This is a genomic window from Kordiimonas gwangyangensis DSM 19435 = JCM 12864, assembly GCF_000375545.1.
GTDB lineage: Bacteria > Pseudomonadota > Alphaproteobacteria > Sphingomonadales > Kordiimonadaceae > Kordiimonas > Kordiimonas gwangyangensis.
On sequence record NZ_AQXF01000006.1, the window covers coordinates 57,158 to 113,910 of the forward strand.

Sequence of the window (56,753 nt, forward strand, 5' to 3'; positions counted from 1 at the left end):
AGCGCGTCCAACGAAGCGGCGGAGAAGGTCATCGAAGCCGCTGAACGTTTCCGCGACCATAGCCGCGAGCTTCAAAACACCGCCTCTCTGGCCCAAGAGGACCTGACAGGCAAGTCCGGCGAGCTTGTGAGCATCATGGAAAACATGCGCTCAAGTGGCCAGAGCGCAGCCGCCGAGCTGAGCGGTGCCGCCGATGCCCTTGGCGAGCGCACCAAATCCATGCGCGATGAGCTGCGGGAATCGCGGGAGGCACTGGGCAGTGCAGCCGACGCCTTCGCCGGTGAACGTGAACGCATCAGCACCGAGACTGAGGGCATCATCAAGAAACTCAATTCCGCGTCTGACTCCATGAGCAAAGAGGTGGAGAACTTCGCGCTCGGGTCCATGGAAGCGGCCACACGCCTTGATGCCGCGAGCCAAAGCCTCATGGACCAGACCGAGCGCGTACAGGGCGACATGAAGCGCGCGGTTGAGGGTACCCGTGAGGAACTTGCAGCCAGCATGGAGGAAATCTCGAGCCGGGCCGAGGAACGCATCACTTTCCTGCGCGAGGAGATGCAAGCCACGCTCGCCCGCGTGCTGACGGAATATCAGGAGACCGCCGACCAGGCCGAGAAAGAGAGTGCCCTCCTCGCCATGCGTATCGGCACCGAGGCCGAGAAGATCGCCCAGCGTGCTTCCCAGTTTATCGACAAGACGGCCGAGATTGAAAAACGTATTGCGTCGGCCACCAAGAATGACTTTGCGCGCACCAGTGCTCTTCTGATGGAAAGCCTGCAATCGACATCGATCGATATCCATAAAGCGCTGACGCAGGACCTGCCGGATGATGTGTGGGAAGCGTATCTCTCGGGCGACCGCTCGGTCTTCATGCGCAGGACCGTGAAGATCGCCGACCGTAAGACACGCAAGACAATTGCCGACAAGTTCCAGACAGACGGAGAGTTCCGCGAGGCCGTTACACGCTATTGCCGTGACTTTGAGGGCATGATGGAACGCGCGATGATGGGCGACCGTGGCAGTGCGCTGTCCGTCACACTCGTATCATCTGACATGGGCAAACTTTATATCCTGCTTGGGCAGGCGCTGAAGAAATTCGGCTAATACATCATGGTCCATGAACTTCAGGGAAGGGTTCATGGATTTCAAAACGGACCAAAGGGGGAAGGTATGCGGCATGTATTCGTCGCCGCCATGGCTGGTGCCATGTGCTTGTCAGGGTGTGCTCAGGAAAAGTCGGAAAGTGGGCAGTCTGCCCCCACTGACCCTGCGGCAAAGGTTGAATGGCGGCTCACGAGCACCTATCCGTCCACCCTCATCCAGATCGGCACCATGGGTAAACGGCTGGAGAGTGAGATCAGCAGCATCTCAGGCGGTTCGGTCAACCTCACCTTCTATGAACCCGGCGTGCTGGCCCCACCCTTTGAGACTTTTGACGCTGTCAGCTACGGCGCTGTGGAGGCGGGCTGGTCGACCTCGGGTTACTGGGCAGGCAAGGACCCCGCACTTCAGCTTTTCTCCAGCGTGCCCTTCGGGCCGTCCGCACCAGAATATCTGGCATGGTATGATTATGGTGGCGGCAAGGAACTGTTTGAGCAGGTTTATCACAAGCACAATATTCACGGCATCATCTGCGGCATGAGCCCCCCAGAGGCGTCCGGCTGGTTCAAAAAGGAAATCAAGTCCGTCGATGACCTCAAGGGCCTCAAAATCCGTTTCTTCGGCCTTGGCGGCAAAGTACTTGAGAAACTTGGTGCAGCGCCGCAGCTTATCGCTGGCGGTGAGATTTATCAGGCGCTTGAACTAGGCACCATTGACGCGACCGAATATGCCATGCCCGCAGTTGACTACCGCATGGGCTTTTATGAGGTGGCCAAACACTATTATTTCCCAGGCTGGCACCAGCAATCCACTTTCTATGAACTGATGATCAACCTCGATGCCTGGAACAGCCTGAACGAAACCCAGAAGGTTCAGATTGAGGCCGCCTGCTCCGCCAACGTGCGGTACGGCATTTCCGAAGGCGAAGCGCTACAAGCCGACGCGATGATCGCGCTGGAGGAAAAAGGCGTGCAAATCCATACATGGCCGCCCGAAATGCTCGCGGCATACAAAGGCGCGTGGGAAGAAGTAGCTGCGGAACTGACGGAGAAGGACCCCGAGTTTGCCCGCGTATGGAATTCCCTGCAAGCGTTCAGGGCGAAATATCGTGGCTGGGCGGACCGCGGCTACCTGAAGGATTAGACCATGCGTGCCCTGCTCTCATTCGCGCGGCAGCTTGAGCGGCTGTCCACCCTCATGGGCCGTATCGGCGCCTGGGCCATTGTGCTCCTGATGCTGGTGATCATCACTGATGTCACCTTGCGGCGCTGGTTTGTTATCGGCTCCACCAAGCTGCAGGAACTTGAATGGCACCTGCACGGCGCACTGTTCCTGCTGTGCCTGGGCTGGGCCTACAGCCGCAATGCCCATGTGCGGATTGAACTGGTGAGTGAGCGGCTGAGCGCGCGCACACGCGCCTGGATCGAGCTTCTGGGCTGCACGGTATTCTTGCTGCCCTATGTCGCAGCCATCCTGATATTTGGCGCGGACTATGTGTCCTACAGCCTCACCTATAACGAGGCATCAGCCTCGCCGACCGGCCTGCCAGACCGATGGATCATCAAGGCGTTTATCCCGCTTGGGTTCGCACTTCTGGGCATCACTGCCATCTCTCGGCTCCTGAACGCCATCGTGTTCCTCTTTGGTACTGATGCCGAGGCACAGGAAACCAGTTTCAGCCGGTCACACGCGGCGACGGGAGAGAGCTGATGGAATTGATCATCGACCTTCTGCCGTTCCTGATGTTCCTTGTGCTCACCCCACTGTTGTTCACGGGCTACCCAGTTGCCTTTGTACTGGGGGGCGTCGGCCTGTTGTTCTGGCTTTTGGCTGTCGGGCTAGGCATCGAAAATCCGAACAGCTTTTTCCTTGTCGTCAGCCGCATTTTCGGCGGCGTGGTGGAAAAACTGGTACTGGTCGCCATCCCCATGTTCATCTTCATGGGCACGATGCTGGAGCGCAGCGGCGTTGCAAAGGACCTCCTCAACACCCTACAGCTCATGACCCGGCGCATACCCGGTGGCCTCGCCCTTTCCGTGACTGTTCTGGGGGTTATCCTTGCGGCGACGACAGGTATCATTGGCGCGAGTGTGGTAATGATGACCCTACTGGCCCTGCCCGTCATGCTGGAGCGCGGCTACGATAAAAGCCTTGCCACCGGCACAATCGCCGCGTCCGGCACACTGGGTATCCTCCTACCCCCATCTATCATGCTTGTGGTCATGGCGGACCTTTTGTCAACTTCAGCGGGCGGCCTGTTTTTGGCCGCTATCGGGCCGAGCCTTCTGCTGGCGCTTCTCTACATGGGTTATATTTTCACCCGCACGGTGATGAACCCGAAGCTCGCGCCACCCCTTGGTGAAGTGCAGGTGGGCGAGACACTCACCTTCATGCGCGTGGTCAAAAGCTTCTTCCCACCGGTGCTGCTCATTGTCGCCGTCCTAGGCTCTATTTTTGGGGGCATCGCCACCCCCACGGAGGCCAGCGGCGTTGGCGCGTTTGGGGCCCTCTTGCTCGCGGCCTTTAATGGCAAACTGAGTTTCGCCACGCTCCGGGACGTTGTTGAACGCTCTGCGCTCACAACCACCATGCTGTTCGGGCTTTTTATCGGTGCGACTGCCTTTTCATACGTTTTTGCCCTTCTTGGCGGCCATCATCTGATCCTTGAGGTGATGAACACAACCGGCGTATCGGCCTGGACCGTGCTTGCCATCCTGATGCTTGCCGTATTTCTGCTGGGTTTCTTCTTCGACTGGATCGAGATCACACTCATTATCCTGCCGGTGTTCGCACCCATCATCGCCAAGCTCGACTTCGGCACTCATCTGGCGGACCCAGCCATGGTCACCACATGGTTTGCCATCCTGATGGCGGTCAATTTGCAAACGAGCTTTTTGACACCTCCGTTCGGTTTCGCGCTTTTCTATATGAAAGGGGCGGCCCCAGAGGGAGTGCGATTACAGGACATCTATAAAGGCATCGTGCCCTTTGTGCTGTTGCAGCTTCTCGGCTTGCTCGCGCTGCTCTTTTGGCCAGACCTTGCCCTATGGCTACCACGAACGAGCATGGGATAAAAAAAGGGGCGCTGCCAGCGCCCCTTATTCTTTCTGCGACGGCCTAGTAGCTATCACGCAGCGTCCGAATCCTTACCTTCAACCTTCTGAAGTTTGCCGATGAGGTAATCGAGGTTTTCGGTGTCCACGTCGTTTTCAACAGCGGTCAAAACACGTTCGATCATCAATTGACGGATCAGTTCACGGTCATCACCGCCGGTTTCCAGCATCTCATCCGCCACTTCAAGGGCCGCACGGGCCATCGGCAGGAACTGGAACGGCATTTCCGCAGCTTCAAACAGGCGCTTGAGACCAAGGTCGCCCTTGTCATGCACAAGCTTGTATGCGTTTACGACCGGAATACCCACACGCTTCGCGAGCGCCACTTCGAAGAAAGTGGTGTCGCCCATGCAGAGCGCACGCAGCATCAAGGTTGGTGTCAGACGTTTGTTGGTATAAAGCTGGTCGACAAGTTCCTGTACAGTCGCTGACTTCTGGCCACTGCCGAGAAGCGAAACCGTTGCCTTCTCACGGCTTTCCAGCAGAAGGTCAGCTGCCATGGTGGGCGAAATTTCGTGGTGCGTCATGATATGGTCGCGCAACTGCTCGGAAACCAAAGTCACAAGGCGTTCCGCCACACTGATCGGCAGTTCACCACGGTGCGCCATCGGTGCTTTCACAAGCTCACTGTCCGCAAATTTATCAAGCACTTTGCCGAAAGTGGTTTCCTTGATGCTAGCGCCATCATTGCCCACAAGGGTTGCAACCACTTCCTCGTTGCCAGTGTCGGCAAGGGCATCGGCCAGATCTTCCGACACGGTGCTGCGGCCTGCAACTGCCTTTTGCACATCGCTGCCACGGGTGCGCACGATGTCAATCAGGTCCTTGTCGGTCAGAACGCTCGAGAACTCGATCACCGGCATCGCAACCTCGTCCACGTCCTGGGCAAGGCTTGCGGCCACATCGTGCGGCACGTCCGGGTTATCCTTCAGGCTTTCGGAAAGCGCATGACGCACCCTCACCGCTGCATCGCGCAGCATGACGCGGAAAATGTCTTCCGCAATCTTCTTTTCCCCCTCCGTCAGTTCACTCATGCCAAACGTGGCAGCGACTTTGGAGGCTGCTTCGGCCCGGTTTTCAACGTTCGGGTCTTGAAGCAGTTTGGCGACATCAGCGCTCGAAAGCTTGTTAGCGTCAGACAAGTCGATCTTCCCTTAAAATCAGAGCTCCTTCGCGCACGCTAGGCCAAACAGGTTAATCGCCCGTTAAAGGCGTGCCCAAAAGCACCTAAATGCCCGGAAAGTCGCACAATCCCTAAATCGTGAGCATCTTTCCGTTGAGCAAGACACCGTTACCGGCTAGCATGCAGCGCGATTTTAACCGGACGAACGCTTCGTCCCAAGAACAAACTGATGAAATGGCAGGATTTTTTTCCTGCATGGGCAGAGTTCAAAGAGTGTTGGGGAGCAACAATGAAACGCCTTTTGGCTTCACTATTTCTTATATTTGCGGGGGCTAGCGCCGCTGTAGCACAAAGCACAGAGAAAACTTTTGCTGAATCCGTCAACGAAGTGATGGCACCGATCAGCGACGCGATTTCCAGCGTTATTTTCTTTACGCTTCAAGACATCATCCCGGTTCTGCCTCCGATCCCGTTCATCGTGATCTGGCTTGTGGGCGGAGCCATTTTCTTCACATTTTATATGGGTTTCCCGAACCTTCGCGGCTTCAAACAGTCGATCAAGATCGTCAAGGGCACCTACGACAACCCAAGCGATCCGGGCGAAGTAACGCACTTTCAGGCCCTGACGGCCGCAGTTTCCGGCACCGTTGGCCTCGGTAACATCGCCGGTGTGGCAATCGCCGTATCCATCGGCGGCCCGGGCGCCACCTTCTGGATGATCCTCGCCGGTTTCTTCGGCATGACCAGCAAGTTCGTCGAATGTACACTCGGTGTGAAATACCGCGAGATTGACCAGGACGGTGTCGTCACCGGCGGTCCTATGCTCTATCTCTCGAAAGGCCTTGCGAACCATGGCCTGCCGAACCTTGGTAAAATCCTCGCAATTGCGGCTGCCGTCATCTGTATCGGCGGCGCATATGGCGCAGGTGCCATGTTCCAGGTCAACCAGTCCTCGACACAGTTCACGAACGAGCTTGTTGCGCTGACCGGTGGTGCGGAGAGCTTCTTCTTCGGTCGTCCTTGGCTCTTTGGTATGCTGTTCGCGTTCTTCGTGGGCCTAGTGATCATCGGCGGTATCCGTCAGATCACCCACGTAACCGAATTCCTTGTGCCGATCATGGCAACCATCTACATCTCGGCTTCGCTTGTGGTTATCTTCAGCCACTTCAGCGATATTCCGGCGGCTTTCGGCCAGATTTTCGCAGGTGCCTTCACCGGTGAAGGTATCCAGGGCGGCATCATTGGCGTGTTGATCCAGGGCTTGCCCCGCGCGAGCTTCTCGAACGAAGCGGGTCTCGGCTCCGCTGCCATCGCACACTCTGCCGCGAAGACAAAAGAGCCCGTAGCAGAGGGCCTCGTTGCCCTTCTCGAGCCGTTCATCGATACGGTTGTGATCTGCACGATCACCGCGCTTGTGGTTATCCTTACCGGCTCCTTCGACCCGAATGCTTCGGGCACGTCGGCCGGTATCGCACTGACCTCCAAAGCATTTGCGTCCGTAATTGACTGGTTCCCGTACATCCTGACGGTCGCCGTTGTGCTGTTCGCCTTCTCCACGTCCATCACGTGGTTCTACTATGGCCAGCGTTCGTTCCTCTATCTCTTCGGGAACAACAAGGCGGCGGACTTTGCGTTCAAGCTTTCTTACCTCTGCATCCTCATTGTCGGTTCGGCGATGTCGCTCGCACCGGTGATGGATATGGCGGATGCGCTTCTTCTTGCCATGGGCTTCCCGAACATCGTGGGTCTCTTCATTATGCGCAAGGAAGTGAAAGAAATGCTCCAAAACTACATGGAGCGGGTTAAATCCGGCGCGATCAAACCCTATATTCACAACGAATAATACAGGGCGGCAATCTGCCACAGCCGTCTTGACCAGTGTTCATGCGGCATTCAGTATGAAAATGCATGATGTGGCGGGGGTGAACCCCGCCACAATTTTGTCAGGAGCAGTAGTTATGAAAGCAACTTTAGCAATCGTGGCCGTAGCAGCCTTCTTTGGCAGCGCATACGCCCCCGTCGTGGCAGACGACGACCCAAGCTCGACCGCACTTTCCTCTGGCGGGGATGCGGAGAAAGGCAAACGTATTTTTAACCGCTGCAAAGCGTGCCATAACTTGACCGCAGCGGAACGTTCCCGCATGGGCCCTAACCTCGACCATCTGTTCGGGCGCAAGGCCGGGAGCAAAGACGACTATAAATATTCAAAAGCCCTCGCCGAGGCTGATTTTGTCTGGACTGAGGAAAAACTGGACGCGTGGCTCAGCTCGCCCAAGACTTTCCTTCCCGGCAACAAGATGGCCTTCGCTGGCCTGCGCAAGGAAGATGACCGTAAAGACCTTATGGCATACCTGCGTACAGCAACGGTTTCGGGCGAATAATTCAGGCTAGTTAGCCAGCAAGGATTTGACGATGAAACGCCTTATTGCCCTCTTTTCCCTCATAACTTTCTTCATGCAGCCAGCAATGGCTCAGGACGGAGGCGACCGCGCCGTGGACGATGTGCGCGGCTCCATTGAGTTCATCCAGACAGTAAGCAATGAAACCATTGCAGTCTGGAGCGATAGCAAACTCTCTGAAGAAGAACGTTATAAGGCGTTTCGCGCCATCTTTGAGGAGGCCACCGATATCGAACTGCTTGCACAAGGTATGCTGGGTGTGCACTACCGCACAATCAGCCCTGAGCAGCGCGAAATCTACATGACCGCAATGCGCGACTATATCATTTCCGAGTTTGACAAGCGTATGGCGCAAATCGGCTTCAAGGCGCTTGAAGTAACCGGTACCAAGCCGGCGTCCGGCAAGCAGGGCCACCTGTTCGTCAAAACGGAAGTGAAACGCGAAGAAGGCGAACCGATCCTCGCCGACTGGCGTGTACGCAAGAAAGACGGCACTTTCCAGATTGTGAACCTTGAGTTTGAAGGCATCAACCTTCTGATCACCAACCGTGACCTATTCTCAAGCAAGATCAAGAAAGAAGGCTTCGACGGCCTTATCGCCTGGCTCAAGAGCCAGAACGACGGTCCTGGCTCAGCCTCCTAAGGTTCCTTAATCTTCGTCTGCGGCGTCCTGGTTTACCACTTCGACGCCGCAGTTCAGCCTCAGGCTACCCGCCGTGTTATAAAGCGCGGCCTCAAGCGCGGTGAAGCGCCCTTCCCCCACATTGATGGCAAAACGTGTACGGTAGTCGAAGCCGCCGTCCGTCGGCACGCGTTTGCTGCTCATGCGCACGATGTTGGCGTCATAGTCCATCAACACTTCGCTGATACGTGCCACAAGGCCTGGACGGTCACCACCAGAGATATCAACCACATGGGTGATCACGGCCGTCTCGCCACGCGCCAGCCCAAAGGGGAAGCTCGTGACAGTGATTCTGGCGCCATCCAGCAGTTCAAGCGCTTCAAGGCCGGACGACACCTCGTCCGCATCGGCGCCAGCAGTGAACTCCGCGACACAGGAAAATTCGAAACCCTCGCCAAGAACAGCAAAAGCGCTATCCGCGAGGTTGGCCCCGATTTCAAAGAGATACCCTGTGACTGCCGAGACCACACCGCGTTGGTCGCGGCCGATAATGGAAATCAGATATTTGTCGGTCGAATGTGTCGTCACGGGCTTACTCCAAGAAAATGGTGGTGTTTTGCCGCGAGTTTGCTAAATAATCGCCACCGAAGCAATCAGATGTTACGGTTTTGACCAAATCGATAGGGACATAATTCATGGCTGACAAACAGCTCCTTCATCTTGTCTTTGGTGGTCAAGTTAAAGACCCGCAGTCGCTCGAATTTGCCGATCTAAGCAAAGTTGATATCGTTGGGATTTTCCCAACCTATGCGGAAGCAGAACAGGCTTGGCGCAGTGTAAGCCAGGCGAACGTGGACGATGCAATGACCAAATATGTAGTCGTGCACCTTCACAAACTGCTTCAACCCGAAGAATAGACGAAATCCAAAACAAAAGCCCCGGAGACCGGCGCGAAATCTGGAGACTTGCTCCATATTTCGTCAACCACTTCGGGGCTTTCCTTTTGGGATAGCTTGAAAGCTTTAGTGCGCGTTTGCCCGTTCGGCAAAATACGCGTCGATGCCGGCTGCAATCGCCATGCCGTCAGTATCATAAGCTCCCATGCGGCCAGTCATGGCGCGATGGGCCTCTTCACGCGTACGCGGATGAAGGCGGTTGAGCTCAAGGCTGACAAGGCGGCGAAGGCCGGAGCTGTCAATTGGTTGGTACATATTATTCTTCCATTTTCTTTACTGGTACCATCTACGAATATCACCCATTTGAGACAGTTTTTTGTCCTGCAGGTGACACAAATAAAACAAGCGCCGGCGGCGTGTCTGCCACCAGCGCCTGCTGTTTTAACAATATGGGTATCTAGGACGCTTTTTTCAAGTCCGCGACCCAGGCATTCACATTCTCCTCGAGAATGGACAGCGGTACCGCACCGTTCTGGAGCACCACACGGTGGAACGCCTTCCAGTCAAACTTGTCACCCAGTTCCGCACGCGCCATCTCACGCAGTTCCTTGATCTTGAGTTTGCCAACCATATAGGCAGTCGCCTGCCCCGGCATGACAACATACCGCTCGATCGCGGCAACAATGTCGCCCTCAGGGTTCGGCGTGTTATCCTTCAGGTACTGGATCGCCTCCTCGCGGGTCCATTTCTTGGCGTGCAGGCCTGTGTCAACCACAAGGCGGCACGCACGCCAAAGCTCCATGGCCAGACGGCCGAAGTCGGAATATGGATCCTGGTAGAAGCCCATGTCCTTACCAAGTTCTTCCGTATAAAGGCCCCAGCCTTCAGAAAAGGCCGTGAAGCGTGCGGTGCGCTGGAACAGCGGCACACCTTCCAGTTCCTGCGTCAGCGCGATCTGGAAGTGGTGGCCTGGAATACCCTCGTGATAGACAAGCGCTTCAAGCTGGTACGTCGGCATGAAACGGGTATCGCGAAGGTTCGCGTAAAAGATGCCCGGGCGTGAACCATCTAGCGCCGGGCGCTGATAGAAAGCCTTACCGGCAGACTCCTCGCGGAACTTTTCTACAGCGCGCACTTCCATCGGTGCCTTTGGCAGAAGGTCGAAGAATTCCGGCACCTTCGCGTTCATGGCGTCCAGATATTCGTTGGCGAGTTTGATATATTCCGCCTTGCCCTCTTCCGTGTTCGGCAGGAAGAAACGGTCATCGGTACGAGTGAACTCAAAGAAGTCCTGCAGCGTGCCTTCAAAACCAACTTGCTCCATGATGGCTTTCATCTCTTCATGGATACGCGCGACGTTATCGAGGCCCACCTGGTGGATTTCCTCGGCCGTCATGTCGGTCGTGGTGTTGTTCTTCAGGGACTGTGCGTAAAACTCGTCACCTTTCGGGAACTTCCATGCACCGTCATCGGTCGTAGCTGTTTCCTGAAGCTCGCCAAGTTTAGCGATCAACGCCTCATAACCGGGTTTGGTGCCGGTGGTGAGCGCCTCTTTCGCGCGCTCGGTCAATGCAGCCTTTTCCTCGTCAGTGATCTCAAGTTTGCCAACCTTCTTCTTGAAGTCGGCAAACAGCACGTTGTCTTCACCACTTTCGTCAAACGGAACACCGCTGATGATGTTGCGCGACGAATCGATCACATACGGATAAACGAATTTTGGTGCCTGAATGCCGGCGTCGGCGCGTTCCTGCAACTCGGCCGCCAGTTCTTTCATCATACCGTCCATTTTTTGGAGGCGCGTGATATAGGCCTCAGCATCCTTGACCGTGTCGATGCGGTGTACGTTCATCAGGTGCGTTGCGGCACCGGCGTGCCAGCCAAACATCTGGTTCACCGGATAGCCATAATCGCGCCATTTGTCGTTATCGATGTAACGCTGTGCCGTCAGTTCAAAAATGCGGTAGCTCAACTGATCCTTCGGGCTCAAGGTATCGAAATCGAACGTCTTGAGTGTCGCCAGTTGGTCTTTATAAAGCTGAAGTTCCTTGTCTTCGGCCTCATCGCTCATGTCCGGCCACTCGTCGTTGCGGCTACGGTCACCAAGGCGTTCAGCTTGCAGCGGGTTCAGCGCAAGACGCTCGTTCATCGCAGTTTCAAAGAATGCTGCCAGCTTTTCCGACTGCTGTTCAGCGGTTACCTGTTCTTCCTGTGCGGCTGATTTCTGCTCATTTTCCTTCGCTGTGTTCGAAGGTTCACAAGCGGCTAGCGCAAGCAGAAGGGCAATGGCTGAGGTTGTTTGTTTTAACATGGTTGCTCCCTGTATTTTTCCCTTGGCCCAAACAAATGATAAAAGATCGAAATCTTTTTCGGATGGTAATGTTTTGCCAACCAATCTGCGTTAGGATGGACCCTCCTTGAGACGAATTGCAAGGCCTGTTGACATGAGCGTACAAGACGCCTATCTGACCCCAGAGTTATGGAGTGCAAGTCAAAGAATGCAGCGCGATACCAAAATCGTAAAAACACCGCTGTTCACGATCGGGCAGGTCGTCCGTCATAAATTTTTCCCGTTCCGCGGGGTGATTTTTGACGTAGACGCAGAGTTTGCCAATTCGGAAGAATGGTGGGAGTCTATCCCGGCGGAAATTCGCCCCGCCAAGGAACAACCCTTCTATCATCTGTTCGCTGAAAATGAGGACACGAGCTACGAAGCCTATGTGTCGCAGCAGAACCTGATCGCGGACGATTCCGATGAGCCGGTCAACCATCCGGACGTGACCGAACTGTTTGGTGATCTGAGTGAAGGCCAGTATCAGTTGAAGGCAATCCCGCGCCACTAATTGCAGCAAGAGCACAACAAAAAACGGCACCGAAACGGTGCCGTTTTTGATTCCAACAGGAAACTTTGACTAGGCGACAAAAGCGCCGAGGAAAGCAACCACAAGGATGATAGCGACGGTTGCGCGCGTACCATGCTTGAGGAAACCGTTGTAGGTGCTCTCTTGTTCTTGAATATCCATCATCTTGGCTCCACTCTGTGCCCCCCTGGGCAATGAAACTATTTCCCGGTCTATAGCGCATCATGGGCGCGGGGCCAAGCCCCTAAACGCCCGCACATAACGCGCACACTTCTCGCTCACCTATTGCGCATTACCCACACAGGATGCCAGCATTTCCGGCTCAATATTACCACCCGAGAGCACGATCACAGTGACCTTACCCTCGACTTCAACCTTGCCAGCAAGAAGTGCTGCCAGCGCTGCAGCGCCGCCTGGCTCGGTGACAAGTTTCAGGCTGATAGCCGCAAAACGAACTGCGGCCATGGCTTCCTCGTCACTGACAGTAACACCTTGGATGCCAATGTCTTTCAGGATCGGGAACGTAAGATCGCCTGCACTTGGAGTGAGCAGCGCGTCACATACCGACCGAGCACCGAAGTCCACCTTCTCTATCACACCGCTCTTCAGCGACCGGGTCACATCGTCGAACTCTTCCGGCTCCACCGCATACCCAGTCATAGTCGGGAAAGCATCATGAAGGGCGAGGAAAGTGCCGGAGGCAAGACCACCACCGCCACAGTTCACGAGCGTTTGGTCCGGTGTTAGGCCAAGATTTTTCAGATCCTCCGCGATCTCAAGGCCCACAGTCCCCTGCCCCGCCATGATATAGGGGTCGTTATAAGGCGGCACCACGGTCGCGCCGCTATCGCCGACAACACGTTTCGCGACCTCTTCGCGGTCTTCGTTGTAGCGGTCATAAAGCACCACCTCAGCGCCGTAGCTGCGTGTGTTGGCAAGCTTCAGTTTGGGCGCGTCCTCAGGCATGACGATTGTTGCCTTGATCCCCAGCATCTCAGCGGCTTTGGCGACCCCCTGTGCGTGGTTACCGCTTGAGAAGGCAACCACACCGCGGGCTTTCTCCGCATCCGTCAAACGGGACAGCCGGTTATAGGCGCCGCGGAATTTGAAGGCACCAATCCGCTGCAGGTTCTCTGGTTTGATGAAAACACGGCCGCCAACGGCATCATTGAGTGCCGGATGCTCCAGCAGCGGCGTGCGTACGGCTGCGCCTTTGATTTGCGCGGCTGCGCTGCGGATATCATCCATGGAAATGGCATAGCTCATGTTCTGTCCTCCTCGCGTTTTTTCTGTCTCGCGGCTTTGCGGCTTTGCCACCAGCGGCCAAGTTTCACTTCCCAATTGCGACGGAAGCGGCGCACGCTTGGGAAATCATGCGAGAGGATCAGGAGCCCGAGCGGTATCATCCAGAAGCCGAGCACGGGCAAGAAACCCAGAATGCCACCGATAATAAAAATGATGCCCACCATGGTCCGACCAATGCGGCTGGCAGGCATCACTTTCCTGACTGTTTTTTTGACCATAAGACCCTTGGTGAAGTCGTGCGGGTTTAACCAATCTCGCTGATGGTTTTCCGCATGATTTCACCGATCTTGTCAATATCTGATTTCTGGGTCACGAGCGGCGGTGCAATCGCAATATGGTCACCGCTCATACGCACCTTGAGGCCGCTCTCGAACGCGCGCTGGAAGATTTTCCCGGAGCGAGACCCAACAGCACCGTCGATTTGAGCGAATGTCAGCGCGCTCATGAAACCAAGATTGCGCACATCCGTAACTGTTTCGGCATCGCCAAGGCTATGGACCATGTCTTCGAAATAGCTCTCGGTATCGCGGACGTGCTCATACACACCCTCTTCGGCATACGCCTTCTGGGTAGCAATCGCAGCCGCAACCGCGAGCGGGTGCGCGGAATAGGTATAGCCATGGAAGAACTCCACCCCGGCCTTCACCTCATCCATATAGGTCTCATAGATGCCTTTGCGCACTGCAACGGCCCCCATGGGAACAGAACCGTTATTGAGCGCTTTGGCTGTTGTGATGATGTCCGGCACCACGCCAAGACGCTCAGAGGCCGTTGCATAGCCCAAACGACCAAAGGCCGTGATCACTTCATCAAAGATCAGCAGAATGCCGTGCTTTGCCGTGATCTCGCGCAGGCGCTCAAGATAGCCCACCGGCGGCACAAACACACCGGCCGAACCCGCGACCGGCTCGACAATCACAGCGGCGATTGTGCTCGCGTCATGAAGCGCAATCATCTCTTCGAGCGAATTGGCGTAGTCTGCACCATCCTTCGGCTGCCCACGGGAGAAGCGCATATCGGCATTATAAGGGAAGCTGAGATGATCCACGCCCGGAAGCTGGGTACCAAAAAACTTGCGGTTATTGACCATGCCGCCAACAGAAATACCGCCGAAACCCACCCCGTGATAGCCGTTGAAACGGCCAATAAACCGCGTGCGTTGCCCCTCGCCGCGCAGCCGGTGATACCCAAGCGCCATCTTGAGCGCGGTATCAACTGATTCTGAACCCGAATTGGTGAAGAAAAAGTGGTCAATATCGCCTGGCATTGTGGCCTTGAGCATATTGGCAAGCTCGAACGCTTTGGGGTGCCCGAACTGGAATGCGGTCGCATAATCCAGTTGGCCCGCCTGTGTGCGGATTGCCTCTACCACCTTGGGGTGGTTGTGGCCCAGCGCACAACACCAAAGCCCGGATGAGCCGTCAATGACCTCGCGGCCATCGGTAGTGCGATAGTAAATGCCGTCCGCGCTTTCCAGCATGCGCGGGTTGGCTTTGAAATCTTTGTTGGGAGTAAACGGCATCCAGTAGGCTGCCATATCATCGTTCACGCGTTTGTTTGCGCCGTCCATGAAACACCTATTTCACACAAGGTGCGAAGGGCACGTATGCCCCTCGCGAACATGTTGTTTCTTTATTCGCCGAAGCGGTAGGAAAGCCTCATACCCACAGTGCGTGGTCGGCTGATACCGAAGCCGTGTGCCGGGAAGGCGTCACTGGCTTCAGATGTGCCGTCGAAATATGCTTCGTTGAAGATATTCTCGATATAGGCCGTGATCTTCCAGTTGTTGAAGCTCTCATAGCTCAGGCGTGCCGAGAAATCAGACCAGCCACCGTTTGCAAACTGCTCCACGTTGCCAAGACCGCCGTAGGTCTTGGTCTGAGCGCGGAAGTCGACCGACGCGTTCATCTCGCCGTTACCAACTTCGGTGTGATAGCTCGCGAGACCTGCGATGGTGAATTTAGGCGAGCCTGGCAGGCGGTTACCGTTACTGCCCGGCTCCACCGCGTTCGCGCCTGAAATCTCATTCTCGTTCCAGGAGCCCGCAACAAACACATCAACGTTTTTGCTGACGATGGCCTGTACGGTACCTTCAAGACCCCACGACTTCACGCGGCCAACGTTGGTGACACGTGTGCCTTTGTCGAAGTAGTTGAGCTGAAGGTCTTTGTAGCGGTAGTGATACGCGCTCAAGTCCATGCGGATACGGCGATTGAGCATATCGCCCTTCACACCAACCTCATAGGACCATACGGTTTCTGGCTCGAACTGGTTGAGCGTTGCATCAGCTACGAGCAGAAGGCCGTCATCACCTACGTCATCATCATCTGCTTCCACAGCAAAGCTACCGAAGCCGCCAGCCTTGAAGCCGCGTGTGGCGCTGGCATAGATCATCCAGTCGTCATTCGGGCGGTAGCGGGCGATAAAGCGCGGCGTGAAGGCATCCCAGGAGTTTTCACCACGGACAAAGTCTTCCGTGTAAACGCCAAACGCCCAGAACGGACCGAGGTCACTGGCAACCGGCAGGATGTAGTTACCGAACTCTTTGGTGTCTTTGCTGTAACGCATGCTGGCACCAAGCTCGAACTTGTCAGACACCGCATAGGTCATATCTACATAGGCACCCCAGCCGTGGTAGCTGCCGGTAACCTGGTTAGCTTCCAGAAGGCCGTCCGCATTCGGTGTGAATTCACCCCAACCATAGTATGCGAACACTTCCGAGCAGGAGTAGTAATAATATGCGGCACACATCACGTCTTCATCGCCGCGCTGGCGGAAGAAGGCATCGATGTTTTCCTTGTAGTAGGACACACCACCATACCAGCTCAAGGGGCCGTCACCTTGGCTTACAAGGCGCAGTTCCTGCTCAAAATAGTCGCCGGTCTGGTCTTGCGCATAGTCGTTGAAACCAATGCGCATGCCGTCAAAGTCTTCGGCATAGCTATAATCGTGGTCCTTGTAACCAGTGAGCGATGTGAGCGTCGCGAAGCCAAGATCGAAGTTGATCTCCGCACTAAGGGAGACCACTTCGCCGATGTCATAGTTGCCAAGCTTGGCATCATTGTCGACATCGCGGATGGTACCACGCGGGCTCACGTCACGGCCCAGCACCTCATTGAGGAACGGGATCGTCTCGTCGTCAACAATTGCGCGGTAGATAGAACCACTTTGTTCGCGGTCCTCATATTCCACCATCAACGTTGCATCCCATTTATCGCCGCGCAGGCCCGCTGTTGCACGGAACGCGGTTTTGTCGTGGGCAACAAGGTTGTCGTCCCCGATTTCGGCCGCGTTATCGGCATAGCCGTCTTCCTCGCTATGGTATGCTGCGAGACGAAGGGCAAAGTTGTCATTCATCGGAATGTTGGCCCAAGCCTCCATCTCAAGAATGCCGCGTTCGCCAGCGCCCAGCTCTACATAGCCTGAAGCAGAATCAAAATTCGGCTTCGCGGTATAAAGGCTCACAGCGCCGCTAATGGCGTTCCGACCGAACAGGAAGCCTTGCGGGCCACGCAGCACCTCGGCACGCTCCATATCGAACATGGAGGTCACCACGACACCGTTACGGCCCTGATAGAGGCCATTCTTGAAGAAACCAACCGATGGGTCGCCACCGACACCAAAGTCGTTCGTGGAGATACCGCGAATGTTGATATAGTCGATGAAGCTGTCTTTACTGTCACCAGCAAAGCCTGGCGCGAATTTCACCAGATCCTTCACGTCATCGATATTGACCCTCTTGGTGAAATTGGCGTCAAACGCTGTGATGGATACAGGTACGTCCTGAGTGCTTTGCACACGCTTTTGCGCCGTAACAGTGACTTCTTCAATCGCGAGATTGTCGTCGTCCGTGCTTTGTGCAATCGCACCACCAGCAGACAGCAGAATCGCCGCAAGCGATGCCCCTGCCTTGATCGCGTGGGTGCGAGATTTATAGAGAGATGTCATTTTCAAGCTCCTCCCCTTAAGGATGATGCCCCGACTTGAAGCCGGGCTTGTTGTCAGCAGTCGCGGCATAGGCCGGTACTACCCTCTCATGTTAAACATCAAGCCTGTCCCCCCAAGGGTCAGACCGCTTTTGCGGGGAACTCTACACGCCCGCAGTATCGAGGACCGCTTTCATCGGCCTCAAATGCTTTTCAAACTTCTTCCAACGCCCAACCGAACGGGTATGAGCCTTCTCCCGAACCTGCGCCGCACTTGCTGTGGTCACGGCAGCTGTCTGGTCATGGAAATTGACGCAGGCGTCCTGCCACTCAAGGCCGAGAAAATCAATAATTTTCCGTGCGTTAGGTTCTATATCAGCTACAGTTTCTTCGTAGGATACATCAAGGATGCGGTCGCCGAGTACGGCACGCCAATGGCTCATCAGGTCAAGGTAGCGCAGGTGATGGCGCGCCATTTCCTCCTGGTCGTAGGAATGATAGTAAGCGTCGGCAAAGAGCTGCTTGTAGCTCGCGAAACAGGCATCCATCGGGTCGCGCACAATATGCACAATCTTCGCATTCGGCAGCGCCGCCGCAATCAGCGGCAGATAGAGATAATTGACCGGCAGCTTGTCCACAAACCGCGCCGCGCTTCCGCGCACCGCTTTGGTCGTATCCATATAGAGGTCACCAAGCGCTTTCATATCTGCACCAGCCACCTTGGTAATAATCTCCGCCGTCATCGGCTTTGGCGAACTGAGTTCCGTGACACGCTTCATCGCCATGCCGAACTGCTGCAACTCGCCCGCGGCTTCCACATCTGTGTGCGCGGTCATGATACGCTCAATCAGCGTGGTCCCTGTACGTGGCTGCCCGACAACAAAGACCGGGCTTTCAGCGTTGCAGCCTTTAGCCTGCTTAGCGAACCATTCCTTGGTAAAGGTGGACTTCAGTGCAGCAAACAGCGCTTCTTCGGCCTTCTCGTCATAGCTCACGAGCTTGCGCCGGGCCGCAGCACCAACCTCGTAAGCGCTGAACGCATCGTCCCACGCGCCGAGGTCCTCATATTCCTTGCCAATAGCGTAGTGAATGAACGGCGCGTCCGGATGTCCCTCAGGCATGCGCTTTGCAATGTCATTCATTACCGCAATATGCTCACCGTCTTTCGCGCGCTCAAGTCGCGCCAGCATCCAGTGTGCGAGGGCAGCGTCCGGCTTCTCGCCGAGCACGGCCTCAAGCGCTGCTTTCGCTTCCTCAATCCGCCCTAGGAAAGTCAGCGCCTTGGCCCGGCTCAGCTCAAAAAACGCAGACTTGGCTTTGGCGCGCGCGCGATCAAACCATTCGAGTGCGGTAACCTGGTCACCGAGCAGGCTGAATACGTTACCAATAACGTCCATGACGAGCGGGTCGCCAGAACCGGTCGCCACCGCGTTATGAAGTGCTTTTTCTGCAAGGTTGTATTGACCGAGGGTGACACAGCAGCGCGCAAGCTGAGCCCAGCCTGCGGTATGGGCCTCATCAAGGCTGACAACGTTTCTGAAGGCACGTTTACCCGTTGCCCAATCGCCACTTTCGATACCGATAAGCCCGACAAGGAAATGTGCCTCCTTGGCTTTGGGGAAATGCTTGAGCACGAGGCTGCAACAACCGCCCGCCTCGCGGAAGTCACCACGCTGCATGGCACCATACCCTCGGCGCAAAAACTCCTGCGCTTGTGCAGGGCTCATGCGCGGCCCCGCACCAACACCGCCTGCTGCGCCACCCTGCCCTTGCATGTTACCCAAGATAGCCATCAGCGCCCCATTGCATCCTTCATACGGTAGTAGGCCATACCAGCCGCAAGCATGGGCTGACGGAAAAGCTGTCCACCAGGGAACGGCGGATGCTTCACATTGGCCATGATATCAAAGCGTGAGCGGTCACCTTCAATAGCTTCCGCGATCAGTTTGGCTGACATATGCGTAGGTGCCACGCCGTGGCCAGAATAGGCCTGCGCGTAATAGATATTGTCCGCGACTTTCCCAACTTGCGGAATCCGGTTCAGGCCAATGCCCATGTAACCGCCCCATGCATAGTCGATCCCGGTGTTTTTCAGTTCAGGGAACACCTTGATCATGTTCGGCTTCACTGCGGCAACAATATCACGGGGATGGCGCCCGGAATAGGTGGCAAGGCCACCAAACAGAAGTCGGTGATCTGGCGTCAGGCGGAAATAATCAAGCGCCCAGCGCTGGTCGCACGCTGCAAAGCCTGCAGGCATGATCTGACCCGAGAGTTTTTCACACAGCGGTTCGGTCGCAAGAATATAGCTGCCAGCTGGCAAAACGCGGGAAGCCAGCTTTGGCACCAGTTTCCCCAGATAGGCGTTGCCGGCCAGTACCACCTTATTGGCAGTTACTCGACAGTGGTCCATATCCACAATGACCTTGCCCTCGCGCTCATGCAGCGCACTAACCCGGGCGTCCTCAAATATCTGCACGCCAAGCTTCTCTGCCGCACGCGCTTCGCCAAGCACAAGGTTGAGCACATGACAATGCCCCCACCCCATGTTGGTTACACCGCCGATATAGCGGTCGGAACCGACGTAGTTTTTGACTTCAGTGGCGTTGAGCACCTTTTGCTCATGCGGATAACCTTGCGCCTCAAGCGCGGCCTTCGAGTGCTGAAGCTCTTCAAGCTCGCTCTCTTTCATGGCAAGGTCGACATAGCCCCATTTGAGCCCGCAATCGATCTGGTATTTTTTGACCCAGTCGGAAATGATGTCGACACATTCGACGCCCATCTTCCAGACAGTCTCGGCATTACCCGAACCAAATGTCTTTTCAATCTTGGCGAAGTTGGAGAGTTCCTGACCATAACCACCTATGACCTGCCCACCATTACGGCCCGAAGCGCCCCAGCCAATTCGGTTCTGCTCAACAAGCGCGACTTCATACCCACGTTCGGCCAGATGCAGCGCTGCGGCAACACCGGTGAAGCCTCCGCCCACAACGCAGATATCCACCTTGATGTTGCCCTCAAGGCGGCGGAAACCAGACATGTCGTTGCAGGTCGCCGCATAATATGAATTCGGCAACCTGTCGTCGTGTATGCTGTCCCTCACCCGCATTCTGTCAAAACCCTTAAATTACTCTGAGGTACTGTTCATAGTCCCACTGGCTGATCTGCCGGTGAAACTCTTCTTCTTCGTCGCGACGCACCTGTTGATAGAGATCAACAAAATCATCGCCCAGATACTCGCGCATCACCTTGCTCTTCTCAAACCGGTCAAGCGCCATGCGCCAGCGCGGCGGCAACACATTCTTGAAATCGACGGCGTCAAATTCGCCAAGCTCCGGCCCTGGATCCAGGTCGTGGGTCAAGCCATGATGTGCACCGGCCAAAATGGCCGCAACAACCAGATGCGGGCACACGTCCGCACCACACACGCGGTGTTCAAACCGGCGATTCTTTGGCCCCGAGAGCGGCAAGCGCACGGAAAGGCGGCGGTTATTTTCGCCCCAGTTCGGTACAACTGGCGCGAACCAGTCCGGGTCGAAGCGGCGATAGCTATTCGCGTTTGGTGCAAAGATCGCAGTCGCGTCCGCCATGGTGGTCAACAGCCCACCGATAGCATTCTGCAGGCGTTTCTCGCCGTCGCCTTCCGCACCAAAGATATTATTGCCCTTGTCGTCAAGGATGCTGACATGCGCATGAAGGCCGTTGCCGACCTCATCAAAGCGGGGTTTGGCCATGAAGCTGGCGAGCAGGCCATGCTTGAGCGCAACTGATTTGACCACACGCTTGAGGGCGAGCGCGTCATCACAGGCGCGCTCCACATCATCCGTGTGATTGAGATTCACTTCAAATTGGCCGTTGCCGTATTCGCATACAAGCCCGATGATATCGAGACCTTGGGCACGGCAGGTATCCTCGATCTCGCGCATGAGTGCCTCGAAATCATAGAAAACGTCCATGTTATAGCAGTTTGCACCGCCAGCCGCGGCCATACCGTTTGGCGGCGAAACTGGCACCGGCGGCACAGAGCCAGCCTCAAAAAGGAAAAACTCATACTCAAGCGCCACCACGGGGTGAAGGCCATCGGCTGCGAAACGCTTGAGCACGCGGTCCAGCACAGACCTCGGGTCCATGAAAAACGGTGTACCGTCAGGCTCCCGCATGGTTACGATAATCTGTGCGCTCTTGCGTTCCGTCCATGGCATCAGCTTGAGGGAGCCTGGGACCGGCATACAGATGCGGTCCGGGTCACTGCCATATTCTTCGCTGATAGCTTCCGCGTTTGCACCGTTCGTCGTCAGGAACGGCGTCGTGATAGGGAAAGGTATCCCCTTGGTCGCCAAGCGCTTGAGGCCACTCAGGGGGATTTGTTTCCCCCTGAAAATGCCGTTCATATCGGCGATCAGCACCTCCACGATTTCGACATCGGAATGCGCCTCAATAAACTCGGAAATCTCCTGTTCAACCGACATAAATACTCGCTCTGTTAATCTACATTCCTGCCATGCAGAGATATTTCATCTCGACAAAGTCATCGGCTCCGTATTTGGAACCCTCACGGCCGAGACCCGACTGTTTCACACCACCAAAAGGCGCAACTTCGGTCGAGAGGATACCGGTATTGATACCAACCATGCCGTATTCAAGCTCTTCGGCCACACGCCAAACACGGGCGATGTCACGGGCATAGAAGTATGACGCGAGGCCAAATTCCGTATCATTAGCTTGCGCAATAACGTCAGCTTCATCTGTGAAGCGGAACACTGGCGCGACGGGTCCAAAAGTTTCCTCACGGGCGACTTTCATTTCTTTCGTCACGTTACGCAGAAGTGTCGGCTCGAAGAAGCTGCCACCCAACTCATGGCGCTTGCCACCAGTCACCAGCTCAGCACCCTTCGCGAGAGCATCAGCAATATGCTCTTCCACTTTATCAATCGCTTCATCGTTGATGAGCGGGCCTTGGACCACGCCGTCCTTCGAGCCGTCACCCACCTTCAGTTCGCGAACTTTGACAGCAAGCTTCTCAACAAAGGCATCATACACCTTGTCTTGTACGTAAAGCCGGTTTGCGCACACACAAGTCTGGCCGGAGTTGCGGTATTTAGATGCGATTGCACCGTCCACCGCAGCATCAAGGTCCGCGTCATCAAATACGATGAAAGGCGCGTTGCCACCCAGCTCCAGCGATACCTTTTTGATATCGTCAGAGCACTGGCGCATCAGGATACGGCCAACTTCGGTCGACCCCGTAAACGTCAGCTTGCGGACTTTCTCGTTCGAGCAGAGCTCGCCACCGATATCGCGCGACTTCGTGCCAACAACGACGTTGAACACACCCTTGGGCACGCCTGCGCGGTCAGCGAGCTCCGCAAGCGCGAGTGCAGAAAGCGGGGTTTCTGCCGCAGGTTTCACAACCACGGTACAGCCGACAGCGAGGGCCGGACCAACCTTGCGGGTGATCATCGCGTTCGGGAAGTTCCACGGCGTGATCGCACCAACTACACCGATCGGCTGCTTGATCACGATAATACGGCGGTCAGCTTGCGGGGACGGGATGACATCACCATAGATGCGCTTACCCTCTTCCGCGAACCACTCAATGAAGCTGGCACCATAAGCGATTTCGCCGCGCGCTTCCGCCAACGGCTTGCCCATTTCAGCTGTCAGGATTTGCGCGAGGTCTTCCTGCGCCTCCATAATCAGCCGGTACCATTTCTGCAAAATGGCAGAGCGTTCCTTCGCCTGCATCTTGCGCCATGATTTGAAAGCGATCTCCGCCGCATCAATGGCTGTGCGTGTCTCATCCGCGCCGAGGTCCGGCAATTTTGCCAGCACTTCACCCGTCGCTGGATTGCGCACATCAAAAGTGGCGCCAGAACCAATCCAGGCACCATCCACATAAGCCTGCTCCCGCAAGAGCGCCTTGTCACTCAACTGCATGATTATCCCCTCAAAATCGCGCCGCCCGGAGGGGGCGAACTAGAACTACCTAAGACAAAGAATTCATATTATTGTGGAACAATACGCTTATTCGTCAAAGGGTGTAGCCCTCACGATCGACATTAATGTGATCACAATTAAACAACCCTGTCAACACGGTGACAGAAAGTTTTCGCTACAAATCGCCAGCGAAACACCGAAAATATGGCTCTAAACTGCCATTATCGAGCGAATATCCCAGCCATTCACCCGTATGAATTGCGCTTGACGGCTGAATGAAAATGTGATCACTTTATTTCAAATCCGGCCCCTAACCTCCCAAATCGGGGCAATTGTTTGTAAGGTGTTATCTTGATGCAACAGATTGAGCATACCGGCTCCTATTATGCTGCAACCGCTAATGCGAGCCCAGAGCGTCCGCCGCTTTCCGGCGATATCGAGACCGACGTATGTGTCGTTGGTGCTGGCTTTACTGGCCTTGTCACGGGCCTGACCCTGGCCGAACGCGGATACAAGGTAGTGATTCTTGATGCGGCCCGCGTGGGCTGGGGTGCTTCCGGCCGTAACGGCGGGCAGATTATCAACGGCTTCAGCCGCGAGATTGACTATATCGAGGATACCGTCGGTCATGACGGGGCCATGGCGTTGGCCTCGCTCGCGCTCGAGGGCGGCAATGTGATCCGCGAACATACGGCCAAATATGGTATTCAGTGTGACCTCAAGCACGGCTCGGTGCTTGCGGCCTATACCGAAAAGCAGATGAAAGATATTGCTGAGACCATCGCGCTCTGGAAGCCACTTGGTCGCGGCGGGATCGATCTCCTCAGCAAGTCGGATATCCGCGAGCATGTCGGCACGGACAAATACGCTGGCGGCTGGCTTGACCATAATGGCGGCCATATCCACCCGCTCAACCTCGCGCTTGGTGAAGCAGCCGCGGCAGAAGCCGCTGGCGCCACCATTTACGAGCAAACCCGCGTCACGCGCGTGGACCATCAATCAGACAAACCGGTTGTGCACACGGAACGTGGTTCGGTCACGGCCCGATATGTTGTTCTGGCAGGCAATGCCTATCTCGGTAAAACCGTGAAGGAACTCTACCCCAAAATCCTGCCCGCCAGCACCCAGATCATCGTGACCGAACCGCTTTCTGACGCCATGGCAAAGGAAATCCTGCCAACCGACATGTGTGTGGAAGATGCCAACTATGTGCTCGATTACTTCCGCCTGACCGCTGACAAGCGGCTGCTGTTCGGTGGCGGCACGGTCTATGGCGGCGAAGATGTGGCTGACGTTGAAAAAGCCCTGCGCCCCAATATGGAAAAACTGTTCCCGGCCACCCGCGACCTGAAGGTCGATTTCGGCTGGCAAGGCAACATCGCGCTCACATGGTCGCGCCTGCCCCACGTCGGACGACTTGGCAAATCGACTTATTTTGCGCATGGTTATAGCGGGCACGGTGTCACGAGCTCGCACATGATGGGGCGGCTTGTAGGCGCTGCCGTGCATGGGGACGCCAGCCTGTTTGATGTGTTTGCCGGTATGCCGGCGCGCAGCTTCCCGGGCGGGCAAATGCTAAGCGTGCCGCTCAGCACCATCGGGTGCTGGTGGTATTCAATGCGGGACAAACTGGGTATCTGAACCCGGTGCGCCCGAGTGGGGGACACATAGTGCCATCGGACCGACGAATTCTGGGCCTGAAGCCTGAAACATTGTTTCAGGCGTTCAAGTACAGCATTTACACGCTGATCTTCATCAACTTTGTCTATTTCCTGCATGAAGAGTATCTGGCGCTTGCCGCCCGCTTCCCCGAGGGCATCGGCATTGAGCACGCTTTTGACGCCTTTTCCCAGTCCGCAGACTCCTTCGGCTGGCTTGTGTTACTTCTCATCTTTGAGCTACAAACCTATGTAATATCTGATGAAAAACTCAAAGGCGCCCTGAAGTGGACACTGAATATCCTGGCGGGGCTTTGCTACGTGCTGATCATTCAGGCGCTGAGGGGGTACATCAACCATATGGAGGTCATCTTTGACTTCGCGCCCTATGTCGCGGGGCCCGCATGTGACGCCATCGGCGCGGTTTCCAGCATCGCGCTCGACATCTATGAGTTCCCTGCGCTGACCGCCGAGAACTGCACCATGTTCGAGCTTGGGGAGACATTCCACAACCAGCACCTGAATGCGTTCACAAGTGCGGAACTGCTGCCTTACCTTGAAAGCCTTGCTGTGACTGACGTGGTCAACGCAGGCACGTGGGTGCTGATCGTGATTGTGCTGTGGATCGATATTTTCCTGCAGTTGCGCCGTGAACTGACAGAGCGCCTTTACAAATGGAACGGTGTCCTCAAAGGCATCCTGTATTTCACCCTGATCGCCTGCTGCAGCTACTGGGCTTGGCTCGGTGACTTCATGGGCTTCTGGGATGCGTTCCTGTGGATTGTTGCCTTCTTCTTCATCGAGATGAACCTCTTCAAGTGGCACGAAGCTGCGCCAGCCGATGAAGACGAAGAAGAATATGCCCGCGACGCGGCGGTTGAGCGCGCGGAAATCGAAGCCGAACAAGGCAGAAGGTAAAAATGAAACCTGTTGTAGCCATCATGTGTGACACCACCACCTACGGCCCGCACCGTTATCATCAGGCCGGCGACAAATATGTGCAGGCGCTTGTGCGCTGTGCCGATGTCACCCCTGTGCTGATCCCGGCGCTGGATGAGCCGATTGCAACCGACGCCATTCTGGGCCTCGCGGACGGCATTCTGTTCACGGGTGGGTACAGCAACATCCAGCGCCATCACTATGGCGATGCGCCAGCGCCAGCGGGCGAGCATGAGGACCCGAACCGGGACAAGAACACCCTGCCCCTTGTGCGTGCGGTACTTGATACTGGAATGCCCATGTTCGGCATCTGCCGGGGTTTGCAGGAGTTGAACGTATCGCTTGGCGGTACGCTCTATCCGCGTGTGCACGAGATTGAAGGCCGCATGGACCACCGGGAAAACAAGGATGACCCGGTTGAGGTACAGTATGGCCCGGCGCACAGCGTGACCGTGACCAAAGACGGCGTGCTTGAGGGCATCGTGGGTGAGCATGAGTTCATGGTCAACACGGTACATGGCCAGGCCATCCGCGACCTCGCCCCCGGCCTGAGGGTTGAGGCGGTTGCGCCAGATACAACAATTGAAGCGGTGTCGGTCGAAGGGGCGAAAAACTTCGCCCTCGCCGTTCAATGGCACCCGGAGTGGAAGGCGTGGGAAAACCCGCAGTCCACCAAACTGTTTCGCGCGTTCGGCGATGCCGTTCGCGCCTCAAAACGGGCTTGAGGCCCCAAACCAGAGAAGGACAGAGCCCAGTAATGGGCCTGCATTGGTGATCCATGTATGATGCAAATCGCATCGAGGAACTGGACAAATGGCTGAAGGCCGAAAACATCGATGATATCGAGTGCATGGTCGCGGACAACGCAGGCATCGCCCGCGGCAAGTCCATGCCCCGCACCAAATTCATTGACGGCCTGAAGACCCGCGGCCTGCGCCTCCCGGAAACCGTGTTTGGCATGACCATCACGGGGGATTATGCACTCAATGATTACCTGTCGGAGACCGAGCGCGATGTTGTGCTGCTGCCCGATCTTGACACCCTGTGCATGACGCCTTGGCAACCGGAACCGACGGCCGCGGTTATCTGTGACTGCGAGCTTGATAACGGTGACCCGGTCGCTTTCTCGCCGCGGCAGGTGCTCAAGCGCGTGCTCAAACTTTATGAAGCTGAAGGCTGGCAGCCCATCGTCGCGCCAGAGTTCGAGTTTTACTTGATTGACCGACAAGAAGACGTTGAATCTTCACCGATTTCTCCTGTTGGCATGTCAGGCCGCCGCGACTCCGGTTCGGCACCATACTCGATCGACAGCCTTGATGAATTTGCGCCCTATTTCGACGATGTCTATGACGCGTGCGAAGCCCAGCGCATCAATGTGGACGAGCTTATCCACGAAGCTGGCCCGGCCCAGTTTGAGTTCAACGTGGTGCACGGCCCGGCGCTCAATGTCGCCGACCAGTCGTTCCTCTTCAAACGTATCCTTCGCCAGATTGCCATCCGCCACAATATGTTCGCGACCTTCATGGCAAGTCCCTACCCGGACACCTATGGCAGCGCGATGCACCTGCACCAGTCGGTGGTAGACCTTGAGACCGGCAAGAACATCTTCTCCAATGAGGATGGCAGCCATTCCAAGCTGTTCCTGTCCCACATTGCGGGCCTGCAGACTTACATGCATGAGGCCATGCCGCTGATCGCACCGTTTGTGAACAGCTACCGCCGCTTCTCTCTCGCATGGTCTGCACCGACGAACACGCACTGGAGCCGGGAGAACCGCTCCGTCGGCCTGCGTGTGCCGGGCGGTGCGAAAGAAAGCCGCCGTATCGAGAACCGGGTATCGGGTTCCGACGTGAACCCCTATTTCGCCATCGCGGCGTCACTGGCGTGCGGTTATCTCGGCATGAAGGGCGAACTTGAGCCGTCGCCCGAGTTCCGGGGTTCCGCGTATGAAGCGCGTGGCCGGTCGCTGCCGAGCCACTTCCTTGAAGGCATCAAAAATATGCGCAACAGCACGGCGCTCAAGGAAATCCTCGGTGAAGGGTTTGTGGAAACCTATCTCGACGCCAAGACCATGGAATACGACAGCTATTCCTCCGTCCTGAGCCCGTGGGAAACAAAATACCTTCTACTGACAGTTTAAGAGAGGGCGGTGTAAGAAAAATGAACCAGATCTCCAACCAGACGAAATTCTGGCAGAGCCAGGATGCGGACCACCATTTGCATCCATTCACCGCCCATCCAACGCTCCGGGGGCGCGGCGTGCGCATGATCACGGGCGCCAAGGGCGTGTATCTGACCGATTCCGAAGGCCATAAGATACTGGACGGCATGGCCGGACTGTGGTGCACGCAAGTGGGGTACGGGAACGAAGAGATTGTGGAAGCGGCGACCAAAGCAATGCGGGAGCTTTCCTACTACAATCTCTTTTTCATGACCTCAAACCCCTATGCCACGGAACTGGCAGCCCGCGTGGCGGAGAAAACACCTGAGGGCATCTCGCAGGTACTCTTCGCCTGCTCCGGCTCCGAAGCGGTTGATAGCGCATACAAGCTGATAAAATACTACTGGAACCTCAAGGGCCAGCCCCAGCGCAAGCAGTTCATTGCGCGGGAGCGGGCCTACCACGGCTCCACCACCATCGCGGCGTCGCTGTCTGGCCTGACCGGCATGCATCCGCAATTTGACTTGCCGGTGCCCGGTATCCACCACATCGGCCCTACCCCACACTTCTACAAGTTTGGGGAGGACATGACAGAGGAAGAGTTCACCGACCGCTGCGTGCAGGCACTTGAGGACAAAATCCTTGAGCTCGGCCCTGAAAACGTTGCGGCCTTCGTGGGCGAACCTGTGATGGGTGCTGGTGGCATGATGCCGCCACCTGCCGGCTACTGGCCCTGCATCGAGGCTGTGTGCCGCAAATATGGTGTGCTCCTGTGGGCGGACGAGGTCATCACCGGCTGGGGCCGCACCGGTGAATGGTTCGGCAGCCAGTATTTTGGTATCACCCCGGATGTAATGACCATGGCCAAGGGCATGACATCAGGTTATCAGCCGCTGTCAGCCGTCGCGCTCGGCCATGACATCGCGGACGCGATTGCCAAAAGCGATGACGAGATGGTGCACGGCTTCACCTATTCCGGCCACCCGGTCGCCTGCGCCGTTGCGCTCAAGAATATCGAGATCATGGAGCGGGACGGCCTCGTGGGTGACGCCGCCAAACCGCGCATCGACTATTTCCAGAAACAATTGGCAACGCTGGCGGACCATCCGCTTGTCGGCCAGGTGCGCTCGATCGGCCTTCTGGGCGGGCTTGAGCTCGTGGAGGACAAGGACACGAAGAAATTCTTCGATCCCGATCTCGACGTTGGTTTCAAGTGCCGCGAACACTGTTTCAACACCGGCCTCATCATGCGCGCTGTTGGCGATGCCATGATCCTGTGCCCGCCGCTTGTCATCACCAATGACGAGATTGACGAGTTGGTCACCAAAGCTCGTCACGCGCTGGACCTCACCGCCAAACAGCTTGGCCGCATGTAAGGAGTTTATCATGACGGAAAAAAACCACGCCTATTGGCAGGCGCAAGCAAAAGCTGCGCCCATCCGCACCAAGGCGTTTATTGACGGTGAATGGCTCGACGCCGCCTCCGGCGAGACGTTCGAGACCACCAACCCCGCCACCGGCGACGTGATCGCCCGTGTCGCGAGCTGCGACACGGCAGATGTTGATAAAGCGGTCGCGTCCGCGCGCCGCGCCTTCCGTGAAAGCGGCTGGGCAGACCTGCACCCGACTAAACGCGGGCAGCTGATGGTTGCCTTCTCAGCCAAGGTGGCGGAACACGCGGATGAGCTTGCGGTGCTTGAAGTGATGGACATGGGCAAGCCTATCGGTGATGCAACAAGCATCGACATTCCGGCTGTTATCAACTGCCTGCGTTGGTACGGCGAAGCCGCGGACAAGGTGATGGACGAGATTGCTCCCACTGACGCAAGCTCCCTCGCCATGGTCACCCGCGAGCCTATCGGCGTTGTCGCGGCCGTGGTGCCGTGGAACTTCCCGCTCCTGATGGCGGCATGGAAGCTTGGCCCCGCGCTCGCAGCTGGTAACTCGGTGGTTCTGAAGCCTGCAGAACAGTCACCCCTTTCGGCTCTGCGCCTCGCGGAACTTGCTGTAGAGGCTGGCATCCCCAAGGGTGTATTCAACGTGGTGCCCGGCCTTGGCCACACCGCTGGCAAGGCCCTTGGCCTCCATATGGACGTTGACGGGCTCGCGTTCACCGGCTCCACACAGGTTGGCAAATATTTCATGGAGTATTCCGGCCAGTCGAACCTCAAACGCATCGCGCTTGAGTGTGGCGGCAAAAGCCCGCACATCATCATGGACGACTGCCCTGACCTTGATGCCGCAGCCCAAGCCGCCGCTGGTGCCATCTTCTTCAACCAAGGTGAAGTGTGCACCGCAGGCTCTCGCCTGCTTGTCGACAAAAAAATCAAGGACCAGTTCATCGCCAAGCTGCTTGAAGCTGCAAAAAACTGGGTGCCCGGCGATCCGCTCGACCCCAAAACCAACCTTGGCGCCATTGTCGACAAGGAACAGCACAGCCGCATCATGAAGTTCATCGAAACAGCGAAGGCCGAGGGCGGTGCCCTCAAGGCAGGCGGCTCAGTAGCACGAACAGAATCGGGCGGCTATTTCATCTCCCCCACCATCTTCGACGGCATTACTCCCGAGATGACCATCGCGCGGGAAGAAATATTCGGTCCAGTACTCGCGATCCTCGAATTTGATGGTGAGGACGAAGCCATCGAGATCGCCAACAACACCATCTATGGCCTCGCAGGCGCGGTCTGGAGCAAGGATATCAGCCGGGCGCACCGTATGGCGCGGGCCATTCAGGCCGGTACGGTCTGGGTCAACTGTTGGGACCCCACCGGTGATCTCTCGATCCCGTTCGGCGGCTACAAGCAGAGCGGTTTCGGGCGGGACAAATCACTGCATGCCCTCGATAAATATACCAACTTGAAAACCACGTGGGTTCAGCTATAGCAATTTAAAGGGCGCAGCATCAGGTCTGCGCCCTTTATTGATTGGTTCATAAGAAACCAAGTCTTGGGGAGTGATAAATATGGAAGCCACTGAGGCCGTTCAAACCACATTGACCCACAGCGGCGCGATCTCGCTGATCCCGACGCTCCTGGTCCTCATCATCGCGGTCTGGATCAAACGTCCGATCGAAGCCCTGCTCGCGGGGGCCATCGTTGGTGTCATCATGCTTAATGGTACGGGCGCGGTCGGCGCATTCGCCGACATTGCACTGCGTACCCTTCAGGATGATGATCTGGCATGGATCATCCTCGTCTGTGGCGGCATGGGTGCCTTGATCGGGCTTTTTGTCCGCACCGGCAGCCTGCATGCGTTCATGGACAAGGTGACAAGCGGCGTCAAAACCCGCTTCGGTGCCCTTATGGCCACGTGGCTCATGGGTGTCGCGCTTTTTGTGGACGATTACCTGAACTCGATCACCGTGGGTGCTGCCATGCGCCGCATCACCGACAGGTTCAAGATATCCCGCGAGATGCTGGCCTATGTCATCGACAGCACGGCTGCCCCTATCAGCGTGATCATCCCCATTTCCACTTGGGCTGTTTTCTTCGGCACCATCCTTGTTGATGTGGGGCTGGCGGAAGAAGGGCACGGCGTGATGGCCTATATCAGTGGCATCCCCTATATGCTCTACCCGTGGATTGCCGTGATCATGGTACCGCTGATCGCGGCAGGTAAAATCCCGCTCTTTGGCCCGATGAAGGCCGCCGAAGCACGCGCGGCAGCAGGCCACTGCATTCCACCGGGGGCAGAGCATATCCACAAGGCACACCTCGCGCTGCAGGAAAAACCAATGGTCCGGAAGAAGATTTCGCTCTTCCTCCTGCCCATGCTGGCGCTTGTCGGTCTCACGATCTATTTCGACCTGGAGTTCCTGCGCGCCACCATCGCCACACTGGCGCTGACAGTGTTTGCGGTACTGTCGCTCCGCATCCTCGATATGCATGACACCTTCGATACCCTTATCGAAGGCTTCAAGACGATGATCGAACCACTCGCTATCATCTTCTCGGCCTACATGCTGAAAGACGTGAACGGGGAACTGGGCCTGACGTCCTACATCCTTGAGCTGACGCAGCCCTTCATGACGGCGCAAACCCTTCCCTTCATTGTGTTTGGCGTGATGGGCCTGATTGCGTTTGCGACCGGCTCAAGCTGGGGCATGTTCGTGATTGCACTGCCGATCATCGCAGAGCTTGCCATCGCAACAGATGCCAACATCCCGCTTATTATCGGCGCCACACTCTCCGCTAGCACCTTTGGCAGCCATGCGTGTCTTTATGCGGATGCGACCGTGCTGACGGCGCAAAGTTGCGGCTGTACATCGATCCAGCACGCGCTGACACAGCTGCCGTTTGCTATACTGGCGGCGCTTATATCCTTGATTGGCTTCGCCATTCTTGCGTAAGAAGGAGAGTATGAGCAAAAACGACATCAATTTTGACAAGCTCGCGCGGGTAACAGGTGAAACCGCCCAGGAATGGGTTTACCGCGCGCTACGCTTCGCTGTGATGTCCGGCCAGGTCCAGCCTGGCCGTGCGCTCACCATCCGCGGTATAGCAGAAATGCTGAATGTCTCCGCCATGCCGGTGCGGGAGGCGCTGAGACGCCTCACCTCCGAGGGCGCGCTTGAGCTCAAATCCAACCGCCGCATCATGGTGCCGGACCTGTCTCCCGCGAGCCTTGCTGAACTTCTGGAACTGCGTATCCTTCTTGAAGTCCACGCCGCTGAACGCGCCCTGCCCTATGTCACGCCTGACAAGCTTAGGGAGCTAAACCAGCTCAATGACGAGCAGAACCGAGCGTTTGAGGACCCGCAGCCTGAAGGCATTATCATCGGCAACCAGGCCTTCCACCGCGCGCTTTATACCGCGCACCCGCATCCTGTCAGCATGCCTATGATTGAACGGATATGGCTGCAGCTCGGGCCTTTGCACCGCCTTGCGCTCGCGAACCTTGAGACGCACTATGTGACTGACCGTCACGTGGAAATCATGCAGGCGATTGAGACCCGCAACCCGTTTGGCCTCAAGGCCGCGATTGAAGCAGATATCCGTGACGGGGCGGGCTACATGACCCAGACCGAGCTCCTGGAGCGTTACACGCGTGCAGAGGCTGGCAATCTTGCGCTGCCGGGCAAGGAATATATGAAACGGCTGGTCAAGAAGTAGCGCAGTCCGCTATTCCACCGGAAAATCGAAATAAGTATCTGGATACGGTTCATCTTTGAGGGTGAAGTGCCACCACTCAGCCTCATAGGGCTGGAAGCCATGGTCGACCATCAGGGAGCGCAGCAGCGTACGGTTCGCGCGCTGCTGCATGTTCACGTCCATGGAAAGTGCGTGCGAAATAGGGCCAAAATAGTCCCACGGGCTACCCATATCGAGCTCAAGGAGCCGCCCGTCCTCGGTATAGGCCGCAATCGTGAGGTCAATGGTTGAACCGCGGCTATGGCCGGATTTGCGCGCGATATAGCCTTGAGGCACCAGATCGTCCTTGCTGACCTCAGGGTAATACTGAGCTTTGCCAGCTGTATCACCGGCGTCTTCTGTCCATTCCATGAAGTTATCAACGGCGCGCTGCGGGCGGTAGGCGTCAAAGACCTTCAATGTCAGGCCACAGTCACTCAAGCGTTTCTGGATTGTTCGCAACTTCTCGGCAGCTTCACGGCTCATGAAGGCTTTGGCGGCATTGTAGCCCCGCACAGGCCGGCCCATGAAATTCTCATGCCCCGCATAGCGCGTTTCAATCACGATACCCGGGATAAACTCCGCAAGGTCAACAAAGCCCTCATGCGCTGGCGCCGCGTTCGCTCCCTGTGTTGCCATCATCATGAAAACCCCCACTAGTGCGCGCCGCATCTGTTGCCCCCTAAAATAACCACACCACTCCCGCAAAGGCACGTGCCTGCGCCCTGCTCTCGCGGGCGAACGGACTATCGAACGCACTGTCTTTCAGTTTCGAGAACCGGACACTACCCTTGAGCAGCCAATTCTTAGCAAGCCTTTGCTCCAGAGACAATTCCGCATGCATTTCATAGGCACCGCCCTTGGGCTTATAGGCTGCATAGCTGTCATGCCCTGACGCCACACCAAAATAAGTCTGCATATAGTCGTCTGACGCGAAGCTGATGCCGATCAAGGGTACCAGCTTGAAGCTGGAATTCAGCTCAAACAGGTAGCCACCTTCAATCTCGAGACTCATGCCGTCATGCGCACCGCTGACGCCCCAATATGCCTCCGCACTTAAGAAAAGCTTATAGAGCGATGTGCCCGCAAACACCCCAAGTTCGACCGTATCGCCCACGTCGTCGGCGTCAGCCACATTGTCATGAATGAGATCATCGCGCCTGCCACCATGCAGGCGTGCAATAACACCCGCCCGCAGGAAACGGCGGCTCGTGAGTACAGCGCCTATCTTGTTGTTCTCAAGGAAGAAAGTATCTTTGTACGTGATCCGTACATCGGTTCGCAGGTTAAACTCATGGGCGCCCGAGCCTAAAAATTCCGGGCTGATATTCATGCCAACGCCCAGTTGCCCAACCCAGTTGTCCCGTCTGCGCTCGTCATCGACGGGAACCGATTCAATATAAACCGGCTGCCCACTACGGGTCATGTCAACTTCCTGCGCGAGCACCGGTGCACCCACACTCAGGAAACTGACAAATAGGAGGATATTTCGCGTCAGGGCGCAGCCCACTGCTGTGTTCCTGTCTGGCTATCACGTGGCATGATTTTATAGGTCACTTCGTAGCCAAGATGATCCGAAAGCGGGCGTCCATCAAGCTTTTCGCTGAAATTCCGTTCAATATGCGTCGCGACAATGCTGTAACCCGCTGTATCGCGGAAAAACTGCTTGTCGTTGGTGTTATAAAGCACAGTTTCGCGCACTGTTTCTGCTCCCAAACGGCAGCTACGACCTGGCGTCAAACAATCCTCAGCCGCATCCACCAGCGGCAGGGCGCTGCGGAAATACTGATAGCGTTCAGACTGTTTGGTATTGAAGTCACCACCAACGATCACGGGCGCATTCACACATAGTTTGTCCATGAACCAAGCCAAGGTGTCGGTTTGCTTCTGGTGCGCGCGGAGTACATGTTTTGACGGCGCTTTGGCCGAACTCCGTGAATTGAAGTGGGAGTTGATGATATCGAGCGGCGTATTCAGGCCCGGCACCTCAACACGTGCCAGCAGAATTGCCTTGTTGGAGAGGCAGTCAATGCCTGCGCACATGTCGCTATCAAACGCTTTGTGCTGCGCTTCAACGATGGGATAGTCAGACAGGATATAAAGACCACTGCCGGTAAATTTCTGAGGGTCCTTGAAACTCATGTAGTTTTTGCGCGTCTGTAGCGCCCAGTGTACTTGGCCTTTTTCCGACCGAGCCTTGCGTCCCGGGCCTTTCAGCACATAGCCGTAACCGGTTGTTTCCGCGATCAGGCTGGCCTCGCTATCGAAAGCTTCCTGCAGCAGGACAATGGCAGGCTGGTTGCCAGCCTCACGCCGCTCCCGCAGAATCTGTGCAATACGCTCAAAAAGCGGTGTCTTGTTGGATTTGATAGGGGACGGCAATCCTTGGATATTATAGGAAAGCACATTGAGGAGAATGGCTTTCGCACCCTGCGCGCTTGGCCGGGTTTCGTCCTGCGCTTCTGATGCCTGAGGCCTCACAACATCAGGAATATCCCCTGCCCGCGCGGCGCCACTTGCGGCCAGAACAGCCAAAAGACTGCCTGCGCTCAATACTGTGCGAAAAAGTCGTCTGTGCATCGCGTGTCCCCTTACCCTCCTTCCTTATGACGGCGATCTGTGAGGGTAATATGACAGCTAATTGTCAAAAAAGAGACAACATCGATGCATTTATGACAGATTTTTCGCACATCCGGACTTGAAGCCTGTTCACGCATCGCGGGCGGGCCTCAGCGCGGGAAAAATGTGCTTAAAAACAAAAAGCCCCGCAACAGATGCGGGGCGCTTTTGCCAGTGATGGTGATCCCTACGGGACTCGAACCCGTGTTTTCGCCGTGAAAGGGCGACGTCCTAGACCGCTAGACGAAGGGACCAATCGATCACTCGAATGGTCGTTTGGAGATGGTGATCCCTACGGGACTCGAACCCGTGTTTTCGCCGTGAAAGGGCGACGTCCTAGACCGCTAGACGAAGGGACCAGATATCAATCTCCGAAGCGACGGGGGCCTAGATACCGGGGCACAGCAGCCCGGTCAACACCTTTTTGCATTTTTCTTACGGTGCCCCGATAAGGGATACATCCTCAAGGGTCATTTCGACCTTCCCCGCCCCAGCCCAGGTATCTTTCTTGAGCTTTCCTGCGATGTGGAAGCGCCTACCAATGCCGGTGCGCAACAGCTGTCCCAAGGCTTCATCCCACTGCCGGAAGGCCATTGCCTTGATGGATTTGCCGTCCTTCGATTTGAAAATGCAGCGCAGATGATTCTGCCCCACAAGGTCAGCCTTCAGGAGATCCACTTCGGGAATGACAAAATTGGGCGTCGGGTTGCCTGCACCGAAGGGGCCAACGGCATCAATCTGGTCGACAAGGTCAGCCGTCGCGCCCGAAAGCGAGACAACGCCGTCCACCTTCAAGGCCCTGCGTTCAAACGCCTTTTCGACCGGTGCTCGCATGAGCGAACGCAGGAATTCGGTAAATTCCTCGATGCGGTCCGGTGCCATCGTCAAGCCCGCGGCCATCGCGTGGCCGCCGCCCTTGATAATCAGCCCACGCTGCGCGGCTTCAATCACCGCCGCCCCCATATCCACTCCGCTGATCGAGCGGCCCGAGCCCTTGGCTTCACCGCCATCAATCGCCATCACAAAGGTAGGCAAACCGTATTTATCTTTCAGCCGCGAGGCAACGATACCGATAACACCGGCGTGCCAGCCTTCGCCCGCTGCCACCACCACGGTGTCTGGGCTGCCTGCGGCACCCACCGCGGCCTCTACCTGTTCCATCGCGGCAGTCAGCACCTCGGCCTCGATGGCACGGCGCTCCTCGTTATAACGGTCGAGCTTCTCGGCGATCTGACGTGCTTCCATGGGGTCATTGCTCGTGAGGAGTTGGGCGCCAAGGTAACTCTCCCCCACACGCCCACCCGCATTCACCCGCGGCCCCAGCACGAAACCCGCGTGATAACAGGTAGGATGCTCTGACACCCGGCCAACGTCCGCAAGCGCGGTAAGCCCGGCATTGTGCCGTTGTGCCATAACCTTGAGGCCCTGGGCCACCAGCGCACGGTTCACGCCCACAAGCGGTACCACGTCACACACCGTACCGAGAGCAACAATGTCGAGAAGCGCGAGCAAGTTCGGCTCCCGCACATCACCTTTAAAGTAACCCGCGTCACGAAGCGCACGATTGAGAGCCACAGCAAGCATGAAGGCCACGCCAACAGCCGCAAGCTGGCCAAGGTCGCTTTCGTCATCAAGACGGTTCGGGTTCACCACTGCAACTGCTTCCGGCAGCGCGGGTTCTGCCTTGTGGTGGTCAACCACGATCACATCAAGGCCTGCGTCCTTCGCTGCTTTCAAGGGTTCGAACGAAAGCGTGCCGCAGTCCACCGTGATAACGAGGTCAACCCCTGCCCCGCGCAAGCCCAGGAGCGCTGGGGTATTCGGGCCATAGCCCTCCACCATGCGGTCCGGAATATAGATGCGCACTTTGGCGCCAAGGGCGGTCAGATAGCGGTACAGCACCGCGCTTGAGGTGGCCCCGTCAACGTCATAGTCGCCAAAGATGGCGATCTCTTCCTGTGCATCAAGTGCGCGGGCTATGCGCGAAACCGCTTTGTCCATATCAAGGATGATGGACGGGTCAGGCAGGCTTTTCTTGAGTGATGGGCTAAAGAAGGATGCGGCATCCTCAACGCCGATGCCGCGGCCCGCAATCAACTGCCCCACGACCATGGGTACACCAAGCCGCTCGGCAATGGCTTCGGCAATACGTGGCACGCCACCCCGCATGACCCATGCCTGCCCCAAAGCAGAGCGGCGGACCCCGAGAAGAGGTTCCGCCGCCAGCGTATTTTCAGCCATATGGTTCAAGGCTATCCCTTTGCTGGCCCTTCTACTGGCGACCTTCCGGACCGTGAACCGCCTGTACGCGGCGGATCGTCTTGGTCTTGGAACGCATCGTAACCGTTTCAGTGGTGTAGCACCCATCTGCAGTGCGGTGAACGCCTTGCAGCATGGAGCCGTCCGTCACACCGGTTGCGGCGAAAATAACATCGCCGGACGCGAGGTCCATCAACGAATATTTACGGTTAAGGTCTTCGATGCCCCATTTGGCTGCGCGGCCACGCTCATCATCGTTGCGGAACAACAGACGGCCTTGCATCTGGCCACCAATGCAGCGCAGTGCGGCGGCTGCCAGAACACCTTCCGGCGCGCCGCCAGAGCCCATGTAAAGGTCAATGCCCGTCTTGGGGTCGGTCGTTGCGATCACACCAGCCACATCGCCGTCGCCAATCAGGTGCACGCTGCAGCCAAGCTCACGCAGTTCCTTGATAAGGGCTGCGTGGCGCGGGCGGTCAAGCACACAAACCGTAACATCAGCCGGCGCGCAGCCTTTGGCCGCTGCAACTGCCGTCACGTTTTCAGTCGGGCTTTTATCAAGGTCGATCACACCGTCCGGCAGGCCGCCGCCAACGGCGATCTTGTCCATATAAACATCAGGCGCGTTCAGGAGACCGCCCTCAGCGGAGATCGCGAGTACGGCAAGCGCATTCGGCATAGCCTTGGCACAGATGGTCGTGCCTTCAAGCGGGTCCAGCGCGATGTCCACTTTCGGGCCACCGGCGCCAACTTTTTCACCGATATAAAGCATCGGCGCTTCGTCACGCTCGCCTTCGCCAATCACAACCGTGCCATCAATCGGCAGCAGGTTGAAGGCTTTGCGCATGGCTTCCACAGCGGCAGCATCTGCTGCCTTTTCATCGCCGCGGCCCGTCCATTTGCTGGCAGCAATCGCACCGGCTTCGGTCACGCGAACCACCTCGAGAACCAGAATACGGTTCAGATCCTGTGACGACATATGATAGTTCCCCTTGATTAAGCTTCTATTCTTAGCATTGCCGGGGTCTCTAGCACACATTCGAGTTCAGTGAAACGGTTGAGTGCGGCTGCAACAGAAGCTTCAACGACCATGTGGGTTGTCATAATGATATATACACCACCATCGGATGCACGACCACGCTGTAACATGCTCTCGATCGAGACTTTCTCTTCCGCGAGGATTTTGGTGATATCAGCCATCACACCGTGACGGTCTTCAACACGCAGGCGCAGATAGTAGGTGCCCTTGTGTTTAGAGACCGGTACTGGCACCGCTGTTTTGAGCTGATCCGCAGGCACACCGAGGCGAGGACCACCTTGCCCGCGCGCAACGTCAACGATATCAGCCATCACGGCCGATGCAGTTGGCCCTTGGCCCGCGCCCGCGCCCTCATAAACTGTCTGGCCAACAAAGTCGCCGTCCACAACCACTGCGTTTGTAGCGTTCATCACGTTCGCAAGCGGGGCCGAGATTGGCACCATCGCTGGATGAACGCGCGTTTCCACGCCTTCATCCGTATGCTGTGCAACACCCAGCAGCTTGATGCGGTAGCCAAGCTCCTTGGCGTATTCGATATCAACGGGCGCGATGTTGCGGATGCCTTCCGTCGGCAGATTTTCCATGTCCGGCTCTACACCAAACGCCAGCGAGGCGAGAATCGCGGTCTTGTGCGCGGTGTCGATGCCGTCGATGTCGAAGGTAGGGTCGGCTTCGGCGTAACCAAGGCGCTGCGCATCCGCGAGCACATCGTCAAACGCCAGCCCCTCGCGTTCCATACGCGTCAGGATGTAGTTGCAGGTACCGTTGAGGATACCACGCACCGCAGTTACGTCGTTGCCCACAAGTCCCTCGCGCAGGGCCTTGATGATGGGGATACCGCCAGCCACTGCCGCCTCGAAGCGGAGCGGTGCACCGGTTTTCTCGGCCAGCGCCGCTAGTTCCTTGCCGTGCATGGCGATGAGCGCCTTGTTGGCGGTCACAAAACCGATGCCGTTGCCAAGCGCTTCACGCGCGAGCGCAAGTGCCGGGCCGTCACTGCCACCGATGAGTTCAACGATCAGATTGATTCCGCTATTCTTGGCCGCCATATCGACCGCATTGTCGAACCAGCGGTAGGACGTGAGGTCGACACCCCTGTCCCGGTTCCTGTCGCGGGCGGAGACACCGCCAATTTCAATTTCCCGTCCGGACCTGGCGGCAATCAGCGCACCGTGTTTCTCCAAGATTTTAACGACGCCGGCACCGACGGTTCCTAGTCCCGCGATGCCGACGATGATCTTGCCACTCAAGTCCGAATTCATAGATGTCTCCACTCAGTTACGCGTCTCTGCGCGCCTATGACTAATTACTTCTGATCCTGTTTAGCACGCCACTCGGCAATCAGCTCATCCTTGCGTGACATGAATTTCTTAATGTTCCGGATAGCCTGCCTGATGCGGTGTTCGTTCTCTACAAGGCCAATGCGCACGAAACCCTCACCGTATTCGCCAAAGCCAATACCCGGCGCGACAGCGATCTTGGCGTGTTCGAGCAACAGCTTGGAAAATTCCATGCTGCCCATTTCCTTGAAGTCCTCGGGGATTGGTGCCCATGCAAACATGGAGGCCTTCGGGCTCGGGATTTCCCAGCCCGCCGCAGCAAGGCCTTCCACCAGCACATCGCGGCGTTTTTTATAGGTCTCGCGGTGCAGGTCGATACAGTCCTGCGGGCCATTGAGAGCTGCGACAGCGGCCACTTGAATGGGCGTGAAGGCACCATAGTCGAGGTAACTTTTCACCCGCGTAAGCGCCGCCACAAGTTCCTTGTTGCCCGCGCCGAAGCCCACCCGCCAGCCGGCCATGGAATAGGTTTTCGACAGACTGGTGAACTCGATCGCTATATCCTTGGCGCCCGGCACTTGAAGGATCGATGGCGGCGGGTTGTCATCAAAATAGATTTCGCAGTAAGCGAGGTCCGAGAGGATCCAGATGCCGTGTTTCTTGCAGAAATCCACTACCTCTGCATAGAAGGCCAAGTCCACAACCTCAGCGGTCGGATTGCCCGGATAGCAGAGGATCACCGCAGTAGGCGTCGGGATACTGTGCTGCACGGCATATTTGAGCTCGGTCAGGAAATCGCGGCCCGGTCCCATCGGCAGGTGACGCACGGCGGCGCCTGCAATCATGAAACCGTAAGGGTGGATCGGAAAGCTCGGGTTCGGTACCAGAATAACGTCGCCCGGCGTTGTGATAGCAGATGCGAGGTTGGCGAGCCCTTCCTTGGAGCCGAGCGTCACAACGGTTTCGGTTTCTGGGTCAATATCCACACCGAAGCGGCGCTTATAATATGCTGCGTGCGCGCGCCTCAGCCCCGGAATACCGCGGGAGACCGAATAGCCATGGGTGGTGGGCTTATCCACAGTATCTTTCATCTTGTCGATGATGTGCTGCGGGGTTGGCAAGTCCGGGTTCCCCATCCCGAGATCAATGATATCTTCGCCCCTCGCTCGCGCCGCCGCCTTCATCTGGTTCACTTCAGCGAACAGATAAGGAGGCAAGCGCCGGATGCGATAGAAGTCCTGATTACTCATGATAGGGTTTATCCCGAATGAAGGTTGATAATACGTCAGTCTCATTGGCCTAACGGCCTGAGCGATTAGCTCTAAGCGAAATCAAAGGGGGACGCAACGGGATTGCGCAATGATCGGAATGTTTTTTATACGCTTTGCGTAATAGAGTTGCGCGACCTACAGCGCTCAACTTCGGTCTAAGGAGCCAGAAACATAAAAGGCCGGAAAGCCCGGCCCATGTGTAACGCTTTAGCTATGGGGTATCCCCTCTATTCGATCAGCGCTTCCTGTGCAAGGCGCAGGGCCTTCTCAGCCCGCTCAAGCGCGATGCGACTATGACCATTACCGATCACGGCGATTCGCTCTTTCAGCTCATCGCGGCGTGCCTGGATCGATGCTTTTGCCGATGCCAGAGCAACCTTGCGTGCCGCCACGGCGGCCTCTGCATGCTCAGCTTCAACAAAAGTGAAGTTCATCGGTAGTTCAGCGATCTCGACCGCGATAGCCTCGCTGAACTTCTCAAACTTGGCCATATCAACCTTGGCAAAAGCCTGCTCGCCGAGTTCAATACGATACTTGATATCTTCACGCAGAGCTTCAACCTGAGCCTCAAACGCCTCATTGCGGGCGCTGCATTCTTCATCGTTCGTATCGCTCTCGCCGCCTTCGAACGATGCGGTCTCGGCCTCGTCGGCCATGTCGAGCACCATAGACCCAACACCGTCAAACGACATTGGCCGCTCTCCCGCCATGGAAGAGGTCCCAAGCAGGCCAGCTGCGGTTAGTGCTGCGATAACAAAGGGCTTCATTGCGACTTATCCCCGAAGTGCATGAATGAGTGTGCAGAATGCTACATTATTACAGTTTGAGCAAGACTCATTCAGATGAAGTGCTTCACAAAAATGCGAGGACGGGCCACATATGCGGCGCCGTCCTCTTCCATCACCAATAGTGATGACTGGCGGGTTCAGTTTTATTCAGGTGTGGACGGCGCGACAGGCGCCTCTTCCTGAAGCTGGCGGCGCCGCTCTTCCAGTTTGCGCTCAAGGCGTTCGCGCTCACGCTTTAGCTGCTCTTCGGCCCGCTTGAGGCCTTCAAGCTGGCGCTCTTCGGCGCGGCCAAGCTCCTTTCGGGCTTCCTCAAGGCTGCGCGCATGTTCCTCGCGCATTTCGTCATCAAAGTTGAATTCGAATTCAAGCTCAGTCATCGCCTCAGCGATATCCTCCTGCGCTTCGGCAAGATCTTCTGAAATCTCAACACGAATATGGTCGAAATCCTTCATGTGGACTTCCATATCCGCGAGCGCTTCTTCCATCGCCTTGATCTCGATTGTGCGCATGGCCTTCATATCCGGCATATGGGCGAATGCGAACCTCATGTGATCCGCGGATGACTGCAGTGCGTCCAGGGCGTGTTCAAGGCCAGTCTTGGCAGCTTCAAGCGCCTCGCGCTCATCGCCCTTCTTGGCTTTCTTCAGCCGCGCCTCGACTTTTTCAAGTGCATCGCGGGTCTCGGTGATCGCCTTGGTGCGCGCATCATCCTGAAACTTGAGCACCTTGCCATCCTTCTGGATGATGACATTGGGTTCGCCCGCTTTGACAATGCGGATTTTCTTCTCAGACTTCTCGATCTTCTGTTCTTCGGCATCGTCGCCCATAGCGGCCATAGCGTGAACTGCGGTCGCCGCTGTAACGCTTGCCAGAGAGATACCGGCAACCAGTGCCAGACGATGTTTCAGGGATTGGAATTTGGACATACTCATACTCCTCGCTTCATGTCTGCTGCTTGGCGCAGCTTTTTCGCTGTCACGAGACCGGCACTTATGGTGCGCCGTATCACGCATCTGTGAGTAGAGACCTGAGGTATGAAAAGAGGAAGCCCAAAGCGGCAGAATGGTGGCGATCTGCGACCAAGTGACGGCAACGGGATGTGTTTTTTAGATTGCTCGCCTAGTCGACAGGCAGCAAAAGGGCGGATACACGCCGCCCTTCAATAAGAAGCACATTATAGGTACGCGCAGCCGCGCCTGTGTCCATGACATCATAGCCGATGCCCGCAGCCTCTAGCGCCTGACGGAGGGCTGACGGCACGAGCTGCATCTTCTCGCCGGTACCGATCAGCACAAGCTCAGGCTTTTCTTCCGCGTTGAAGCCCAGTTCAAAGTCTGCTGCGCTCAGTTCCTGTGCCGTTTTGGCCTCAATCGGGTAAAACCCGGCTGAGAGCACGAGGACGCCGCCTTGTACGCGGCGCCCTAACAGGCGAAAGCCGCCATCGCCATAGCTTTCCACCAGAAGCATGTCCTCATTGGACTGTGCCTCAAGCGTTACGCCACCGGATGTGAAGCTTTTGCCTGCCATTTTTACATCTGCTCGAACGGGTTGGACGGGCGGGACTTGTCCACCGTCGGATCGTCTTTTTCGTCCTCGATGATCATGGCCTCACGGCGCAGGTTGAACATGAGGAGAAGTGGTGACGCGATGAAGATCGAGCTGTAGGTACCAATCACGATGCCCCAGATCATGGCTGCGGTGAAGCCCTGGATCGCAGGACCGCCGAGGAAGAACAGAGCAAACAACGCGAGGAGCGTTGTGAGCGATGTCATGAGTGTCCTGCTCAGGGTCTGGTTCAGGGAGAAGTTGATCAACTCGTCCATCGGCATCTTTCGGAACTTACGAATATTTTCGCGGATCCGGTCATACACCACCACGGTATCGTTGAGGCTGTAACCGATAATGGTGAGGATCGCGGCGATGATCGACAGGTTAAATTCCAGCCTCGTGACGGCAAAGAAGCCCACGGTCAACAGCACGTCGTGCACAAGGGCAACAACAGCACCAAGGCCAAACTGCCACTCGAAGCGGAACCAGATATAAATCAGGACCGCGATAACAGCGATGGTTACCGCGAGCGTACCGTCACGCTTCAGCTCTTCCGACACTGTCGGGCTGATGAAATTACCGTCAAGGAAGGTAAGGCCGGGAATAGCTGCGGGCAATTCCTCACGCACCCGCTGGATCACGGCGCCCTGCGCATCGGCATCGCCCGGCTGGCGTTCGATGCGGATCATTGCGTCATCCTGCCGACCAAATTCGCGGACGGAGGCGCCGACATATCCCATGTCGTTGACCACCTGCCGGACTTCGTCTATCGGCACAGCCTTGCCGTCTTCCATCTGAACCTCAACAGAGATTCCGCCTTTGAAGTCAATGCCGTAGTTCAGACTTTGAACGGCGAAAAGTGCGATCGAGGCAACGAGAAGAATGGCCGATAATGCAATGGCGATCTTGCGAACGGACATGAAGTTGATTTTGGTGTTTTCAGGTACCAGACGTAGCAACATCATTCCCTCCCCTTAAATCGGCAGGCGCGCGGGTTGAGCCCGCTTCAGCCAGGTTGCAAGAATGAGACGCGACAACACGACCGCCGTGAACATGGAGGTCAGAATACCAACGGCAAGCGTGACCGCAAAGCCCTGTACCGGCCCCGAACCAAGCATGTAGAGAACAGCAGCGGCAATGAAGGTCGTGATGTTGGCATCAACGATAGTGGACATTGCCTCACCGTACCCGTGTTCCATCGCGCCAAACGGCTTACGGCCATTTGCCTGCTCTTCCCGGATACGCTCAAAGATCAGCACGTTGGCGTCCACGGCCATACCGATGGTCAGAACAATGCCGGCAATGCCCGGCAGGGTAAGCGTCGCCTGAAACAAGCTAAGCGCGCCAAGGATGAGCACAAGGTTCGTCAGCAGCGCCACGTTGGCGGCAAGGCCAAAGCGGCCATAGTATGCAAGCATGAACACAATTACGCCAACAAAGCCCACCATGGATGCCGTTTTGCCGGCATCAATTGTTTCCTGCCCGAGTGATGGGCCAACCGTACGTTCAGACAGTACGGAAAGCGGAATGGGCAAAGCACCTGCTTTAAGAAGCGTTGCAAGCTCCTGCGCTTCAGCCGCGGTACCGATATTGGTGATCTGGCCGCTACCCGAAAGGATAGGCACTTGAATGGTGGGAGCGGAGATAACAGTGTTATCAAGCACGATGGCGAACGGACGACCAACATTGTCACGCGTATGATTGCCGAAACGTTTTGCGCCAGCAGTATTGAACGCGAATGTAACTGCCGGACGGCCATTCTGGTCATAGGCTGCTTTGGCATCCGTCAGATCGTCACCGGAAACGATAATCCGTTCCTTGATGACGATCTGGCCCGGCCCATCGGACATCGGTAGCGCGCGTTCGCGCACACCGAGGCGCCCACGGGCAATATCCTCGGGGCTCACATTAGTGTTCACATCATGAAAGCTAAGTTTCGCGGTTTTACCAACAAGACGCTTGATCTCTTCCGGGTCGCTGGCGCCGGGTACTTCCAGCACAATGCGGTCAGATCCTTCGACTTGAAGCAGAATCTCTTTGGTGCCATCGGGATCAATCCGCTTGCGGATAACTTCCATCGCACGGGAGATGGCGTCGCGTTTCTGTACCTCAATGCCCTGATCGGTCAGCGTCAAGGTAAAGGCACCACCCTCGCGGGTCATTGCCACTTCCTGCACACCACCACCCAGCAGTGCGTTCGTCGCACCGACGGAGTTTTGTGTAAGCGGCAGGAGTTCCTGACGCGCAGCTTCAATCTGATCTTCCGCTTCAACAGTGAACAGCACACTGCGACCTTCGGTCTGAATGCTGCGGATGCGGAACGGGCGATTGTTGTTGCGAATATCCCGTACCTGGTCGGCAAGGTTTTCAAGGCGAGCTTTGACCACATCGTCGGTATCAGCACTATACAGCAGCCGAACGCCGCCACGCAGGTCAAGGCCAAGGCTAAGGGTCTTTGTCGGCATGAAGCCCGGCAACTCAGCCCGTTGTTCTTCAGTCAGGAAGTTGGGTACGGCGGCAAGAACGCCGAACAGGCACACGGCCAGAATTATTAGCACTTTCCAGCGCGGAAAGGTCAACATGCGAGGTCCCCTAGACAGACAAGCGCCCGGACCTTGGTGGTCCGGGCTCTTTCATTATTTCTTTTCGTCAGCGGCTACGGCGGGTTCGCCTTTGGCGCGCACGTCCGAGAGCGTGCCTTTGATCACACGCACGCGTACGCCGTCAGCGATCTCGACTTCGATCTCAGCGTCGTCGTCTTTTACCTTGGTAACTTTACCGACAAGGCCGCCGGCGGTCACAACGGTGTCTCCACGGCGAACGTTGTTCACCATCTCGCGGTGCGCTTTCATCTTCTTGTTTTGTGGGCGCAGAATCAGGAACCAGAAGATGGCAATGATCAGGATAAACGGGAGAAAGCTCTCCAGCATGCCAGGCTGTTGCGGTGCTGCCTGTGCGAGAACAGATGAGAATAACATGTGACTAACCTCTTTAAAGACGTGGCTCCCTCAGCCACCCATAGAATTTCTTTGGCCGGACTATAGCTTCATTGCCTTCAAATGCAACAATCACCGTGGTATCAAGCCTGTCCTAAATGGGTGCTTTCAGGAAGGGATGCAATAGTCTATGACCGATGCGCAAGCGAATAAGGACCTGATTGCGGCAATTAACCGCCTGTCGGCGGCCCTTGAGGCGCAGGCAAACGCCGCTGAAGCGCCAACTGCCGCGCTTGCTGACGCAGATGCCTATGTCTATGACGCTGAAAGCGGCATCTTGCGCGCGGTAGCCCGCGTGGCGGTCCCCAAGCTTGATCTCCTCAAGGGCATCGACCGGTCGAAACGCACACTCCTAGATAACACGCGGCGCTTTGCCGCTGGCGCATCGGCCAACAATGCACTGCTGTGGGGGGCACGCGGCATGGGTAAATCCACGCTCATCAAGGCTGTGCATGCGGCTGTTGTCGCAGAAAGCAAAGGCACACCGCCGGTACTAGTGGAAATCCACCGCGAGGATATTGCCGCCCTGCCCGGCCTCCTTCGCGACCTCAGACAAAGTGAGCGCAACGTCATCGTTTTCTGCGACGATCTTTCGTTCGACAACCCTGATCAGGACTTCAAAGCCCTTAAATCAGTTCTTGAGGGCGGCCTTGAAGGTAGACCGGAGAACGTGATTTTTTACGCCACCTCAAACCGCCGCCATCTGCTGCCACGCACCATGATGGACCAGGAGAGCGCTACGGGCATTCACCCGAACGAATCGATGGACGAAACCATCGCGCTTTCGGACCGCTTTGGCCTGTGGCTTGGCTTCCACCCGTGCGACCAGTCGGAGTATCTATCGATGGTTGAGGGCTACCTGGCTTCGTTCGAACTCAAGGGCAATATTGACTGGCGGCCAGCAGCGCTTGAATGGGCGAAAACCCGCGGCAACCGGTCTGGCCGGACAGCGTGGCAATTTGTAGTGAATGTGGCGGGTGAACTGGGGAAACGTGTGCGCTTCTAGTTCCCGGCGTTTGCCTGCATGCGGCTCAGGTAGCGGAGCGGATCAAGCGCCTGCCTGCCTTTCCTGATTTCAAAGTGAAGCTGCGGTTCGGAAACACCGCCTGTATTGCCGACCCGCGCGATGACCTGCCCCTTGGAGACCTGATCCCCCTGCCGCACCAGCAGGCGTTCATTGTGCGCATAGGCCGTAATCCAGCCGCCCGAGTGTTTGACGAGCAACAGGTTGCCATATCCCTGCAAGGCGTTGGAGGCATAAACCACAACGCCCGCCTCGGATGCCTTCACCGGCGTCCCTTGCCGCGCGATGATGTTGATGCCGTCGTTATGCAGACCGTCCTGCTTTGGACCGAAGCGCGAAGCCACGCGACCGGCCACCGGCCAGTCAAATCCGCTTGAAGACCGTGGCGGCGGCGTGGTGCTTGGCACCGTGCGCCCCACAGTCTGGGTTGGCTGCACAATGCGCGGGCTTACGCTTGCGGTTTGCGTCGCACCGCCGCTCGCGCCGCCCGGAAGGCGCAGCTTTTGCCCAACTGCCAGCGTATAGGGCGGCCTGACGTTATTCTCCCGCATCAAGGCGGAAACCGTCACTCCGTAACGGCGGGAGATGCTGTAGCCAGTCTCGCCTTTCGCCACCACATGCACCTGCCCGCTTGGCACCTTGAGCCGCTGCCCGACGGCCAGCGTGTATGGCGCGCGCAGGCGATTGGTGGAAACAAGGTCGCGCACCGGCACATCATAGCGTCGGGAGATGGCATAGAGCGTTTCGCCCTTGCGCACGATATGGTCGCCACCCGAACTGCCAGCCACAGGCGTGGCCACAACTTGGCGCGAGCTGCTCGAAGCGTAACGAACCGGTGGTGTCGGTTTGGTACGCGGCAAAGGGATCGGATCGGGTGCATTACGCACAAAACTGACGGCAGGAATGTCCGCCGGGGCAACATAGTAGCCTCCCGTCGAACAGGCTGAAAGCAAGAGCACAAGCCCTGCGCCCAAGCTAAAGCGTGGGGATTTCTGCGCCAATTTTGTTCCTCCGCCCGTCATGCCCCAAAAGATAGCGGCATGGTTCCCTGTCGGCAACTGGTGAGTTGTGACTTTGTAACGCGAAAGCTAAAGCTCGCAGTCCACCTTGCCGAGCATCGTGCGTCGTGTTTCGTGGTGGGTGAGGTCAAGGTGCAGCGGGGTCACGGAGATATAATTCTCGCGCACGGCCTTGAGGTCCGTCTCGTGGCCCGGCACGCCCACTTCACGGCCAAGGCCGAACCAGTAGTAGGTGAAGCCCCGCGGGTCGACCCGTTCCTCGATGTTGGTCCCGGTGAGCTCGCGGAGCCCCTGTTCGGTCACCTTGACGCCTTTGACCTCTTCCGCCGGAATAGCGGGGAAGTTCACGTTCATGAGCACGTTTGCGGGCCAACCGGTCTCGATCAACCGCTTAATAACCATTGGCCCGTGGGTCTCAGCGTTATCCCAGCAGGTTTTAGTGTTTGGCCGTGTGCACTGGCTGAGCGCAATAGATGGCACGCCAGCAAGCTGGCCTTCCATGGCAACGGAAACCGTGCCCGAATAGGTCACGTCTTCCGCCATGTTGCCGCCCCGGTTCACACCGGAGAGGATCAGCGTAGGCTTATGATCCTTCATGATCTTGTTGATGGCCATCATCACGCAGTCGGTCGGAGTACCAGACACCGCCCAGCGTTTTTCACCAAGCTGGCGTAGCCTGAGGATGCGCGACAGCGTCAGCGAATGACCGGCGCCCGACTGTTCTTCCTCGGGCGCCACGACCCACACATCGTCGCTGAACTGCCGTGCAATGCGCTCCAGCACTTCAAGGCCGGGCGCATTGATACCGTCATCGTTCGATACGAGGATACGGGCGGTTGAGATAGCTGTCATAAGTCTCGCCTTCTGCTTGTCGTTCAGGCGGAAATGACCTCAAGACCGCCCATATAGGGTTTCAGCACTTCTGGCACGCGGATGGTACCGTCAGCCTGCTGGTAGTTTTCCACCACTGCAATCAGTGTACGGCCAATCGCGAGGCCGGACCCATTGAGGGTATGAACAAATTTTGTCTGTTTTTCGCCTTTCGGGCGGCAGCGCATTTTCATGCGGCGCGCCTGGAAGTCGCCACAAGTCGAACAGGAGGAGATTTCGCGGTAGCGGCCCTGCCCCGGTAGCCATACCTCAATGTCGTAGGTGCGACGCGCGCCGAAGCCGATATCGCCGGTACACAGCTTGACAGTACGGAACGGCAGTTCAAGGCGCTTCAGCACTTCTTCCGCGCACGCAGTCATGCGCTCAAGCTCTTCGTCCGATTTGTCTTCGGTGGTGACAGTGACCATCTCCACCTTCTCGAACTGGTGCTGGCGGATCATGCCGCGCGTATCGCGGCCAGCCGAGCCAGCTTCTGCCCGGAAACACTGGCTGTGCGCGGTAAAACGCAGCGGCAGTGTTTCCTCGTCGAGTATTTCACCCGAATGCAGGTTCGTGAGCGTCACTTCCGATGTCGGGATCAGCCAGTGCTCAGTTGTCGTTTTGAACGCATCTTCGCCAAACTTCGGTAGTTGGCCAGTGCCCAGAAGGGCAGTATCACGCACCATGGCAGGCGTGATGACTTCAGTGTAGCCGTGCTCGCTCGTGTGCAGGTCCAGCATGAACTGACCAAGCGCACGGTGCAGGCGCGCCATACCAGCCGAGAGCACCACAAAACGCGCGCCTGACAGCTTGGCCGCGCGCTCAAAATCCATCATACCAAGGCTTTCGCCCAGGTCGAAGTGTTCCTTGGGCGCAAAATCGAAACTTGCCGGTGTACCCCAGGTGCGCACTTCAATGTTGTCATCTTCGCTCGCCCCGTCCGGTACATCGTCATAGACCATGTTCGGCAGGCTCATGAGAAGGGTGTTCAGGGTTTCGCCAACCTGACGTTCTTCCTCTTCAAGTTCCGCGAGGCGGGACTTGAGACCAGCGACCTCATCCATCAGCGCCTGCGCTTCTTCCTCGTTGCCCTGACCCTTGGCGCGGCCAATCAGCTTGGAGGCCTCATTGCGGCGCGCTTGCGCGCCCTGCGCTTCGGTCAGCAGCGCGCGGTGCTTCTCGTCAAGCGCCAGAATGTCGCTCGCGCGGGCGTCTTCACCACGACGGGCAAGTGCCGCGTCAAAAGCTTCAGGGTTTTCGCGGATGAATTTCAGGTCAAACATAGGACTTCTCGGTTTAAATTCGGCTAGCTGTCGCTGCCCTCTTCCGAGGCTGCGGCTTCAGCTTTTTTGCGTTCTGTCGCGGCGATCAGCAGGATGGAAATCTCATACAGGAGCAGTATGGGAATGCCAAGGGCGATCTGGCTGATAGGGTCCGGCGGCGTAAGGAACGCGGCCACCAGAAAAGTGCCCACCACCATATAGCGGCGTTTTGCCCGCAGCCCCTCTGCGGTCACGATACCCACACGGCCCATAAGCGTAAGCGCGACAGGCAGCAGGAAGGCACAGCCAAAGCCAAAGATCATCTGCATCACAAGCGAGAGATATTCACTCACCCGCGCTTCGGCAGTAATCGCAATCGCGCCGTCACCACCTGCTTGTTCAAAACTCAGAAGGAACTGCCATGCCCAAGGGATCACGAGGAAATAAGCAAGGCATGCGCCCATAGCAAACAGGATGGGCGTTGCCGCAAGGAAAGGCAGGAAAGCTTTCTTCTCGTCCCGGTACAGGCCGGGCGCGACAAATTTCCAGATCTGCGTGGCCAAAAGCGGAAAGGTCACGATGAAGGCGGCATAAAGCGCGACCTTCAGATTGACCGCAAAACCTTCCATCAGGCCCGTGAAGATCATGCGGGCGTGTTCCTTGTCACCCTGCGCCTGCATATAGGGCTTGGCCAGGATCTGAAACAGTTCGGACGAGAAATAGAGCCCGACACCAAAGGCGACACCCATGCCGATCAGCACCTTGATGATGCGGGAGCGAAGTTCGTTCAGATGATCGAGAAGCGGCGCGCGGCTCGCGTCAACTTCGTCTTCCTCGTCCGTGATGTCCGGCTTGGCGATATCATGCGGGGTCATCATCGAATGTCTGCCCCCTCAGGCTTTTTCTTCTTGATGATCTTGTCACCGTCATTCGGCTTGTCGCCAGTTTTCGCCTCGGGCTCCGTGTCCGCATCCTTGTTCACGCGGTCCTTGGCCATCGCGGCAGCTTCCTCAGCCTCGCGGTTCTTCATGATATGGTCCGTGATTTCCTCCGGGCTCATGCCCGGGCGGAGGCCTTCCTCTTTCTTGAGATCGCGGAACGGGTCTGTCTCGCGTTCAACTTCCGTCGCCAGCTGGTCAAGCCCTTGCCGGAATTCGGAGGACAGCTCACGAACGCGCTTCATAAGCCCACCTGCCGTGCGCAAAAGACGCGGCAGTTCTTTCGGGCCAACGACGACAAGCGCCAGCACCGCGACTATGAAGATTTCCATCGCACCGATATCAAACATGTACTGAGGCTCCCGAGCCCAAAGGGGTGAACCGAGGCGTTACGCGTCGGTTTTTTCTTTTTGGGTTTCGGAGGATTTCACAACTTCGCCGTCAATGGTCTTCTGGCTTTCGACCGCCTTCGGCGTTTCTTTTTCTTCAGGCGATTCCATGCCTTCCTTGAGGCCTTTACGGAAGCTCGTGATGCCCTGAGCGATATCGCCCATCAGGCCCGAGATTTTGCCGCGACCAAAAAGCAGCACGATAAGCAGCACAACAAGTGCAATCTGTAGCCAACCCGGAAACATATTTTTTCTCCCTCTCCCGGCAGTCCCACCGGTTTGTCATACTATCTGGCAACGCGAGCGCCTTTTCACAAGGTCAGGCTTCCGCTTGCTCCTCGCTATCGACCCTTGCGCTACGTGCAGCTTCCGCCGCCTCGCGCTCGGACCGGGCAATTGCCTCTTCAAGATCAATCTGGCCCTCGGCTTCCGCGATGGCTTTCGCGGGGTCGGGCATGCCACCAAGCTTGTCGAGCGCTACATCAACGCTGTCCAAGAGCCCGGCGGCCTTGAGTTCCTGCACACCCGGCAGATCTTTAATCGTCTCAATACCAAAATGCACCAGAAAATCTTCGGTGGTGCCATATGTCACAGGACGGCCCGGTGTCCGCTTGCGGCCCATCATCCGGGCCCAGCCCGCTTCCATCAGCACATCAAGTGTGCCCTTCGAGATGGAAACACCGCGGATTTCTTCAATCTCGGCACGGGTTACTGGCTGATGGTAGGCGATAATGGCCATGGTTTCCACCGCAGCGCGGGAAAGCTTGCGCGGCTCATCCACTTCACGGCGTAGAAGAAACGCGAGATCCTCAGCCGTGCGGAACATATATTTGCCCGCAACCATCACAAGGTTCACGCCCGCGGTCGCATAGCTTTCACGGAGCGCTTCAATATGTGACAGCACGTCCACACCCTCGCCCACCCGCTCGGCAATCTCCTCAACACTCAGCGGGTTTTCGCTCGCGAACAGAATAGCCTCCACCATGCGGCGGTGCTGCGCGCTCGTTTCCGGGCTTACCTCTCTCAGGTCTTCTTCATTACTCGTCAGCATCAGTATCAGTCATTCTTGTTGTCGTTGGTGGCGCGCGCATCGTCCTCAATGCGCTGGCGCAGATATATCGGTCCAAAGGTTTCCATTTGTCTCAGGTCCGCCTGCCCTGCCTTGGCAAGTTCAAGCGAGGCGGCAAACATGCTTGCAAGCGCGGAGCGCCGCAGCCGGTCATCTTTCAGGTTGTTCGGCAGGAAGGTAGAGAGCGTCGCCCATGTAAACGTATCGCCGATCAGGCCGGATAGCCGTTCAATGGCGTCCTCAAGGGCATAAACCGGGCGGCGTTCAATACGGATTTCAGTGATGGAATGCCGCTGCCGGTTATCGGCATAAGCGCGCAACAGCTCATAGAGCGTCACATCATAGGAACCGTTCTTCAAAAGCTTCAAGCCTTCCGGCGCACCACGGCGGAACACGTCGCGGCCCATACGGTCCCGCGCCATCAGGCGGGCACCAGCCTCGCGCATTGCTTCAAGGCGTTGCAGGCGCAGTTGCAGACGGAAGGCCAGCTCTTCAGCAGACGGTTCCTCGTCGTCATCTTCCTTGGGCAGCAGCAGACGGGACTTGAGGTAGGCAAGCCACGCCGCCATCACAAGGTAATCCGCCGCCAGTTCAAGCTTCAGTTCCTTTGCGGCGGTCACGAAGCGCAAGAACTGCTCGACAAGTTCAAGGATCGAAATCTGGGTGAGGTCAACCTTCTGGGCGCGCGCGAGCGTGAGCAGCACATCAAGCGGCCCTTCAAAGCCGTCCATATGCAGCACAAGCTGGTCCGGGTCATCTGTGCCCGGCTTTACACCCTGAATGTCTTCCTCAAATTCCATCATATCGGCACGCCAACCATGTTCACCACCAGATCCGTCATGAACAGGGTCGGTACAAGGATAATATTCTTCGCAAGGAGAATAATACCCATGAGGATGAAAAATCCATAGGGCGCAATGGACCGATAGCTTTTCGCGGCCTCGTAGGGCAGCAATTGCTCCACGATGCCACCACCATCAAGCGGCGGGATCGGTAGCAGGTTGAACACCATGAACAGGCAGTTCATGAAGATGCCGTAGTACATGGTGTTCGTGATCCAGTCGTTACCACCTGCGCCAAACGCGATAGAAAAGCGCAGCACATAGGCACAGAAAATGGCAACGATAAGGTTCCCCATTGGCCCCGCAAGCGCCACGATGATCATATCCCGGCGCATCTTCTTGAAGTAGCGCGGCTGTATCATCACCGGTTTGGCATACCCAATCAGGAACGGCAGGCTTGCCATCACCGCCACCAGCGGGATGACGACCGTGCCAAGGGGGTCAATATGCACCAAGGGGTTCAGCGACAGACGGCCCTGCGACTTTGCCGTATTATCCCCAAGCGCATTGGCGGCATAGGCGTGCCCTGCCTCATGCAAGGTCACCGCCAGAAGGAACGGCAATGCCATGATGCTGAGAAGGTAGATTTTGTCGGCCAGGATTTCCAAAAGCCGGTTCCTTTACTCTTAAAACTTTTCCATCAGGGCTTCATAGCGTGCGCGCAAATCTGCGCGGTCGGCCACAGGCGCCTGGTCGGCCTCAGATATGAGGGACGCGATACGTTTCTCAAGCTTTCCTGAGATAGGATGCGCCGCCGCTGCGATGATCTGCATCTCGTCCATATTGCCGTTGCAATGAAGCACGAGATCACACCCCGCAGAGAAAGCCCCCTGTGTACGCTCGGTAAAGTCGCCCGACAGAGCTTTCATCGACAGGTCGTCTGACATCAGGATGCCCGTAAAGCCCATTTTCATGCGGATGATACGCCCGATCACAACGCGCGACAGGGTCGCCGGGCGCTTGGGGTCAATATCGCTATAGGTGATGTGTGCCGTCATACCGAAGGCGGCGTCATGCAGCGCGCGGAAGGGAATGAAGTCCGTCTTGTCTAGTTCCCCCAAGGGCGTGTCCACAACCGGCAGCGCGAGATGGCTATCAACCGACGCACGGCCATGGCCCGGCATGTGTTTGATAACTGGCAGCACACCACCGTCCATCAGCGCATCCACAACGATACGGCCAAAAGCGGCCACAAGGTCAGGATCGCGCGAGAACGCACGGTCGCCCACAATGGGGTCAGCGTCATCACGCATCACATCAAGGACTGGCAGGCAGTCCACATTAATGCCCACACGGCGCAGGTCATCCGCAATCAGGCGGCAATTGAGGCGAAGTGCGCTTGCCGCCAACGTCGGGTCTTTTTGCGCCATATTGCCAAATGTGGCCATGGGCGGGTATTTGCGCCAGTGCGGTTCGCTCATGCGCTGCACACGGCCGCCTTCCTGATCAATCAGGATTGGCACCTTGTGCCGGCCAACGCTTTTCTTGAGGTCGCTCACCAGCGCACGGATCTGGTCTGGGCTTTCGCAGTTGCGCTTGAAAAGGATGAAACCCGCAGGTTTCACCCGTTCAAAGAATGTACGCTCTTCTTTGGTGAGCGTGGTGCCGGAGCAGCCGAAAATAGCAGGGATCATTGCAGGCGCCCTCAAGGGTTCGGGTTCACAACGATACAGGCTTGCTGCTGGGCACGTAGGCCAAGGCAAACCTCATCAGCTGCGGCGCGGGTAGAAAGCGTTCCTACCCGGAGGCGGTAAAGCGTGCGGCCACCGCTTTGCACAGCTTCATAAGTCGGCGTCAGGCCAGAGAGGAAATTGCCGTATTTGCCGCGCACGGTGCGCCAGGCTTTTTCAGCGGACTCCTCTGAGCCATAGGCACCAAGCTGCACGTGATAGCCTTTGCTGGTCGTTGCCGTCTTGGCAGGCGCTGGCTTGCTTTCAGTCTTTGGCTCCACTTTCGCCGGTGCAGGCGCTGCCTTTTGCTCTTCGACTTTTACTTCCTGCTTAGCTGCTGGCTCTGTCACTTCCGCGGCGATATCGCCAATGGGGTCGTCGGATGCTGGCTCCTCCTCAACCGGGAGGTTTTCCACCGGCTCCTCAGGTTCCGGGCCAAGCGCCACATCGCCAGAAGGAGTGGTGTCACCGCTCGCGCGCTCAAACACCTGTTTGTCCTGATAGGGCACATCCATACCGCCGGGATCAGCCGGCTTCTCACGAATGGGGCTGGTGTCCGCCGTGATATGACGCGGCGCCTCACCGGCGCTACCGTCATAAAGTGCAACAATAACCGCGACAAACAGCGCAACAACCGTGACGGCGACACCTGCCATGATCCAGATTTTTTTGCCCGCGAACATGCCGCCTTCCGGCGCTTCAT

The 56,753-nt window shown here is 56.8% G+C and carries 55 protein-coding genes and 2 tRNA genes (2 of these 57 running past the window's edge); 18 read left to right on the plus strand and 39 right to left on the minus strand.

Annotation, left to right across the window (positions count from 1 at the left end; translation table 11 throughout):
- From B150_RS0116460 to B150_RS0116475, 4 genes are all read left to right on the plus strand, one after another.
- A protein-coding gene (locus B150_RS0116460; protein ID WP_020401048.1) for a hypothetical protein crosses the window boundary here: on the plus strand, nucleotides 1-1,104 show its end. It extends 1,719 nt beyond the left edge of the window; the window shows 1,104 of its 2,823 coding nt (coding positions 1,720-2,823); the start codon falls outside the window, past its left edge; the stop codon is at nucleotides 1,102-1,104.
- A 66-nt stretch (nucleotides 1,105-1,170) separates the two neighbouring features.
- On the plus strand, nucleotides 1,171-2,244 hold the full coding sequence (locus tag B150_RS0116465) for a TRAP transporter substrate-binding protein (protein ID WP_020401049.1): 1,074 nt from the start codon (nucleotides 1,171-1,173) through the stop codon (nucleotides 2,242-2,244).
- A 3-nt stretch (nucleotides 2,245-2,247) separates the two neighbouring features.
- Nucleotides 2,248-2,811, plus strand: coding sequence for a TRAP transporter small permease subunit (locus B150_RS0116470; protein WP_020401050.1), 564 nt, complete (start codon nucleotides 2,248-2,250; stop codon nucleotides 2,809-2,811).
- Nucleotides 2,811-4,175, plus strand: coding sequence for a TRAP transporter large permease (locus tag B150_RS0116475; protein WP_020401051.1), 1,365 nt, complete (start codon nucleotides 2,811-2,813; stop codon nucleotides 4,173-4,175). The genes B150_RS0116470 and B150_RS0116475 overlap by 1 nt, the downstream gene beginning before the upstream one ends.
- Nucleotides 4,176-4,228: 53 nt before the next feature.
- Here the strand turns inward: B150_RS0116475 and spbR are convergent, their stop codons facing one another.
- A complete protein-coding gene (gene spbR, locus B150_RS0116480; RefSeq protein ID WP_020401052.1) occupies nucleotides 4,229-5,356 on the minus strand; it encodes a SpbR family protein in 1,128 nt (375 codons plus the stop codon).
- 270 nt (nucleotides 5,357-5,626) lie between these two features.
- Between spbR and B150_RS0116485 the strand changes: the two genes are divergently transcribed.
- The 3 genes from B150_RS0116485 to B150_RS0116495 all read left to right on the plus strand — a co-directional run bounded on the left by B150_RS0116485 (nucleotide 5,627) and on the right by B150_RS0116495 (nucleotide 8,379).
- A complete protein-coding gene (locus B150_RS0116485) occupies nucleotides 5,627-7,180 on the plus strand; it encodes an alanine/glycine:cation symporter family protein (protein ID WP_025896075.1) in 1,554 nt (517 codons plus the stop codon).
- Between the two features lie 115 nt (nucleotides 7,181-7,295).
- Nucleotides 7,296-7,718 (plus strand): c-type cytochrome, encoded by a 423-nt coding sequence (locus B150_RS0116490; protein WP_020401054.1) that lies wholly within the window; start codon nucleotides 7,296-7,298, stop codon nucleotides 7,716-7,718.
- 31 nt (nucleotides 7,719-7,749) lie between these two features.
- Nucleotides 7,750-8,379 carry an MlaC/ttg2D family ABC transporter substrate-binding protein gene (locus tag B150_RS0116495; RefSeq protein ID WP_020401055.1) on the plus strand — a complete coding sequence of 210 codons (630 nt, stop codon included), beginning with the start codon at nucleotides 7,750-7,752 and terminating at the stop codon, nucleotides 8,377-8,379.
- Nucleotides 8,380-8,385: 6 nt separating this feature from the next.
- Here the strand turns inward: B150_RS0116495 and B150_RS0116500 are convergent, their stop codons facing one another.
- A complete protein-coding gene (locus tag B150_RS0116500; RefSeq protein ID WP_020401056.1) occupies nucleotides 8,386-8,946 on the minus strand; it encodes a glycine cleavage system transcriptional repressor in 561 nt (186 codons plus the stop codon).
- Between the two features lie 107 nt (nucleotides 8,947-9,053).
- Here B150_RS0116500 and B150_RS0116505 point away from each other — a divergent pair, with 107 nt between their 5' ends.
- Nucleotides 9,054-9,275, plus strand: coding sequence for a DUF4170 domain-containing protein (locus tag B150_RS0116505; protein ID WP_020401057.1), 222 nt, complete (start codon nucleotides 9,054-9,056; stop codon nucleotides 9,273-9,275).
- Nucleotides 9,276-9,380: 105 nt separating this feature from the next.
- On the opposite strand, the gene B150_RS0116510 is transcribed toward B150_RS0116505, so the two are convergent.
- Together B150_RS0116510 and B150_RS0116515 are read right to left on the minus strand one after the other, a co-directional pair.
- A complete protein-coding gene (locus B150_RS0116510) occupies nucleotides 9,381-9,569 on the minus strand; it encodes a hypothetical protein (protein WP_020401058.1) in 189 nt (62 codons plus the stop codon).
- Nucleotides 9,570-9,711: 142 nt separating this feature from the next.
- Nucleotides 9,712-11,562, minus strand: a complete 1,851-nt coding sequence (locus tag B150_RS0116515) for a DUF885 domain-containing protein (protein WP_020401059.1) — start codon at nucleotides 11,560-11,562, stop codon at nucleotides 9,712-9,714.
- A gap of 187 nt (nucleotides 11,563-11,749) precedes the next feature.
- Between B150_RS0116515 and hspQ the strand changes: the two genes are divergently transcribed.
- Nucleotides 11,750-12,094 carry a heat shock protein HspQ gene (gene hspQ, locus B150_RS0116520; protein ID WP_020401060.1) on the plus strand — a complete coding sequence of 115 codons (345 nt, stop codon included), beginning with the start codon at nucleotides 11,750-11,752 and terminating at the stop codon, nucleotides 12,092-12,094.
- A 69-nt stretch (nucleotides 12,095-12,163) separates the two neighbouring features.
- Here the strand turns inward: hspQ and B150_RS23080 are convergent, their stop codons facing one another.
- The 9 genes from B150_RS23080 to gabD form a co-directional block, all read right to left on the minus strand.
- The gene (locus B150_RS23080; protein WP_020401061.1) at nucleotides 12,164-12,277 is read right to left on the minus strand and encodes an aa3-type cytochrome c oxidase subunit IV; all 114 of its coding nucleotides are present in this window, start codon (nucleotides 12,275-12,277) and stop codon (nucleotides 12,164-12,166) included.
- A 117-nt stretch (nucleotides 12,278-12,394) separates the two neighbouring features.
- Entirely contained in the window at nucleotides 12,395-13,378 is a 984-nt protein-coding gene (locus tag B150_RS0116530) for a threonine ammonia-lyase (RefSeq protein WP_020401062.1), read from the minus strand.
- Nucleotides 13,375-13,608 (minus strand): PGPGW domain-containing protein, encoded by a 234-nt coding sequence (locus B150_RS0116535; protein ID WP_020401063.1) that lies wholly within the window; start codon nucleotides 13,606-13,608, stop codon nucleotides 13,375-13,377. The genes B150_RS0116530 and B150_RS0116535 overlap by 4 nt, the downstream gene beginning before the upstream one ends.
- A gap of 53 nt (nucleotides 13,609-13,661) precedes the next feature.
- Nucleotides 13,662-14,987, minus strand: a complete 1,326-nt coding sequence (gene aptA, locus B150_RS0116540; protein ID WP_020401064.1) for an omega-aminotransferase AptA — start codon at nucleotides 14,985-14,987, stop codon at nucleotides 13,662-13,664.
- Between the two features lie 62 nt (nucleotides 14,988-15,049).
- Nucleotides 15,050-17,365: a TonB-dependent receptor gene (locus tag B150_RS0116545; protein WP_020401065.1), complete on the minus strand. Its 2,316-nt coding sequence runs from the start codon at nucleotides 17,363-17,365 to the stop codon at nucleotides 15,050-15,052.
- A gap of 142 nt (nucleotides 17,366-17,507) precedes the next feature.
- Nucleotides 17,508-19,136, minus strand: a complete 1,629-nt coding sequence (locus B150_RS0116550; RefSeq protein ID WP_020401066.1) for a tetratricopeptide repeat-containing sulfotransferase family protein — start codon at nucleotides 19,134-19,136, stop codon at nucleotides 17,508-17,510.
- Nucleotides 19,136-20,452 (minus strand): NAD(P)/FAD-dependent oxidoreductase, encoded by a 1,317-nt coding sequence (locus B150_RS0116555; protein ID WP_025896068.1) that lies wholly within the window; start codon nucleotides 20,450-20,452, stop codon nucleotides 19,136-19,138. The genes B150_RS0116550 and B150_RS0116555 overlap by 1 nt, the downstream gene beginning before the upstream one ends.
- A gap of 13 nt (nucleotides 20,453-20,465) precedes the next feature.
- A complete protein-coding gene (locus B150_RS0116560; RefSeq protein ID WP_020401068.1) occupies nucleotides 20,466-21,812 on the minus strand; it encodes a glutamine synthetase family protein in 1,347 nt (448 codons plus the stop codon).
- Nucleotides 21,813-21,831: 19 nt separating this feature from the next.
- Nucleotides 21,832-23,280, minus strand: coding sequence for an NADP-dependent succinate-semialdehyde dehydrogenase (gene gabD, locus B150_RS0116565; RefSeq protein WP_020401069.1), 1,449 nt, complete (start codon nucleotides 23,278-23,280; stop codon nucleotides 21,832-21,834).
- A gap of 354 nt (nucleotides 23,281-23,634) precedes the next feature.
- On the opposite strand from gabD, the gene B150_RS0116570 reads away from it, so the two are divergent.
- From B150_RS0116570 to B150_RS0116605, 8 genes are all read left to right on the plus strand, one after another.
- Nucleotides 23,635-24,921 carry an NAD(P)/FAD-dependent oxidoreductase gene (locus B150_RS0116570; protein WP_020401070.1) on the plus strand — a complete coding sequence of 429 codons (1,287 nt, stop codon included), beginning with the start codon at nucleotides 23,635-23,637 and terminating at the stop codon, nucleotides 24,919-24,921.
- A 29-nt stretch (nucleotides 24,922-24,950) separates the two neighbouring features.
- A complete protein-coding gene (locus B150_RS21610) occupies nucleotides 24,951-25,856 on the plus strand; it encodes a hypothetical protein (RefSeq protein ID WP_025896065.1) in 906 nt (301 codons plus the stop codon).
- A gap of 2 nt (nucleotides 25,857-25,858) precedes the next feature.
- A complete protein-coding gene (locus tag B150_RS0116580) occupies nucleotides 25,859-26,602 on the plus strand; it encodes a gamma-glutamyl-gamma-aminobutyrate hydrolase family protein (protein WP_020401072.1) in 744 nt (247 codons plus the stop codon).
- A 53-nt stretch (nucleotides 26,603-26,655) separates the two neighbouring features.
- Complete coding sequence (locus B150_RS0116585) at nucleotides 26,656-28,017, plus strand: glutamine synthetase family protein (RefSeq protein ID WP_020401073.1); 1,362 nt, start codon at nucleotides 26,656-26,658, stop codon at nucleotides 28,015-28,017.
- Between the two features lie 20 nt (nucleotides 28,018-28,037).
- Nucleotides 28,038-29,414, plus strand: coding sequence for an aminotransferase (locus tag B150_RS0116590; RefSeq protein ID WP_020401074.1), 1,377 nt, complete (start codon nucleotides 28,038-28,040; stop codon nucleotides 29,412-29,414).
- A 10-nt stretch (nucleotides 29,415-29,424) separates the two neighbouring features.
- The gene (locus tag B150_RS0116595; protein WP_020401075.1) at nucleotides 29,425-30,921 is read left to right on the plus strand and encodes an aldehyde dehydrogenase; all 1,497 of its coding nucleotides are present in this window, start codon (nucleotides 29,425-29,427) and stop codon (nucleotides 30,919-30,921) included.
- Between the two features lie 79 nt (nucleotides 30,922-31,000).
- Entirely contained in the window at nucleotides 31,001-32,386 is a 1,386-nt protein-coding gene (locus tag B150_RS0116600) for a Na+/H+ antiporter NhaC family protein (RefSeq protein ID WP_020401076.1), read from the plus strand.
- A 10-nt stretch (nucleotides 32,387-32,396) separates the two neighbouring features.
- Entirely contained in the window at nucleotides 32,397-33,149 is a 753-nt protein-coding gene (locus B150_RS0116605) for a GntR family transcriptional regulator (RefSeq protein WP_020401077.1), read from the plus strand.
- Nucleotides 33,150-33,158: 9 nt separating this feature from the next.
- Here the strand turns inward: B150_RS0116605 and B150_RS0116610 are convergent, their stop codons facing one another.
- The 15 genes from B150_RS0116610 to yajC all read right to left on the minus strand — a co-directional run bounded on the left by B150_RS0116610 (nucleotide 33,159) and on the right by yajC (nucleotide 46,949).
- Nucleotides 33,159-33,839 (minus strand): M15 family metallopeptidase, encoded by a 681-nt coding sequence (locus B150_RS0116610; RefSeq protein WP_020401078.1) that lies wholly within the window; start codon nucleotides 33,837-33,839, stop codon nucleotides 33,159-33,161.
- 10 nt (nucleotides 33,840-33,849) lie between these two features.
- The gene (locus B150_RS0116615) at nucleotides 33,850-34,677 is read right to left on the minus strand and encodes a MipA/OmpV family protein (protein ID WP_020401079.1); all 828 of its coding nucleotides are present in this window, start codon (nucleotides 34,675-34,677) and stop codon (nucleotides 33,850-33,852) included.
- On the minus strand, nucleotides 34,662-35,747 hold the full coding sequence (locus tag B150_RS22680) for an endonuclease/exonuclease/phosphatase family protein (protein ID WP_081611512.1): 1,086 nt from the start codon (nucleotides 35,745-35,747) through the stop codon (nucleotides 34,662-34,664). The genes B150_RS0116615 and B150_RS22680 overlap by 16 nt, the downstream gene beginning before the upstream one ends.
- A 217-nt stretch (nucleotides 35,748-35,964) precedes the next feature.
- Nucleotides 35,965-36,040, minus strand: a tRNA-Glu gene (locus tag B150_RS0116625).
- A 29-nt stretch (nucleotides 36,041-36,069) separates the two neighbouring features.
- A tRNA-Glu gene (locus B150_RS0116630) sits at nucleotides 36,070-36,145 on the minus strand.
- Nucleotides 36,146-36,221: 76 nt separating this feature from the next.
- The gene (gene recJ, locus B150_RS0116635; RefSeq protein ID WP_020401081.1) at nucleotides 36,222-38,027 is read right to left on the minus strand and encodes a single-stranded-DNA-specific exonuclease RecJ; all 1,806 of its coding nucleotides are present in this window, start codon (nucleotides 38,025-38,027) and stop codon (nucleotides 36,222-36,224) included.
- Nucleotides 38,028-38,058: 31 nt separating this feature from the next.
- Complete coding sequence (glpX, locus tag B150_RS0116640; protein ID WP_020401082.1) at nucleotides 38,059-39,024, minus strand: class II fructose-bisphosphatase; 966 nt, start codon at nucleotides 39,022-39,024, stop codon at nucleotides 38,059-38,061.
- A gap of 17 nt (nucleotides 39,025-39,041) precedes the next feature.
- Complete coding sequence (locus B150_RS0116645) at nucleotides 39,042-40,346, minus strand: homoserine dehydrogenase (RefSeq protein WP_020401083.1); 1,305 nt, start codon at nucleotides 40,344-40,346, stop codon at nucleotides 39,042-39,044.
- 44 nt (nucleotides 40,347-40,390) lie between these two features.
- Nucleotides 40,391-41,614: an LL-diaminopimelate aminotransferase gene (locus tag B150_RS0116650; protein WP_020401084.1), complete on the minus strand. Its 1,224-nt coding sequence runs from the start codon at nucleotides 41,612-41,614 to the stop codon at nucleotides 40,391-40,393.
- A gap of 248 nt (nucleotides 41,615-41,862) precedes the next feature.
- Entirely contained in the window at nucleotides 41,863-42,402 is a 540-nt protein-coding gene (locus tag B150_RS0116655) for a hypothetical protein (RefSeq protein WP_025896056.1), read from the minus strand.
- Nucleotides 42,403-42,566: 164 nt separating this feature from the next.
- Entirely contained in the window at nucleotides 42,567-43,349 is a 783-nt protein-coding gene (locus B150_RS0116660) for a hypothetical protein (RefSeq protein WP_020401086.1), read from the minus strand.
- Nucleotides 43,350-43,542: 193 nt separating this feature from the next.
- The gene (locus B150_RS0116665) at nucleotides 43,543-43,950 is read right to left on the minus strand and encodes an Mth938-like domain-containing protein (protein WP_020401087.1); all 408 of its coding nucleotides are present in this window, start codon (nucleotides 43,948-43,950) and stop codon (nucleotides 43,543-43,545) included.
- A gap of 2 nt (nucleotides 43,951-43,952) precedes the next feature.
- Nucleotides 43,953-44,936: a protein translocase subunit SecF gene (gene secF, locus B150_RS0116670; RefSeq protein ID WP_020401088.1), complete on the minus strand. Its 984-nt coding sequence runs from the start codon at nucleotides 44,934-44,936 to the stop codon at nucleotides 43,953-43,955.
- A gap of 9 nt (nucleotides 44,937-44,945) precedes the next feature.
- Complete coding sequence (secD, locus tag B150_RS0116675; protein ID WP_020401089.1) at nucleotides 44,946-46,553, minus strand: protein translocase subunit SecD; 1,608 nt, start codon at nucleotides 46,551-46,553, stop codon at nucleotides 44,946-44,948.
- A 54-nt stretch (nucleotides 46,554-46,607) separates the two neighbouring features.
- Complete coding sequence (yajC, locus tag B150_RS0116680; protein WP_020401090.1) at nucleotides 46,608-46,949, minus strand: preprotein translocase subunit YajC; 342 nt, start codon at nucleotides 46,947-46,949, stop codon at nucleotides 46,608-46,610.
- A gap of 148 nt (nucleotides 46,950-47,097) precedes the next feature.
- Between yajC and B150_RS0116685 the strand changes: the two genes are divergently transcribed.
- Nucleotides 47,098-47,973, plus strand: coding sequence for an ATP-binding protein (locus B150_RS0116685; RefSeq protein ID WP_020401091.1), 876 nt, complete (start codon nucleotides 47,098-47,100; stop codon nucleotides 47,971-47,973).
- On the opposite strand, the gene B150_RS0116690 is transcribed toward B150_RS0116685, so the two are convergent.
- The 11 genes from B150_RS0116690 to B150_RS22690 form a co-directional block, all read right to left on the minus strand.
- The gene (locus B150_RS0116690; protein WP_162139717.1) at nucleotides 47,970-48,992 is read right to left on the minus strand and encodes a M23 family metallopeptidase; all 1,023 of its coding nucleotides are present in this window, start codon (nucleotides 48,990-48,992) and stop codon (nucleotides 47,970-47,972) included. The genes B150_RS0116685 and B150_RS0116690 overlap by 4 nt on opposite strands.
- Nucleotides 48,993-49,079: 87 nt before the next feature.
- A complete protein-coding gene (surE, locus tag B150_RS0116695) occupies nucleotides 49,080-49,862 on the minus strand; it encodes a 5'/3'-nucleotidase SurE (protein ID WP_020401093.1) in 783 nt (260 codons plus the stop codon).
- A gap of 23 nt (nucleotides 49,863-49,885) precedes the next feature.
- Nucleotides 49,886-51,163 (minus strand): serine--tRNA ligase, encoded by a 1,278-nt coding sequence (gene serS, locus B150_RS0116700; protein ID WP_020401094.1) that lies wholly within the window; start codon nucleotides 51,161-51,163, stop codon nucleotides 49,886-49,888.
- 23 nt (nucleotides 51,164-51,186) lie between these two features.
- Entirely contained in the window at nucleotides 51,187-52,020 is an 834-nt protein-coding gene (gene tatC / locus B150_RS0116705; RefSeq protein WP_020401095.1) for a twin-arginine translocase subunit TatC, read from the minus strand.
- Nucleotides 52,017-52,430 carry a Sec-independent protein translocase protein TatB gene (gene tatB, locus B150_RS22685; protein ID WP_020401096.1) on the minus strand — a complete coding sequence of 138 codons (414 nt, stop codon included), beginning with the start codon at nucleotides 52,428-52,430 and terminating at the stop codon, nucleotides 52,017-52,019. Before tatB ends, tatC begins: the two co-directional genes overlap by 4 nt.
- Before the next feature lie 39 nt (nucleotides 52,431-52,469).
- Nucleotides 52,470-52,715, minus strand: coding sequence for a twin-arginine translocase TatA/TatE family subunit (locus B150_RS0116715; RefSeq protein WP_020401097.1), 246 nt, complete (start codon nucleotides 52,713-52,715; stop codon nucleotides 52,470-52,472).
- Nucleotides 52,716-52,788: 73 nt separating this feature from the next.
- On the minus strand, nucleotides 52,789-53,520 hold the full coding sequence (gene scpB / locus B150_RS21625) for an SMC-Scp complex subunit ScpB (RefSeq protein WP_020401098.1): 732 nt from the start codon (nucleotides 53,518-53,520) through the stop codon (nucleotides 52,789-52,791).
- A gap of 5 nt (nucleotides 53,521-53,525) precedes the next feature.
- Nucleotides 53,526-54,341 carry a segregation and condensation protein A gene (locus tag B150_RS0116725; protein WP_020401099.1) on the minus strand — a complete coding sequence of 272 codons (816 nt, stop codon included), beginning with the start codon at nucleotides 54,339-54,341 and terminating at the stop codon, nucleotides 53,526-53,528.
- A complete protein-coding gene (locus B150_RS0116730) occupies nucleotides 54,338-54,988 on the minus strand; it encodes a site-2 protease family protein (RefSeq protein WP_020401100.1) in 651 nt (216 codons plus the stop codon). The genes B150_RS0116725 and B150_RS0116730 overlap by 4 nt, the downstream gene beginning before the upstream one ends.
- 18 nt (nucleotides 54,989-55,006) lie before the next feature.
- Nucleotides 55,007-56,014 (minus strand): beta-N-acetylhexosaminidase, encoded by a 1,008-nt coding sequence (gene nagZ / locus B150_RS0116735; protein ID WP_020401101.1) that lies wholly within the window; start codon nucleotides 56,012-56,014, stop codon nucleotides 55,007-55,009.
- Nucleotides 56,015-56,025: 11 nt separating this feature from the next.
- A protein-coding gene (locus B150_RS22690; protein WP_020401102.1) for an SPOR domain-containing protein crosses the window boundary here: on the minus strand, nucleotides 56,026-56,753 show its 3' portion. Its footprint extends 88 nt past the window's final position; the window shows 728 of its 816 coding nt (coding positions 89-816); its start codon lies beyond the right edge, outside the window — the gene reads right to left on this strand; the stop codon is at nucleotides 56,026-56,028.

What these genes read in the sequence shown, in the direction of transcription:
- B150_RS0116465 (WP_020401049.1), top strand. Translation starts at nt 1,171, where the DNA reads ATGCGGCATGTATTCGTCGCCGCCATGGCTGGTGCCATGTGCTTGTCA.
- B150_RS0116470 (WP_020401050.1), top strand. Translation starts at nt 2,248, where the DNA reads ATGCGTGCCCTGCTCTCATTCGCGCGGCAGCTTGAGCGGCTGTCCACC.
- B150_RS0116475 (WP_020401051.1), top strand. Translation starts at nt 2,811, where the DNA reads ATGGAATTGATCATCGACCTTCTGCCGTTCCTGATGTTCCTTGTGCTC.
- B150_RS0116485 (WP_025896075.1), top strand. Translation starts at nt 5,627, where the DNA reads ATGAAACGCCTTTTGGCTTCACTATTTCTTATATTTGCGGGGGCTAGC.
- B150_RS0116490 (WP_020401054.1), top strand. Translation starts at nt 7,296, where the DNA reads ATGAAAGCAACTTTAGCAATCGTGGCCGTAGCAGCCTTCTTTGGCAGC.
- B150_RS0116495 (WP_020401055.1), top strand. Translation starts at nt 7,750, where the DNA reads ATGAAACGCCTTATTGCCCTCTTTTCCCTCATAACTTTCTTCATGCAG.
- B150_RS0116505 (WP_020401057.1), top strand. Translation starts at nt 9,054, where the DNA reads ATGGCTGACAAACAGCTCCTTCATCTTGTCTTTGGTGGTCAAGTTAAA.
- B150_RS0116510 (WP_020401058.1), bottom strand. Translation starts at nt 9,569, where the DNA reads ATGTACCAACCAATTGACAGCTCCGGCCTTCGCCGCCTTGTCAGCCTT.
- B150_RS0116515 (WP_020401059.1), bottom strand. Translation starts at nt 11,562, where the DNA reads ATGTTAAAACAAACAACCTCAGCCATTGCCCTTCTGCTTGCGCTAGCC.
- hspQ (WP_020401060.1), top strand. Translation starts at nt 11,750, where the DNA reads ATGCAGCGCGATACCAAAATCGTAAAAACACCGCTGTTCACGATCGGG.
- B150_RS23080 (WP_020401061.1), bottom strand. Translation starts at nt 12,277, where the DNA reads ATGATGGATATTCAAGAACAAGAGAGCACCTACAACGGTTTCCTCAAG.
- B150_RS0116530 (WP_020401062.1), bottom strand. Translation starts at nt 13,378, where the DNA reads ATGAGCTATGCCATTTCCATGGATGATATCCGCAGCGCAGCCGCGCAA.
- B150_RS0116535 (WP_020401063.1), bottom strand. Translation starts at nt 13,608, where the DNA reads ATGCCTGCCAGCCGCATTGGTCGGACCATGGTGGGCATCATTTTTATT.
- aptA (WP_020401064.1), bottom strand. Translation starts at nt 14,987, where the DNA reads ATGGACGGCGCAAACAAACGCGTGAACGATGATATGGCAGCCTACTGG.
- B150_RS0116545 (WP_020401065.1), bottom strand. Translation starts at nt 17,365, where the DNA reads ATGACATCTCTCTATAAATCTCGCACCCACGCGATCAAGGCAGGGGCA.
- B150_RS0116550 (WP_020401066.1), bottom strand. Translation starts at nt 19,136, where the DNA reads ATGGCTATCTTGGGTAACATGCAAGGGCAGGGTGGCGCAGCAGGCGGT.
- B150_RS0116555 (WP_025896068.1), bottom strand. Translation starts at nt 20,452, where the DNA reads ATGCGGGTGAGGGACAGCATACACGACGACAGGTTGCCGAATTCATAT.
- B150_RS0116560 (WP_020401068.1), bottom strand. Translation starts at nt 21,812, where the DNA reads ATGTCGGTTGAACAGGAGATTTCCGAGTTTATTGAGGCGCATTCCGAT.
- gabD (WP_020401069.1), bottom strand. Translation starts at nt 23,280, where the DNA reads ATGCAGTTGAGTGACAAGGCGCTCTTGCGGGAGCAGGCTTATGTGGAT.
- B150_RS0116570 (WP_020401070.1), top strand. Translation starts at nt 23,635, where the DNA reads ATGCAACAGATTGAGCATACCGGCTCCTATTATGCTGCAACCGCTAAT.
- B150_RS0116580 (WP_020401072.1), top strand. Translation starts at nt 25,859, where the DNA reads ATGAAACCTGTTGTAGCCATCATGTGTGACACCACCACCTACGGCCCG.
- B150_RS0116585 (WP_020401073.1), top strand. Translation starts at nt 26,656, where the DNA reads ATGTATGATGCAAATCGCATCGAGGAACTGGACAAATGGCTGAAGGCC.
- B150_RS0116590 (WP_020401074.1), top strand. Translation starts at nt 28,038, where the DNA reads ATGAACCAGATCTCCAACCAGACGAAATTCTGGCAGAGCCAGGATGCG.
- B150_RS0116595 (WP_020401075.1), top strand. Translation starts at nt 29,425, where the DNA reads ATGACGGAAAAAAACCACGCCTATTGGCAGGCGCAAGCAAAAGCTGCG.
- B150_RS0116600 (WP_020401076.1), top strand. Translation starts at nt 31,001, where the DNA reads ATGGAAGCCACTGAGGCCGTTCAAACCACATTGACCCACAGCGGCGCG.
- B150_RS0116605 (WP_020401077.1), top strand. Translation starts at nt 32,397, where the DNA reads ATGAGCAAAAACGACATCAATTTTGACAAGCTCGCGCGGGTAACAGGT.
- B150_RS0116610 (WP_020401078.1), bottom strand. Translation starts at nt 33,839, where the DNA reads ATGCGGCGCGCACTAGTGGGGGTTTTCATGATGATGGCAACACAGGGA.
- B150_RS22680 (WP_081611512.1), bottom strand. Translation starts at nt 35,747, where the DNA reads ATGCACAGACGACTTTTTCGCACAGTATTGAGCGCAGGCAGTCTTTTG.
- recJ (WP_020401081.1), bottom strand. Translation starts at nt 38,027, where the DNA reads ATGGCTGAAAATACGCTGGCGGCGGAACCTCTTCTCGGGGTCCGCCGC.
- glpX (WP_020401082.1), bottom strand. Translation starts at nt 39,024, where the DNA reads ATGTCGTCACAGGATCTGAACCGTATTCTGGTTCTCGAGGTGGTTCGC.
- B150_RS0116645 (WP_020401083.1), bottom strand. Translation starts at nt 40,346, where the DNA reads ATGAATTCGGACTTGAGTGGCAAGATCATCGTCGGCATCGCGGGACTA.
- B150_RS0116650 (WP_020401084.1), bottom strand. Translation starts at nt 41,614, where the DNA reads ATGAGTAATCAGGACTTCTATCGCATCCGGCGCTTGCCTCCTTATCTG.
- B150_RS0116655 (WP_025896056.1), bottom strand. Translation starts at nt 42,402, where the DNA reads ATGAAGCCCTTTGTTATCGCAGCACTAACCGCAGCTGGCCTGCTTGGG.
- B150_RS0116660 (WP_020401086.1), bottom strand. Translation starts at nt 43,349, where the DNA reads ATGTCCAAATTCCAATCCCTGAAACATCGTCTGGCACTGGTTGCCGGT.
- B150_RS0116665 (WP_020401087.1), bottom strand. Translation starts at nt 43,950, where the DNA reads ATGGCAGGCAAAAGCTTCACATCCGGTGGCGTAACGCTTGAGGCACAG.
- secF (WP_020401088.1), bottom strand. Translation starts at nt 44,936, where the DNA reads ATGATGTTGCTACGTCTGGTACCTGAAAACACCAAAATCAACTTCATG.
- secD (WP_020401089.1), bottom strand. Translation starts at nt 46,553, where the DNA reads ATGTTGACCTTTCCGCGCTGGAAAGTGCTAATAATTCTGGCCGTGTGC.
- yajC (WP_020401090.1), bottom strand. Translation starts at nt 46,949, where the DNA reads ATGTTATTCTCATCTGTTCTCGCACAGGCAGCACCGCAACAGCCTGGC.
- B150_RS0116685 (WP_020401091.1), top strand. Translation starts at nt 47,098, where the DNA reads ATGACCGATGCGCAAGCGAATAAGGACCTGATTGCGGCAATTAACCGC.
- surE (WP_020401093.1), bottom strand. Translation starts at nt 49,862, where the DNA reads ATGACAGCTATCTCAACCGCCCGTATCCTCGTATCGAACGATGACGGT.
- serS (WP_020401094.1), bottom strand. Translation starts at nt 51,163, where the DNA reads ATGTTTGACCTGAAATTCATCCGCGAAAACCCTGAAGCTTTTGACGCG.
- tatC (WP_020401095.1), bottom strand. Translation starts at nt 52,020, where the DNA reads ATGATGACCCCGCATGATATCGCCAAGCCGGACATCACGGACGAGGAA.
- tatB (WP_020401096.1), bottom strand. Translation starts at nt 52,430, where the DNA reads ATGTTTGATATCGGTGCGATGGAAATCTTCATAGTCGCGGTGCTGGCG.
- B150_RS0116715 (WP_020401097.1), bottom strand. Translation starts at nt 52,715, where the DNA reads ATGTTTCCGGGTTGGCTACAGATTGCACTTGTTGTGCTGCTTATCGTG.
- scpB (WP_020401098.1), bottom strand. Translation starts at nt 53,520, where the DNA reads ATGCTGACGAGTAATGAAGAAGACCTGAGAGAGGTAAGCCCGGAAACG.
- B150_RS0116725 (WP_020401099.1), bottom strand. Translation starts at nt 54,341, where the DNA reads ATGATGGAATTTGAGGAAGACATTCAGGGTGTAAAGCCGGGCACAGAT.
- nagZ (WP_020401101.1), bottom strand. Translation starts at nt 56,014, where the DNA reads ATGATCCCTGCTATTTTCGGCTGCTCCGGCACCACGCTCACCAAAGAA.